Annotated in this window: 50 protein-coding genes (1 of these 50 running past the window's edge); 30 read left to right on the top strand and 20 right to left on the bottom strand. The window is 64.5% G+C overall.

Going from position 1 to position 57,186, the window contains the following annotated elements:
* A protein-coding gene (locus QME24_RS02225; RefSeq protein ID WP_009686690.1) for a GlxA family transcriptional regulator crosses the window boundary here: on the top strand, positions 1–820 show its 3' portion. The gene continues 188 nt to the left of window position 1, outside the view; the window shows 820 of its 1,008 coding nt (coding positions 189–1,008); the start codon falls outside the window, past its left edge; the stop codon is at positions 818–820.
* A gap of 16 nt (positions 821–836) precedes the next feature.
* Here QME24_RS02225 and QME24_RS02220 read toward each other — a convergent pair whose 3' ends face one another.
* Positions 837–1,520: a TetR/AcrR family transcriptional regulator gene (locus tag QME24_RS02220; RefSeq protein ID WP_029886484.1), complete on the bottom strand. Its 684-nt coding sequence runs from the start codon at positions 1,518–1,520 to the stop codon at positions 837–839.
* A 77-nt stretch (positions 1,521–1,597) separates the two neighbouring features.
* Complete coding sequence (locus tag QME24_RS02215; protein WP_280091107.1) at positions 1,598–2,476, bottom strand: hypothetical protein; 879 nt, start codon at positions 2,474–2,476, stop codon at positions 1,598–1,600.
* A gap of 238 nt (positions 2,477–2,714) precedes the next feature.
* Here QME24_RS02215 and QME24_RS02210 point away from each other — a divergent pair, with 238 nt between their 5' ends.
* Positions 2,715–3,551 (top strand): bifunctional allantoicase/(S)-ureidoglycine aminohydrolase, encoded by an 837-nt coding sequence (locus QME24_RS02210; protein ID WP_029886486.1) that lies wholly within the window; start codon positions 2,715–2,717, stop codon positions 3,549–3,551.
* A gap of 101 nt (positions 3,552–3,652) precedes the next feature.
* Here the strand turns inward: QME24_RS02210 and sodC are convergent, their stop codons facing one another.
* The 4 genes from sodC to pobA all read right to left on the bottom strand — a co-directional run bounded on the left by sodC (position 3,653) and on the right by pobA (position 8,326).
* Positions 3,653–4,168, bottom strand: a complete 516-nt coding sequence (gene sodC, locus QME24_RS02205; RefSeq protein ID WP_054904436.1) for a superoxide dismutase family protein — start codon at positions 4,166–4,168, stop codon at positions 3,653–3,655.
* Between the two features lie 113 nt (positions 4,169–4,281).
* On the bottom strand, positions 4,282–5,163 hold the full coding sequence (locus tag QME24_RS02200) for a LysR substrate-binding domain-containing protein (protein WP_009686685.1): 882 nt from the start codon (positions 5,161–5,163) through the stop codon (positions 4,282–4,284).
* Positions 5,164–5,232: 69 nt separating this feature from the next.
* Complete coding sequence (gene ggt, locus QME24_RS02195; RefSeq protein WP_280091106.1) at positions 5,233–7,023, bottom strand: gamma-glutamyltransferase; 1,791 nt, start codon at positions 7,021–7,023, stop codon at positions 5,233–5,235.
* Positions 7,024–7,138: 115 nt separating this feature from the next.
* The gene (gene pobA / locus QME24_RS02190; protein ID WP_192440149.1) at positions 7,139–8,326 is read right to left on the bottom strand and encodes a 4-hydroxybenzoate 3-monooxygenase; all 1,188 of its coding nucleotides are present in this window, start codon (positions 8,324–8,326) and stop codon (positions 7,139–7,141) included.
* 172 nt (positions 8,327–8,498) lie between these two features.
* On the opposite strand from pobA, the gene QME24_RS02185 reads away from it, so the two are divergent.
* From QME24_RS02185 to QME24_RS02175, 3 genes are all read left to right on the top strand, one after another.
* Positions 8,499–9,377 (top strand): helix-turn-helix domain-containing protein, encoded by an 879-nt coding sequence (locus QME24_RS02185; RefSeq protein WP_009686681.1) that lies wholly within the window; start codon positions 8,499–8,501, stop codon positions 9,375–9,377.
* 108 nt (positions 9,378–9,485) lie between these two features.
* Positions 9,486–9,884, top strand: coding sequence for a MerR family DNA-binding transcriptional regulator (locus QME24_RS02180; protein ID WP_009686680.1), 399 nt, complete (start codon positions 9,486–9,488; stop codon positions 9,882–9,884).
* A 19-nt stretch (positions 9,885–9,903) separates the two neighbouring features.
* Positions 9,904–10,803 carry a hydroxymethylglutaryl-CoA lyase gene (locus QME24_RS02175; protein WP_029886492.1) on the top strand — a complete coding sequence of 300 codons (900 nt, stop codon included), beginning with the start codon at positions 9,904–9,906 and terminating at the stop codon, positions 10,801–10,803.
* A gap of 529 nt (positions 10,804–11,332) precedes the next feature.
* Here the strand turns inward: QME24_RS02175 and QME24_RS02170 are convergent.
* On the bottom strand, positions 11,333–11,851 hold the full coding sequence (locus QME24_RS02170; RefSeq protein ID WP_009686678.1) for an MgtC/SapB family protein: 519 nt from the start codon (positions 11,849–11,851) through the stop codon (positions 11,333–11,335).
* 187 nt (positions 11,852–12,038) lie between these two features.
* Between QME24_RS02170 and QME24_RS02165 the strand changes: the two genes are divergently transcribed.
* The 4 genes from QME24_RS02165 (at position 12,039) to QME24_RS02150 (ending at position 17,372) form a co-directional block, all read left to right on the top strand.
* Positions 12,039–12,278 (top strand): DUF3203 family protein, encoded by a 240-nt coding sequence (locus tag QME24_RS02165; protein WP_280091105.1) that lies wholly within the window; start codon positions 12,039–12,041, stop codon positions 12,276–12,278.
* Between the two features lie 120 nt (positions 12,279–12,398).
* On the top strand, positions 12,399–13,802 hold the full coding sequence (gene ccoG / locus QME24_RS02160) for a cytochrome c oxidase accessory protein CcoG (protein ID WP_054904441.1): 1,404 nt from the start codon (positions 12,399–12,401) through the stop codon (positions 13,800–13,802).
* A gap of 50 nt (positions 13,803–13,852) precedes the next feature.
* On the top strand, positions 13,853–15,262 hold the full coding sequence (gene mapR / locus QME24_RS02155) for a GntR family transcriptional regulator MpaR (RefSeq protein ID WP_280091104.1): 1,410 nt from the start codon (positions 13,853–13,855) through the stop codon (positions 15,260–15,262).
* Between the two features lie 58 nt (positions 15,263–15,320).
* Positions 15,321–17,372, top strand: coding sequence for a PAS domain-containing sensor histidine kinase (locus QME24_RS02150; RefSeq protein ID WP_235767750.1), 2,052 nt, complete (start codon positions 15,321–15,323; stop codon positions 17,370–17,372).
* A 104-nt stretch (positions 17,373–17,476) separates the two neighbouring features.
* Here QME24_RS02150 and QME24_RS02145 read toward each other — a convergent pair whose 3' ends face one another.
* The 5 genes from QME24_RS02145 to QME24_RS02125 form a co-directional block, all read right to left on the bottom strand.
* Positions 17,477–19,012, bottom strand: a complete 1,536-nt coding sequence (locus QME24_RS02145; RefSeq protein ID WP_009686671.1) for a DHA2 family efflux MFS transporter permease subunit — start codon at positions 19,010–19,012, stop codon at positions 17,477–17,479.
* Positions 19,009–20,202 (bottom strand): HlyD family efflux transporter periplasmic adaptor subunit, encoded by a 1,194-nt coding sequence (locus QME24_RS02140; RefSeq protein WP_009686670.1) that lies wholly within the window; start codon positions 20,200–20,202, stop codon positions 19,009–19,011. The genes QME24_RS02145 and QME24_RS02140 overlap by 4 nt, the downstream gene beginning before the upstream one ends.
* Positions 20,203–20,231: 29 nt before the next feature.
* Positions 20,232–20,705: a MarR family transcriptional regulator gene (locus tag QME24_RS02135; protein ID WP_009686669.1), complete on the bottom strand. Its 474-nt coding sequence runs from the start codon at positions 20,703–20,705 to the stop codon at positions 20,232–20,234.
* Positions 20,706–20,866: 161 nt separating this feature from the next.
* Positions 20,867–21,499: a response regulator gene (locus tag QME24_RS02130; protein ID WP_082414581.1), complete on the bottom strand. Its 633-nt coding sequence runs from the start codon at positions 21,497–21,499 to the stop codon at positions 20,867–20,869.
* A gap of 12 nt (positions 21,500–21,511) precedes the next feature.
* On the bottom strand, positions 21,512–22,888 hold the full coding sequence (locus QME24_RS02125; protein WP_232892160.1) for a PAS domain S-box protein: 1,377 nt from the start codon (positions 22,886–22,888) through the stop codon (positions 21,512–21,514).
* A 225-nt stretch (positions 22,889–23,113) separates the two neighbouring features.
* Here QME24_RS02125 and QME24_RS02120 point away from each other — a divergent pair, with 225 nt between their 5' ends.
* From QME24_RS02120 to QME24_RS02110, 3 genes are all read left to right on the top strand, one after another.
* Positions 23,114–24,736 carry an acyl-CoA synthetase gene (locus QME24_RS02120; protein WP_009686666.1) on the top strand — a complete coding sequence of 541 codons (1,623 nt, stop codon included), beginning with the start codon at positions 23,114–23,116 and terminating at the stop codon, positions 24,734–24,736.
* A 105-nt stretch (positions 24,737–24,841) separates the two neighbouring features.
* The gene (locus QME24_RS02115; RefSeq protein ID WP_182365099.1) at positions 24,842–26,611 is read left to right on the top strand and encodes an acyl-CoA dehydrogenase C-terminal domain-containing protein; all 1,770 of its coding nucleotides are present in this window, start codon (positions 24,842–24,844) and stop codon (positions 26,609–26,611) included.
* 140 nt (positions 26,612–26,751) lie between these two features.
* Complete coding sequence (locus QME24_RS02110) at positions 26,752–27,759, top strand: FecR family protein (RefSeq protein ID WP_280091103.1); 1,008 nt, start codon at positions 26,752–26,754, stop codon at positions 27,757–27,759.
* 13 nt (positions 27,760–27,772) lie between these two features.
* On the opposite strand, the gene QME24_RS02105 is transcribed toward QME24_RS02110, so the two are convergent.
* Positions 27,773–29,092, bottom strand: a complete 1,320-nt coding sequence (locus QME24_RS02105; protein WP_115294019.1) for a Na+/H+ antiporter NhaC family protein — start codon at positions 29,090–29,092, stop codon at positions 27,773–27,775.
* Positions 29,093–29,329: 237 nt separating this feature from the next.
* On the opposite strand from QME24_RS02105, the gene QME24_RS02100 reads away from it, so the two are divergent.
* From QME24_RS02100 to QME24_RS02090, 3 genes are all read left to right on the top strand, one after another.
* Positions 29,330–31,474: a methyl-accepting chemotaxis protein gene (locus QME24_RS02100; protein ID WP_054904447.1), complete on the top strand. Its 2,145-nt coding sequence runs from the start codon at positions 29,330–29,332 to the stop codon at positions 31,472–31,474.
* Positions 31,475–31,549: 75 nt separating this feature from the next.
* A complete protein-coding gene (locus tag QME24_RS02095) occupies positions 31,550–32,566 on the top strand; it encodes an ABC transporter substrate-binding protein (RefSeq protein ID WP_054904448.1) in 1,017 nt (338 codons plus the stop codon).
* Positions 32,563–33,411, top strand: coding sequence for a proline/glycine betaine ABC transporter permease (locus QME24_RS02090; protein WP_280091102.1), 849 nt, complete (start codon positions 32,563–32,565; stop codon positions 33,409–33,411). The genes QME24_RS02095 and QME24_RS02090 overlap by 4 nt, the downstream gene beginning before the upstream one ends.
* Before the next feature lie 44 nt (positions 33,412–33,455).
* Here QME24_RS02090 and ilvA read toward each other — a convergent pair whose 3' ends face one another.
* The 4 genes from ilvA to QME24_RS02070 form a co-directional block, all read right to left on the bottom strand.
* A complete protein-coding gene (gene ilvA, locus QME24_RS02085) occupies positions 33,456–35,015 on the bottom strand; it encodes a threonine ammonia-lyase, biosynthetic (protein ID WP_082414583.1) in 1,560 nt (519 codons plus the stop codon).
* Between the two features lie 180 nt (positions 35,016–35,195).
* On the bottom strand, positions 35,196–35,627 hold the full coding sequence (locus QME24_RS02080) for a PACE efflux transporter (RefSeq protein WP_009686655.1): 432 nt from the start codon (positions 35,625–35,627) through the stop codon (positions 35,196–35,198).
* A gap of 79 nt (positions 35,628–35,706) precedes the next feature.
* Positions 35,707–37,005: an ATP-binding protein gene (locus QME24_RS02075; protein ID WP_029884853.1), complete on the bottom strand. Its 1,299-nt coding sequence runs from the start codon at positions 37,003–37,005 to the stop codon at positions 35,707–35,709.
* Between the two features lie 6 nt (positions 37,006–37,011).
* Positions 37,012–37,713, bottom strand: a complete 702-nt coding sequence (locus QME24_RS02070) for a response regulator transcription factor (protein WP_009686653.1) — start codon at positions 37,711–37,713, stop codon at positions 37,012–37,014.
* 271 nt (positions 37,714–37,984) lie between these two features.
* Between QME24_RS02070 and QME24_RS02065 the strand changes: the two genes are divergently transcribed.
* Positions 37,985–39,160 carry an efflux RND transporter periplasmic adaptor subunit gene (locus QME24_RS02065; RefSeq protein ID WP_280091101.1) on the top strand — a complete coding sequence of 392 codons (1,176 nt, stop codon included), beginning with the start codon at positions 37,985–37,987 and terminating at the stop codon, positions 39,158–39,160.
* 11 nt (positions 39,161–39,171) lie between these two features.
* Entirely contained in the window at positions 39,172–42,297 is a 3,126-nt protein-coding gene (locus tag QME24_RS02060) for an efflux RND transporter permease subunit (protein WP_054904453.1), read from the top strand.
* 27 nt (positions 42,298–42,324) lie between these two features.
* Here QME24_RS02060 and QME24_RS02055 read toward each other — a convergent pair whose 3' ends face one another.
* On the bottom strand, positions 42,325–42,636 hold the full coding sequence (locus QME24_RS02055; RefSeq protein WP_054904454.1) for an HU family DNA-binding protein: 312 nt from the start codon (positions 42,634–42,636) through the stop codon (positions 42,325–42,327).
* A gap of 186 nt (positions 42,637–42,822) precedes the next feature.
* On the opposite strand from QME24_RS02055, the gene mobA reads away from it, so the two are divergent.
* The 11 genes from mobA (at position 42,823) to QME24_RS02000 (ending at position 54,141) form a co-directional block, all read left to right on the top strand.
* Positions 42,823–43,413, top strand: a complete 591-nt coding sequence (gene mobA / locus QME24_RS02050; RefSeq protein ID WP_054904455.1) for a molybdenum cofactor guanylyltransferase MobA — start codon at positions 42,823–42,825, stop codon at positions 43,411–43,413.
* A 122-nt stretch (positions 43,414–43,535) separates the two neighbouring features.
* Positions 43,536–43,844, top strand: coding sequence for a hypothetical protein (locus QME24_RS02045; RefSeq protein ID WP_029884859.1), 309 nt, complete (start codon positions 43,536–43,538; stop codon positions 43,842–43,844).
* Between the two features lie 568 nt (positions 43,845–44,412).
* Positions 44,413–45,474, top strand: coding sequence for a 3-deoxy-7-phosphoheptulonate synthase (locus QME24_RS02040; protein ID WP_280091100.1), 1,062 nt, complete (start codon positions 44,413–44,415; stop codon positions 45,472–45,474).
* Positions 45,475–45,554: 80 nt separating this feature from the next.
* A complete protein-coding gene (locus QME24_RS02035) occupies positions 45,555–45,836 on the top strand; it encodes a peptidylprolyl isomerase (protein WP_009686645.1) in 282 nt (93 codons plus the stop codon).
* Positions 45,837–45,853: 17 nt separating this feature from the next.
* A complete protein-coding gene (locus tag QME24_RS02030) occupies positions 45,854–47,776 on the top strand; it encodes an extracellular solute-binding protein (protein ID WP_280091099.1) in 1,923 nt (640 codons plus the stop codon).
* Entirely contained in the window at positions 47,773–48,831 is a 1,059-nt protein-coding gene (gene yejB / locus QME24_RS02025) for a microcin C ABC transporter permease YejB (protein WP_280091098.1), read from the top strand. The genes QME24_RS02030 and yejB overlap by 4 nt, the downstream gene beginning before the upstream one ends.
* Positions 48,831–49,847, top strand: a complete 1,017-nt coding sequence (locus tag QME24_RS02020; RefSeq protein ID WP_232892117.1) for an ABC transporter permease — start codon at positions 48,831–48,833, stop codon at positions 49,845–49,847. Before yejB ends, QME24_RS02020 begins: the two co-directional genes overlap by 1 nt.
* A 52-nt stretch (positions 49,848–49,899) precedes the next feature.
* A complete protein-coding gene (locus tag QME24_RS02015; protein WP_192440159.1) occupies positions 49,900–51,282 on the top strand; it encodes a sigma 54-interacting transcriptional regulator in 1,383 nt (460 codons plus the stop codon).
* 232 nt (positions 51,283–51,514) lie between these two features.
* Positions 51,515–52,906: a GntP family permease gene (locus tag QME24_RS02010; RefSeq protein ID WP_054904462.1), complete on the top strand. Its 1,392-nt coding sequence runs from the start codon at positions 51,515–51,517 to the stop codon at positions 52,904–52,906.
* A 10-nt stretch (positions 52,907–52,916) separates the two neighbouring features.
* Positions 52,917–53,687, top strand: a complete 771-nt coding sequence (hbdH, locus tag QME24_RS02005; RefSeq protein ID WP_280091097.1) for a 3-hydroxybutyrate dehydrogenase — start codon at positions 52,917–52,919, stop codon at positions 53,685–53,687.
* Positions 53,688–53,865: 178 nt separating this feature from the next.
* On the top strand, positions 53,866–54,141 hold the full coding sequence (locus QME24_RS02000) for a peptidylprolyl isomerase (protein ID WP_009686637.1): 276 nt from the start codon (positions 53,866–53,868) through the stop codon (positions 54,139–54,141).
* A gap of 52 nt (positions 54,142–54,193) precedes the next feature.
* Here the strand turns inward: QME24_RS02000 and QME24_RS01995 are convergent, their stop codons facing one another.
* Entirely contained in the window at positions 54,194–54,817 is a 624-nt protein-coding gene (locus QME24_RS01995) for a LysE family translocator (RefSeq protein ID WP_009686636.1), read from the bottom strand.
* Between the two features lie 131 nt (positions 54,818–54,948).
* On the opposite strand from QME24_RS01995, the gene QME24_RS01990 reads away from it, so the two are divergent.
* Together QME24_RS01990 and QME24_RS01985 are read left to right on the top strand one after the other, a co-directional pair.
* Positions 54,949–55,758: an AraC family transcriptional regulator gene (locus QME24_RS01990; RefSeq protein ID WP_154211015.1), complete on the top strand. Its 810-nt coding sequence runs from the start codon at positions 54,949–54,951 to the stop codon at positions 55,756–55,758.
* A 106-nt stretch (positions 55,759–55,864) separates the two neighbouring features.
* Positions 55,865–56,479 carry a LysE family translocator gene (locus QME24_RS01985; RefSeq protein ID WP_054904466.1) on the top strand — a complete coding sequence of 205 codons (615 nt, stop codon included), beginning with the start codon at positions 55,865–55,867 and terminating at the stop codon, positions 56,477–56,479.
* Here QME24_RS01985 and QME24_RS01980 read toward each other — a convergent pair.
* Positions 56,427–57,152, bottom strand: coding sequence for a metallophosphoesterase (locus QME24_RS01980; protein ID WP_054904467.1), 726 nt, complete (start codon positions 57,150–57,152; stop codon positions 56,427–56,429). The genes QME24_RS01985 and QME24_RS01980 overlap by 53 nt on opposite strands.
* Positions 57,153–57,186 lie beyond the last annotated feature (34 nt).

The following is a 57,186-nucleotide window of genomic DNA, read 5'->3' as shown; positions in this document are numbered from 1 at the left end:
CAGTTTCACCCCGCTGTCGCTGGACGGCGACCGCGTGCTCAGCGACCTTGGGCTGGAACTGGTAGCCACCGAATTGTCCCCCCAGGCGTTGCAGTCACCAGACCTGCTGGTCATCTGCGGGGGCTTGCGTACGCCGCTGAAATACCCGGTACTCGACCGCTTGCTGAGTGATTGCGCGGCCCATGGCATGGCCTTGGGTGGCTTGTGGAACGGCGCCTGGTTCCTGGGGCGCGCCGGGGTGCTGGATGACTATGGCTGCAGCGTTCACCCCGAGCAGCGTGCCAGTTTGTCCGAGCGCAGCCCGCAAACCCGCATTACTCCGGCCAGCTTCACCCTCGACCGTGACCGGCTCAGTGCCGCCAGCCCGAACGGCGCCATGGAACTGATGCTGGGGCTGGTGCGGCGCTTGTATGGTGACGGCCTGGCCGAAGGCGTGGAAGAAATTCTGTCGTTCTCAGGCGCCCGTTACCGCCAGGTCGGGCCGGGGGCCAAGAAGTCCATGAGCCTGCACCTGCGTACCATTGTCGAACTGATGGAGAACAACCTCGAAGAAACCCTCAGCCTCGACCAGCTGGCCGCCTACAGCGGGCGCTCACGGCGGCAGATCGACCGGCTGTTCCAGGCCCAACTGGGCACATCGCCGCGGCGTTACTACATGGAGCTGCGCATTACCAAAAGCCGCAGGCTGCTGCAGTATTCCGACCTGTCGGTGATGGAAGTGGCGGTGGCTTGCGGCTTTGTTTCGGTGTCACATTTCAGCAAATGCTATGCGGCGTATTTTGGCTACCCGCCCTCGCGTGAGCAGCGGTTGGGCGACTGAGCAGGCTGGCGCAGCGTCAGGGGCGCTGCCCAACCTGAATGTAGCGCAGCACCGCATCACAGATCATCGCCTTGTGCCGCAGCTTGACCTGGTCATCCGACAGGTCTATCTGGAAGATCTCGCCAAAGGTATGCCGGTTGGACACCCGGTAAAAACAGAACGAGCTCATCAGCATGTGCAGGTCGATCACCTCGATACCGCTACGGAACACCCCTTCTTCTACCCCACGGCGCAGCGTGTTGCCCAAGGCTTCGAGCACCAGGCTGCTCATTTCGCGAATAGCCGGGGACTGCTTGACGTATTCGCCGTAGTGGATGTTTTCGGTGCAGATGATCCGCACGAAGTCGACATTGCGGTCGTGGTGGTCGAAGGTGAATTCCACCAGCCTGCGGATCGCCTGGTCGGCCGGCAGCGACTCCAGGTCCAGGCTTTGCTCGGTCTTGCGAATATCGCCGTATAGCTTGACCAGGCACTCGCAATACAACTGCTCCTTGCTGCCGAAGTAGTAGTAGATCATGCGCTTGGACGTAGCCGTGCGTTCAGCGATGGCGTCTACGCGAGCCCCGGCCAGCCCTTGCTGAACGAATTCGTGGATGGCGGCCTGGAGGATATCCTCGCGGGTTTTCTCGGGGTTGTTCTTGCGCGTTCTGCGCCCCCCTTCGGTTTCAGGCTGGCCAAGGCCGACTACGGAATCACTCATACCCACTCACAGGCTGTTTATTGGAATGTGGGGGATTATCCGTGAGCACGGCCGTGCAGGGAAGCACGCTGTTGCGACTAGCGCTGGGCCGTGACCGGCTCTGCTGGCGGCGTCAGGTGCAAGACACGGTCGCGTCCGCCCTCGGCCAGCAGGTAACCGCCCTTGCCGTCGGCGATGATGGCCTGGGGCGCCTTGAGAAACGTCAGCACCGTGTGCTGGCTGCCGTCGGCAGCGATGCGCAGCAGCCGGGCGCGGTGCGTGTTGTCCTCGCTGATCCACAGGCCACGCTGGTCACAGTACAGGAACGTGGGGTTGCGCAAACCGTCGACCACCACCGGGTCGCTGCCATCGTCGGCCAGGGCGCGCACGGTGCCCTTGGCTTTTTCGGTGTACAACAGGTCGCCCCGACAGCGTGTCAGCCCTTCGGTTTCTGTCAGGCCGGAACGCAGTATGTCAAGTTGCCCGCTCTGCCAGTCGTAGCGCATGAGGCGGCCGTTACCTTTGCGGTCTTCGATGGCATACAGGTGCTTGCCGTCGTTCCACAGCCCTTGCACGCTGTCGCCATCGAACAACGGCGTGACCTTGCCATTGCGGGCCAGGCTGACGGGCGCGGCACCGCCCTCCTGGCTGAATACCCAACCGCCCTGGGCCGCGACCATGCCGTCGGGTTTGGACAGGTTATTGATGACTACCACCCGGGCGCCGTCGGCGGCGATCTTGAGGATGCTGCCGCGGCCGTCGTCCAGCTCGCGGCTGACCAGCAGGCTGCCATCGGCTTGCGGCAGCAGTGACGCGGCCTTGGTCACGTCACGGTGCAGCACACCGACTTTCCAACCTGCCGCGGCCTGCACCGGATAGAAGCTTTGCCAGGCGAAAAAGCCCAATGTGGCCACGAGCAGGCCAGTGGTGGCGGTGAAGACGATTCGGGTGCTGCGCTTGCGCAGGATAGACGGCATAAGGGGGGCTCCTTGGAAATGCCGGGGGATCCTAACAAGGGAATGTGAAAAATATGTCGGAACTATCTGCTCGGCAGCCCCTGCGTGCGAACGCGCATTCAGCGATCGAATCCTGGGTATTCCAACATTTAATTTGTGCATGGCGCGCGCTCGACCCTATTCTGTCGCCACATCCCCTGCGCCGCACCGGCCGGTGCGGTTCACGGCACGGGGAGAGAACAACAAGTCGAGATTGTCCATGTCGAACCATTCGTACTTCGCCCCCCACGGTGGGCACCCGGCTCAAACCGAGCTGCTGACTGACCGTGCCATGTTCACCGAAGCCTATGCCGTCATCCCCAAAGGCGTAATGCGTGACATCGTCACCAGCCACTTGCCATTCTGGGACAAGATGCGCATGTGGGTCATCGCCCGCCCACTGACCGGTTTTGCCGAGACTTTCTCGCAGTACATCGTCGAAGTGGCCCCGGAAGGCGGCAGCGAACGCCCTGAGCTGGACCCTGATGCCGAGGCCGTGGTGTTCATCGTCGAAGGCGAACTGGACATCACCGTCGAAGGCAAGCACCACACCCTGGTGCCAGGCGGCTACGCGTTCCTGGCGCCAGGCGCCGAGTGGAGCCTGCGCAACAACAGCAAAGCCAATGTCACCTTCCACTGGCTGCGCAAGCACTACCAGAAAGTCGAGGGCCTGGACGCACCTGAGTCGTTCGTGACCCACCGTGACAACGCCACCGTCATTGAAATGCCGGGCACCGAAGGCCGCTGGGTCACTACCCGCTTCGTCGACATGGCCGACATGCGTCACGACATGCATGTGAACATCGTCACCTTCCAGCCCGGCGGCGTGATCCCGTTCGCCGAAACCCACGTGATGGAGCATGGCCTGTACGTGCTGGAAGGCAAGGCGGTGTACCGCCTGAACCAGGACTGGGTCGAAGTGGAAGCCGGCGACTTCATGTGGCTGCGCGCCTTCTGCCCGCAAGCCTGCTACGCAGGTGGCCCAGGCAAGTTCAGCTACCTGCTGTACAAGGACGTGAACCGTCACGTGCATTTGACGCTGAACCCCAAGCGCTGAGGCACCGGGGCGCAGGGCGCCCTGCTCCCGACACAAGGCCGCCCCCGCAGGTTTGCGTGAACCTGCAGGGGCGGCCTTGTTTCAGGCGCACGGGCAAGCGTTTACTGCACGACCCCGCAGGCCACCCGGGCTCCACCGCCACCCAGCTTCTCGGGGTGGTCGCTGTGGTTGTCACCGCCGGCGTGCACCATCAGTGCATGGCCTTTGAAATCGGTGGCCTTCAGCCGCGGGGCGAGGACCGGATAGGTGGCCTTGCCATCGGCCCCCACATACAGCGCCGGCAAGTCGCCACGATGACCGCTGTCATCATAGGGGCCTTTGTGGGCGTTGCTGGAATCCGGGTCCCAATGCCCGCCCGCAGCGCCCGCTGGCACAGGCTTGCCGCCTTCTTGCGCCGGTGCGCACGAGGCGTTCTGGTGGAGGTGGAAGCCGTGCACACCTGGCGGCAGGTCCTTCAGGTCGGGGATGAGCAACGTGCCATATTTGTTCTGCTCGATGCTGATAGTGCCAATGGACGTGCCAGGGCCGTCGGGCCCGGCCAGCTTGAGTTCGACCGTTTCGGCCGCCTGGGCCAACCCGGCGCTGGCCAGTAAAGCGACAAATGCAGCTGTTTTCATAGTGCGTCTCCATGGCTTGGGTTGCTGGGCGTACTGCCCACGTTAACGGTGGGACTGCACGGCCCTGCCAGACATTCCATCGCGCCACAGCCTGAAACACTTTTCTTGTTGGGCTAGATGCCGCCCCCGGCCAGCAATTGAGTCATGACCTCGGCCAAGGCCTTGACCATGATGTCAGCGGTCGGCCGGTGAACAATGACGATTTCATAGCTATCGATCTCCGGCAGCCCCTGCCCCTCGCCCAGCACCCGGTGCTCGCCTGTCGCCGCGCGCGGCGGGAGCAAACTGACGCCCATGCCATCGGCCACGGCCGCCTGGATGCCACTGAGGCTGGAACTGGTGAAGCTGATACGCCAGCGCCGGCCCATGCCCTCGATGGCATTGATCATGTCTTCGCGGTACAGGCCGCGTGGCGGAAAGGTCACCAGCGGAATCGGGTCCAGCTCGAACGCCGGCGCGCGGGCACTGTCGATCCACTGCAGGCGCTCTGGCCAGCATGCCACGCCCTCGCGGGTGTTGCGCCGCTGCTTGAGCAGCACCAGGTCGAGCTCACCGTTGTCGTAGGCCTGGCTGAGGTCGCGGCACAGGCCGCTGGTCACCTCCAGCTTTACCTGCGGGTGCAGGCGGCTGAACGCCGCCAGCGCATTGGTGGTCCGCCCGCCGACGAAGTCTTCCGGCACACCCAGGCGCACGGTGGTGCCGACCATGGCCCCGGCCAAGGCTTCGAGCATCTGGTCGTTCAGCGCCAGCATATGCCGGGCATAGCCCAGCAGGGTCTGCCCGGCGTCGGTTGGCAGCACGTCGCGGTTGCCGCGTACCAGTAACCGGTGGCCAACCATGTCCTCCAGGCGGCGAACCTTCTGGCTGATGGTCGACTGGGTGGAATGCAGGCGAGCGGCCGCGGTGGTGAAACTGCCGCAGTCGGCCACCACCACCGTGGCGCGCAACAGGTCAAGGTCGAACAGGGCCCTATTCGATTTCGCGCTATTGGACATCTTGGTATTCAACTAATGAATGACAAGACAGACTTCTATCACGCTATACCAGGCCCTGCAACGCCCTGCTTAGTCGCCGAGGGCGACCCCTTCGCGCCGCGGATCGGCCCCTCCAGCCCAGCCGTCAGCCGTGCGCTGGATGATCTGCATGCCGCTGGTCATGGTCATTGGCGTGACCTCGTGGCCCCAGGCCGCCAACTGGCGGACCAGTGCCGGGCTGGCCAGCCCTGCCTCCACTTCCGTGCCGGCATTGCGGCTGCCGAAATTGGGCAGGCCGGCAGCCTGCTGCGGGTCCAGTTGCCAATCCAGCAGTCCGAGCAGTGCCTTGTTCACGTAACCGATGATCTGTGAGCCCCCCGGCGAACCCAGGCTGGCCACCAGCTCCCCGCCAGCGCGGGAAAATACCAGGGTCGGCGCCATGGCCGACAGCGGCCGCTTGCCAGGTTGTACCCGGTTGGCCACAGGCCGGCCACGCTCCTGCGCGATGAACGAAAAGTCGGTCAGGGTGTTGTTGAGCAGGAAGCCTCTGACCATCACGTGCGCGCCGAACGCGGCCTCGACCGAGGTGGTCATGGCCAGGGCATGACCGCTGTCATCCACTGCGCTCAGGTGCGAGGTAGAAATGCGCAGGGGCGAGCGGTCCGGTGCCAGGGCCAGGTCGACACCAGGCGGCTGGCCTGGGCGCGCACGTTTCATGCTGTGTGCCCCGATCAAGGCGGCGCGGCTGGCCAGGTAGGCCGGGTGGGTGAGGGCCTTGACCGGCACGGGCACATAATCGCTGTCTGCCAGGTACTGGGCGCGGTCGGCATACGCCAGGCGCTCGGCCTCGGCGACCAGGTGCACGGCCATTGGCGCTGCTTCAATGCCCGCCGGGGATGAAGTGGGCTGCGGCCGCAACCCAGCCAGGTCATGCGCAGGCACGGCCCGTTGAGCGGCTTCAAGGATGCCCAGGGTCTGCAACACCGTTACCCCGCCGGAAGACGGCGGCGGCACGCCGCAAATTTGCCAAGCCTTGTAGGGGCCGCATACCGGCTCGCGCTGCCTGGCCTGGTACAGCTGCAAGTCCTGCAGCGACAGGTAACCGGGATTGGCATGGCTGCGCACCTGGGCCACCATGGCCTGGGCAATCTCGCCGCTGTAGAACACATCGGCGCCGTGCGCAGCGATCAGCTCCAGGGTTTGGGCAAGCGCCGGGTTGCGCAGGGTAGCTCCCACAGGCAAGGGCCTGCCCTGTTCATCCAGAAAATAACGCGCCATGGCCGGTGACTGGGCAATGAACGGGTCACCGGCTATCAAGGTGTGCAAGCGCGGGGAAACCGCAAAGCCGCTGCGGGCCAAGGCGATGGCCGGCGCAAACAGGTCGCGCCAGGGCAGCTTGCCATAGCGCTGGTGGGCCATCTGCAACGCCCGCAGCACACCCGGCACCCCCACCGAGCGGCCACCGATCTGCGCCTGGCGGAACGGCATCGGCTCACCATCGGCCTGCAGAAACAGTTGTTCCGTGACCCCCGCCGGGGCTGCCTCGCGGCCGTCGAACGCCTGCACGCGCTCGCCATCCCAATACAGGATGAAAGCCCCACCGCCAATGCCACTGGACTGCGGCTCGACCAGGGTCAGCACCATTTGCATGGCGATGGCAGCGTCGATGGCGCTGCCACCGGCCCGCAGTATCGCCCGCCCCGCTTCGCTGGCCAGCGGGTTGGCAGCGGCCACCATGTGCCGGCTGGCGTGCACCGGCTGCAGGCCGGTGCGGTACCCGGAAGCCAGTTCCGGTGCAACTGGCAGCGCCTGGTCGGCCTTCGCCGCCCCGCTGGCGGCCAGCAGCCACAGGGCCACGAGCAGTGGCTTGGAAAATGTCATCGCGTGCTTCCTGCTTCACCCATTCAGCCCGCCACTGTGGGTCATGGCCAAACCCGAGTTCAAGCTTTTGCGCGATTTTCCTGGCTCCCGGCCTCGTCAGCGGGAGGCGGCAGCCTCAAACCACCTCTTCGAACGGCAGGCCCACATAGTTTTCGGCAATGTTCAGCAAACCTGCCGGCGAGGTCAGGAAGTACTCGCGATCAGCCTCTTGCATCTTCTGGTCCCAGGCGTCCTTGTGGCTGCCGAAGTCGTGCAGCAGTTGGGTCATGAACCAGCTGAAACGCTCGCCCTTCCATACCCGGCGCAGGGCCAGGGGCGAATACTGCTGCAACAGCTCGGTACGCCCCTCGCGGAACACCTTGAGCAGAATCCGGTACAGGTAGTTGACGTCCGAGGCTGCCAGGTTCAACCCCTTGGCCCCGGTTGGCGGCACGATATGCGCGGCATCGCCGACCAGGAACAGGTGGCCATACTGCATCGGTTCCACCACCAGGCTGCGCAGCGGCGCGATGCTCTTCTCCAGGGCCGGGCCTGTGACCAGGTCCGCTGCCACCTCGGCAGGCAAACGCGCTTTCAGTTCGGCCCAGAAGCGCTCGTCGGGCCACTCCTCGACACGGTCTTGCAGCGGCACTTGCAGGTAGTAGCGGCTGCGGGTTTGCGAACGTTGGCTGCACAGCGCGAAACCGCGGGCGTGGTGGGCATAGATCAGTTCATGGTTGACCGGCGGTGTATCCGCCAGCAGGCCCAGCCAGCCGAAGGGGTATACCCGTTCGTATTGTTTGAGCACACCCTCGGGAATGCTCTGCCGGGAAACCCCATGGAAGCCGTCACAGCCAGCAATGTAATCGCAATCCAGGCGCTGGACCTGACCGTCTTTTTCAAAGGTCAGGTAGGGCTTCTCGCCCTTGAGCTCATGCGGCTGAACATTGCTGGCCGAATAGAAGATGGGGGCCCCGTTGGCTGCACGGGCCTGCATCAGGTCACGGGTAACTTCGGTCTGGCCATAGACCATCACCGTCTTGCCGCCGGTCAGGGCCTTGAGATCCAGGCGCTGGCGGCGCCCGCCAACCAGCAGCTCGACACCTTCGTGCACCAGGCCTTCGCGGTCCATACGTTCGGCCACACCGGCCTCGCGCAACAGGTCGACCGTGCCCTGCTCCAGCACACCGGCGCGGATGCGGCCCAGCACGTACTCGGCGGTCTGGCGCTCGACGATCACCGTGTCGATACCGGCGTTATGCAGCAGTTGACCCAGCAGCAGGCCCGACGGGCCCGCGCCAATGATTGCAACCTGAGTTTTCATTGTTGTTGTCTCTGTTGGAACGATACCGGCCCTGCACTGGCGGTGGCGCGGCATCTGCTGTTAGGGTTTGCCTTTGCATTTTTACGGGCAAAACCCGCAACTGAGCTGTGCTATTCCATGCAAAACCTGCACTTTTACAAAAAACGTTCGATTAACGGACAGGCCAAAGCTGATGAAATCCACCCTACCCGGCGTTCCGCTGTTCAAGTTGTATGGGGAAAACCAGGCCTGGCCTGGTACCGACCTGCTGCACTGTGAGCCGATCCCGGCACGCAGCCGCCTGCACCACTGGGAGATCAAGCCCCACCAACATGCCGAGCTGTTTCAATTGCTGTACGTGCAACGCGGGCAGGCCCAGGTGGAAATCGAGGGCACCCGCACTGCCATAAGCGAAGCCGCGATCCAGGTGGTGCCCCCCCTGACCGTGCATGGCTTTCGCTTCAGTGCCGACATCCAGGGCCACGTGCTCACTTTTGGCGCCGCGCTGGTGGCCAACCTTGAGCAGCGCCTGGGCGCACCGCTGGCGGTGTTGTCCAAGCCGGTAAGCTACCCGCTGGGCCGGGATCGCGCGCACCTGCGCAGCCTGATCGAGACCTTGCAGCAGGAATACCAGGGCAACGCCCCATCGCGGGCCGCCATGCTGGAGGCGTTGGTGACCGCCCTGATGGTGTGGATCAGCCGCCGTCAGCAGCTTGGGCAGGCCCCGCGCACGCGCGATGAACGCGACCGCCAGTTGCTGGGGCAGTATTTGCGCCTGGTCGAAGCGCACTACCGCGAGCACTTGTCGATAGAGGCATTCGCCGCACGGCTGAATGTGCAGAGCCTGCAGTTGAACCAGCTGTGCCGGGCGCTGAGCGGGCAGACGGCGTTGCAAGTGGTGCACCAGCGCCTGTTGCTCGAGGCGCGGCGCAGCCTGGTTTACACACGCATGAGCATCGGCCAGTTGTCCGATAGCCTGGGGTTCAGCGACCCCACCTACTTTGCCCGCTGGTTCAAGCGCCTGAGTGGGCAAACGCCCAATGCGTATCGGCGGGCAGTGCAGCCTGAATGACCGGCCTGCCTGGCCCCAGGTCCGCAGGCCATGCCCACGCTCGCGCTTGCTTGACGTTTACGTCAAGCTGGCCTCAGGATACCCGGATACTTCCGCCTGAGCCCCAGCATGAGCACGCAGACCTACAGCATCTCCGACCTGTCCCGCGAACTGGACATCACCACCCGCGCCATCCGCTTCTACGAGGAACAGGGCCTGTTGAGCCCGGAGCGCCGGGGCCTGGAACGTATCTATTCGGCGCGCGACAAGGTCAGCCTGAAGCTCATATTGCGTGGCAAGCGCATCGGCTTTTCCCTGGCCGAGTGCCGCGAGCTGATCGAGCTGTACGACCCCACCAGCGGCAACCTCAAACAGCTCAACAGCATGCTGGCGAAAATCGCCGAACGCCGCGCCCAGCTGGAGCAGCAACTGCTCGACATTCACCAGATGCAACTGGAGCTGGACACGGCCCAGGAACGCTGCGAGCAAGCACTGGCCGCCACCCTCAACAACACAGACAACCGCTGAACGCCACAGGAAAACCACCATGTCCCTGCCCAACCACGTGCGCCTGGTCGAAGTCGGCCCCCGCGACGGCCTGCAGAACGAAGCCCAACCCATCAGCGTCAGCGCCAAGGTGCGCCTGGTAGACGACCTCACCGAAGCGGGCCTGGCCTACATTGAAGTGGGCAGTTTCGTGTCGCCCAAGTGGGTGCCGCAAATGGCCGGCTCGGCCGAAGTGTTTGCCGGCATCCAGCAGCGCCCAGGCGTTACCTATGCAGCGCTGGCACCGAACCTGCGCGGTTTTGAAGACGCACTGGCCGCAGGCGTAAAGGAAGTGGCGGTGTTCGCAGCGGCCACCGAAGCGTTCTCGCAGCGCAACATCAACTGCTCGGTCAGCGACAGCCTCAAGCGCTTCGAACCGATCATGGCAGCTGCCCGCAGCCACGGTGTGCGGGTGCGTGGCTATGTGTCGTGCGTGCTGGGCTGCCCCTACGAAGGCAAGGTCAGCGCCGAGCAGGTGGCACCGATTGCCCGCGAGCTGCGCGACATGGGCTGCTACGAGGTATCGCTGGGCGACACTATCGGCACTGGCACCGCCGGCGACACCCGGCGCCTGTTCGAGGTGGTGTCGGCGCAGGTGCCACGCGAGCAACTGGCCGGGCACTTCCATGACACGTATGGCCAGGCCCTGGCCAATGTCTACGCCAGCCTGCTCGAAGGCATCAATGTGTTCGACAGCTCGGTCGCCGGCCTGGGCGGTTGCCCGTATGCCAAGGGCGCCACCGGCAATATCGCCAGCGAGGATGTGCTTTACCTGTTGCAGGGGCTGGGCATCGAAACCGGCATCGACCTGGACCGGCTGATTGCCGCTGGGCAGCGCATCAGCCAGGTACTGGGCCGCAGCAACGGTTCACGGGTGGCGCGGGCGCGCATGGCGCAGTAGGTCATGAAGGTGTCACAGAGGTGTGGGTGAGTGTTACCGCCCCCCATTCCACAGCGAAAAATCGGGTAACAGGGAAACAAATCGACAAAAATTCGGGCCCTGCATTTTTTTAAAATCCGCTAACTGCTTGATTCTAAAGGGTATTCAAAAGTTGGCACGCTGCCTGCTATATCTTTCGTACAACAACAAAAAAAATGCGATACCCAATAAAAACAACAGATAACGGCTCTGACATAACAAGAACAACACGGCAGAGGCGCAGCAAGCAGATTTTTTTGGAGTAGGCAGTCTTTTCAGGGGCCCGCCCCGCGGTCTGGCACAGAACAACAAAACTACCTCGAGGTAGCAGCAGCCAGGTTCGGATCAGCAATGATGAAAGCAGGTCAGCGCTCAAAAAAATACGTTTGCTCTTGACCCCGCATGGGGGTCGCCCGCAACACCAGGACACGCCGACAAAAACAACAACAGGCCAGTCCCAATAATAAAAAAAGAGCAGGCAACAACGCTTTGAGGGGAGCTTCGGCTCCCCTCAGTGCTTCCTGCCCTCTTCCTCCTTCTGTTTATCCTCGTTTTCCCCCTCGAACTTGTCCACCAGCACCGGCATCGTGGCCAGCACCAGCAGGGCCAGCACCGTGCTGATCAGCGCTGTGGCTTCGCGGCCCATGCCAGCGGCCGTACCAATGGCAGCGGTCATCCACAAACCTGCGGCCGTGGTCAGCCCCTTCACATGGCTGGTGTCCTTGCCGTTGCCTTTGAGGATGGTGCCCGCACCCAGAAAGCCGATACCGGCGACGATACCTTGTATCACCCGGCTCAGGGCTTGTGCATCGGCCCCGGCCATGCTCGGTGCCAGCACGAACAGCGCGGCCCCCAGCGACACCAGCATGTGCGTGCGTACGCCCGCCGACTTGCCCCTGTGTTCGCGCTCGAACCCCAGTACTGCACCAAGCACCGCTGCCATCAACAGCCGTAAAAGAATGCGCGTGACCTCACTCGCGTCGGTCACATCGGCGAACTCTGCCTGTATTACCTGCCAGATCAGCTCCATTGCCTGGTTCCCATGCTGAGCATTGTGCTACCTGCCCGGCAGTGCGCAGGGTGTGTCTGCAAGCAGCCGGGCCTGCTGTGTATAGACACTGACCGCCAGCCGCCGTGCAAAGTGCCACTCAGCCCGTTGATGCAACGACCCGGCCCCCCTCGCGGTCCACCCTGTAACCCACCCAGGAGGCCTGACCATGCCCGTTGAAATCGATGAAGCCACCCGCCGTTGCACCTTGACGGGTGAAAACCTGCGTATCGAGTGTGCTGGCCCGGATATCGAAATCATTACCGACGAACAGTTGCGCATGTCGGTGGCGCTGCACGACGACAAACGCGTGCCCATCACCGAAGCCGAGGCCGACGCCTTGACGGTAGCAGGTGCGGTGGATAGCCGCAGGCACCTCAAGGCCAGCGCTCCAGGCTCGGTGGTCTAGGGGCCGGCGACGCCTGCGCGGTATCTGATATGGTTTTTGGTGCAAAATCTGAACCTGTGCTGCTAACAGTTTCGGCGCCATAGTGCTCATGCCTGATCGAGGCATGATGAGCACCCGCCCATGACTGACAGAATTCTTTGCACAGAGATCGACACCACCGCAGCCAGCGTCAAAACGCGCCGCACCGACAGCGGCATTTACACCCGCAGCTTCACCGGGCGGTACCGTAACCTGCGCGTGGGTTTCGCTGGCGCGCTTTTCTTGCTGTTCTTCGGCACCGCCTGGCTCGACTGGAACGGCCGCCAGGCGGTGCTGTGGGACCTGGCCAACAGCAAGTTCCACATCTTTGGCGCGACCTTCTGGCCCCAGGATTTCATTCTGCTGTCGGCGCTGCTGATCATCTGTGCTTTCGGCCTGTTCGCCGCGACCGTTTACGCCGGCCGGGTGTGGTGTGGCTACAGCTGCCCGCAAAGTACCTGGACGTGGCTGTTCATGTGGTGCGAAAAAGTCACCGAGGGCGACCGCAATAAGCGCATCAGGCTGGCCGCCGCCCCCTGGGGCCTGAACAAACTGGCCCGGCGCACGGCCAAGCACTGCCTGTGGCTGGCCATTGGCGTGGCCACAGGGCTGACCTTCGTGGGCTATTTCACCCCGATCCGCTCGCTGGCTGCAGAACTGCTGACCTTGCAATTGGGCGGCGTAGCGTTGTTCTGGGTACTGTTCTTCACCGCGGCCACCTACATCAATGCCGGCCTGCTGCGCGAGGCAGTGTGCCTGCACATGTGCCCGTATGCGCGGTTCCAGAGCGTGATGTTCGACAAGGACACCCTGGCAGTTGCCTACGACCCACGCCGTGGCGAGGCCCGTGGCCCGCGCAGAAAAGGCAGCAATGCTCGCGCCCAAGGTTTGGGCGACTGCATCGACTGTACCCTGTGTGTGCAGGTCTGCCCCACCGGTATCGATATCCGCGACGGTTTGCAGATGGCCTGCATCGGTTGCGCGGCGTGCATCGATGCCTGCGACGGGGTCATGGACAAAATGGGCTATGCCCGCGGGCTGATTGGCTACAAGTCCGAACACAGCCTGCAAGGCGGCTCCACCCACTGGCTGCGGCCACGCCTGCTGGGCTATGCCACTGCGCTGGTGGTCATGCTGGCAGCGCTGGTGCTGGCCTTGCAGCTGCGCCCGATGGTGTCGCTGGACGTGATCAAGGACCGCGGCCTGTTCCGCGAAAACGCCCAGGGCCAGATCGAGAACATCTACCTGCTCAAGGTCATCAACAAGACCGAGCGCACCCAACACTACGTGCTGCGCCTGCAGGATGCCGACGGCTTCACCTTGCAGGGCGACACCGCGCTGGTCATCCCCGCAGGCGAAATGAGCGAACTGCCGGTGTCGGTGGCAATGCTCGCCGAGCGGCCGACCAGCAGTTCGCAGACACTCAGTTTTGTCATCAGCGAACGTGACGACCCCGCCATACGCAGCGTGGCCCACAGCCGCTTCGTCGCACCCATGAACCGCTGATCCCTTACACTGCAACCACCTTGCCTGCCAGGCTTCGACAGAAGGCCAGAATGAAACGCTACGAACGCTTCGCCGACGATATTGCCGAACTGATCCGCTCCGGGGTGCTCGGCCCCGGCCAGCGGGTGCCCTCGGTGCGCTACGCCAGCCAGACGCACGGGGTCAGCCCGTCCACGGTGTTCCAGGCCTATTACCTGCTGGAACGGCGCGGGCTGATCCGCGCCAGGCCACGCTCGGGGTACTTCGTGAACGCCCACGCGCCGCGCCAGTTCAGCGAGCCGCAGCCGCTACAGCCGGCCAGCGAGTCCACCGATGTCGACGTCAGTGCCCTGGTGTTCTCCATCCTCGACTCGATCAAGGACCCCAACACCGTGGCGTTCGGCTCCGCCTTCCCCAGCCCCGAGCTGTTCCCGCTGCAACGCCTGTCACGCTCGCTGGCCAGCGCCAGCCGCAGCATGGACCCGCGCATAGTGGTGACCGACCTGTCACCCGGTAACCCGCAGCTGCGCCGCCAGATCGCGCTGCGCTACATGGTTGGCGGGCTGATGCTGCCCATGGAGGAACTGCTGATCACCAACGGCGCCCTGGAGGCGTTGAACCTGTGCCTGCAGGCGGTCACCCAGCCGGGCGACCTGGTCGCCATCGAAGCGCCCGCGTTCTATGCCTGCCTGCAGGTGCTGGAGCGGCTCAAGCTCAAGGCAGTGGAAATCCCGGTGCACCCGCGCCAGGGCATGGACCTGGACGTGCTCGCGCAAACCCTGGACAAGCACCCGGTCAAAGCCGTGTGGTGCATGACCAACTTCCAGAACCCGGTCGGCGCCAGCATGCCAGAGGCGAACAAGCAGGCGCTGGTACAACTGCTGGCACGGCACCAGGTGCCCCTGATCGAGGACGACGTTTACGCCGAGCTGTACTACGCGCAGCAGGCACCCAAGCCGGCCAAGGCGTTCGACACCCAGGGGCTGGTGATGCACTGCGGCTCGTTCGCCAAGAGCCTGGCCCCTGGCTACCGCATTGGCTGGGTCGCGGCCGGGCGTTACGCGCAGAAAATCGAGCGGCTGAAGTTGATGACGTCCCTGTGTGCATCGATGCCTGCCCAGGCCGCCATCGCCGACTACCTGCAGCACGGCGGCTACGACCGCCACCTGCGCAAACTGCGCTACGCACTGGAAGGCCAACAGGCCAACATGCTCGCCGCTATCGCCCGGTACTTCCCGGCCCAGACGCGGGTCAGCCAGCCCTCCGGGGGTTACTTTCTGTGGCTGGAGCTGCCCGAGCAAATGGACGCGCTCAAACTGTTCCACATGGCCCTGGCCCAAGGCATCAGCATCGCCCCCGGGCCGATCTTTTCGCCCACCCGACGTTTCGGCAACTGCATTCGCCTGAACTACGGCAGCCCCTGGAACGCCGCCGCCGAACAAGCCATGGAAACCCTGGGGCGGATCATTCGGTCATTTTGAAGGCAAATGGCAATCATGGTAACTATAGTAGTGCGATCCATTACCGAGGGAGCTCAGCATGGTTCAGGACGATGCCGCTTCTCGCACACAGGCACTTCACGACAAGGTGCTCGAACTGGAGGCCCAGGTTGCTGAGCTGCAGCTGAAAGCGGCCTGCCAGGATGTTTTGCTCCAGCACATGGAAGAGGGGTTTTGTGTACTGGAGCTGCTGGAGGACGATAACGGGCAGGTCCATGACTACCGCTACATCCTCAGCAATGAGGCCTGCCTTCGTCACACTGCCCATGCCAAGCAGATGGGCCAGACCGCCCGTGAACTGATCCCGAACGAAGTCGATACCTGGCTACCCCGCTTCGCCGAAGTGGCGCGCAGCGGCCGTGCGTTGCAGTTCGAAGAACGGCTGGCCGCGACCGATCGCTGGTTGAGCCTGTCGGTGCACCGGCTGGAGCCTGCCAGCGATAAACGCGTAGCCGTGATCTTTACCGGTATGCCAACCGCGCAAGTCAGCGTGCACCGGCTGCAGGCAATCAATCAGCAACTGGCCGAGCGTGTAGACCAGGCAGACGCAAACAACAAACTGCTGGGGGAATTGGTCGACCACAGCCTGGCCAATGTATTTGCTGCCGACTGCAACCTCAGGCTGCTGGCCATCAATCGCACAGCACAGGAAACGTTCCTGCGCTTGCGCGGGTTCGTCCCCCAGGTCGGCGACCACATTCCGCAGTTGCTGGCGCGCCAGCCCGATATCATGAGCCAGCTGGCACCGGTCTGGCCGCGCATAGTGGCGGGCGAGGCCTTCGTCGACAACATTGCCCTAGGGCCGCCTGAAGCACTGCGGCACTACGAAATCCGCTACAACCCGTTGCGTGATAACCGCTTGATGGTTCAGGGTGGCTACCTGTTCGCCTACGACATCACCGAGCGCATCAACGAACAGCAGCGCCTGCGCAAGATTGAAACTGCCCTGGTCCAGTCGCAGAAGATGGAAGCGGTCGGTCAGTTGACCGGGGGTATTGCCCACGACTTCAACAATTTCCTGGGCAGCATCCTGGCTGCCCTGGAAAGCGCCATTCAACGCCAGGATGAACAGCGCTACCCCGAAGCCGCGCGGTTGCTTGGCGCGGCCCGCCAGGACGCCCAACGGGCCGCGGCGGTGGTACAGCGGCTATTGGCATTTGCCCGCCAACAGGTACTGACGCCCCAGGCGGTGGACGTGCATCAGTTGCTGGCTGGCATGCGCGAACTGCTCATCAACTCGCTGCATGCGGGCATTCATTTCAACGACCAGACCCAGCCGGGTGCGTGGCCGGTTCGCGTCGACCTCTCGCAGCTGGAGAGCTCCTTGCTCAACCTGTGCATCAATGCCCGCGATGCCATGCCCTCCGGCGGCACGCTGTGCATTGGCAGTGCCAACCAGACACTGACCCACGAGCAGGCCCTCAGCCTGGACGTGCCGTGTGGCGACTATGTACGGATCAGCGTCAGCGACTCGGGCATCGGCATGCCAGCCAACGTGATGCAGCGAGCATCGGAACCGTTTTTCACCACCAAGCCGCTTGGCCAGGGTTCTGGGCTGGGGCTGTCAATCGTCTACGGCTTCATCCGGCAATCCAGGGGCCAGCTGCAAATCGACAGTGTGCCGGGTAAAGGAACCTGCATCGATATCTACCTGCCCAGGGACGACACCCAGGTGGCGGCCCCACCGGCGTTGCCCCAACCCCCACCGCCCATGCCTGCCAGAACGGCCAACCTGATCATGCTGGTGGAGAACCAGGAAACCATGCGCCTGGTCATCAGCGAAATTCTGCAGGAGCAAGGCCACGACGTGCATGCATTCGGCGATGGTCAACACGCCGTGGCCGCGCTGCACGGCGGCCTGCAGCCGGACTTGTTGATCACCGATATCGGCCTGCCTGGAGGGCTGGTTGGTCAGCCACTGGGCAACAGCCTGCCGGACACCACGCCGGTGGTGTTCATCACCGGCTATACCAGCGAGCAACCGGAGCTGCCCACAGCACGTCGTTTCGCGGTCCTGCACAAGCCCTTCGAGCTGGCACAGCTCAGCGACCTGGTGGCGCGGATGCTGGCCGGCACGCCGTTGTCACGCTGAGCGGCACGGCTCAGCGCCCGCCGCCCAGGTCGATGAACCTGCCGGTGGCATAAGAGGGAGGCGCAAGTGGCAGCCGACACCGCGTGCCAACCTGCACAACGGCATCAATGCCCCGCCGATGCCGGCCCCGCCTTGGCGGTGAACGGCGGCTTGGCGAACCACACCAACAGGATCAACCCGGCGAACACCCAGGTCATCAGGGTGAAGTAGTCAACCGTGGACATCATGTAGGCCTGCCCGTTGAGTATCTGCTCAAGCTGCGCATAACTCTGCGGGTTGGCCCCGCCCAGCTGTTCGAGGGTATGCCGCGTGGTCGGGTCGAACTGGCTGATGTTCTCGCTCAGGTAAGCATGATGCTGGTCCGCCCGGCGAATCCAGATCCAGGTGGTCAACGACGCCGCAAAGCTGCCGCCCAAGGTCCGCAGGAAGGTGGCCAGCCCCGAGCCGTCGGCGATCTGCTGCGGCGGCAGGTCGGACAGCAGGATGCTCAAGGTCGGCATGAAGAACAACGCGACCCCGATCCCCATGAACAACTGCACCAGTGCCACATGCTGGAAATCCACCTCGCTGGTGAACCCGGCGCGCATGTAGCAGCTGCCCCCGATTGCCAGGAACGCCAGCCCCGCCAGCACGCGCAGGTCGAAGCGGTGCGCGTACTTGCCCACGAACGGTGACATGATCACCGGCAGCAAGCCGATCGGCGCCACCGCCAGGCCCGCCCAGGTGGCGGTGTAGCCCATTTGCGTCTGCAACCACTGCGGCAGGATCAGGTTGATACCGAAGAAGCCGGCATACCCCCCGACCAGCACCAGCGTGCCTACGCGAAAATTGCGGTGCACGAACAGCCGCAGGTTCACCACCGGGTGGCGGTCGGTCAGCTCCCAGATCACGAACACCGCCAGGAACACCACCGATATCAGACTACCGGCGATGATGAACGACGACTCGAACCAGTCCAGGTCGTTACCCTTGTCCAGCACCACCTGCAACGCACCCACGCCAATGATCAGTGTCAGCAGGCCGATGTAGTCCATCGGCTGGCGGCTGGTCACCACCGGCCGGGTGCGCATTTGCTGGCGCACCACTGCAGCAGCGAACAGGCCGATCGGCACGTTGATGAAGAAGATCCATGGCCAGCTGTAGCTGTCGGTGATCCAGCCACCCAAAATCGGCCCGGCAATCGGCGCCACCACCGTGACCATCGCCAGCAGCGCCAGGGCCATCCCCCGTTTCGCCGGCGGGTAGACGGCAATCAGCAGGGTCTGGGTCATGGGATACAGCGGCCCGGCCACCACGCCCTGCAGCACGCGGAAGCCGACCAGCTCCGGCATGGACTGGGCGATACCACACAGGAACGACGCCAGCACGAACAGCAACGTGGCCCAGATGAACAGCTTCACCTCACCAAAACGCCGGCTCAGCCAGCCGGTGAGCGGCAAGGCAATGGCATTGCTCACCGCGAACGACGTGATGACCCAGGTGCCCTGCTCGTAGCTGACGCCCAGGTTGCCGGAGATGGTCGGCAAGGCCACGTTGGCAATGGTGGTGTCGAGCACCTGCATGAACGTGGCCAGCGACAGGCCGATGGTGGTCAGCAGCAGGCTCGGCGGGGTGAACTGCGCTGCGGCGTTATCGCTCATCGCTGCGCCGTCTTGCCAGGGGCGCTGTTTTCGTGAATCAGCTTGGCAATCAGGGTATCGGCTTCGCCCAGCTGGCGGTCATAAACCTCAGTGGTATAGCTGGCCTTCTGCGGCGGTTGCTGGGCAAGGGTCGGGCCGCTCTGGTCGTGCAGGTTGACCTCGACCACGGTGGACAGGCCGATACGCAGCGGGTGGTCCTTGAGTTGCTCGGGGTTCAGGTGAATACGCACGGGCACCCGCTGCACGATCTTGATCCAGTTGCCCGTGGCGTTCTGCGCCGGTAGCAGGGCGAAGGCGCTGCCGGTGCCTGCGCCGAGGCTGTCGACGGTACCGCTGTACGTCACTGCGCTGCCGTAAAGGTCAGCACTGATCTCTACCGGCTGGCCAATCCGCATGTCGCGCAACTGGGTTTCCTTGAAGTTGGCGTCGATCCAAACCTGGTCCAGCGGGATCACCGCCATGGTCGCGGTGCCCGGCTGCAGGCGCTGGCCCAGCTGCACGGTCCGCTTGGCGACATACCCGGTGACCGGCGCCACCAAGGTAGTGCGCGCGTGGTCGAGGTAAGCCTGGCGCAGGTCGGCTGCAGCCGCCATGACCTCAGGGTGCGAAGACACCACAGTGTCGTCGACCAGGGCACTGCTGGTGCTCAGTTGCTGGCGGGCGCTGTTGACCGCGGCCTGGGCCACGCTCAGGTCATCGCGGGCGTGGGACAGCTCCTCGGCAGCGATGGCACCGCTGTCGGCCAGCACCTTGCGCCGGTTGAAGTCCTGCTGCGCCTTGCGCAGTTCGGCCTGGCGGGTCGCCAGCTGGGCCTTGAGCGAGTCGACATTGCTGTACAGTCCGCGCACCTGGCGCACGGTGCGCGCCAGGTTGGCTTCGGCCGACTGCAGGGCCACCTGGCTGTCGGCCGGGTCGAACTGCAGCAGCACCTGGCCGGCATGCACCAGGTCGCCGTCATCGGCGCCAATGCTGGTCACAGTGCCGGTGATCAAGGGGGTGATCTCCACCACGTTGCCGTTGACGTAGGCGTCGTCGGTGCTTTCATACCAGCGGCCGACCAGGCTGTACCAGGCCCAGGTGCCGATGCCGGCAAGCACCAGCAGCAACAGCAGGCCAAGCAGCCAGGCCTTGCGCTTGCGCGACGGCTCGGGCGCTGCGGAGGGTGTCGGGGTGTCTGTGGAAGTGGCCATGACAATACCTTGAAAATTCGTGACAGGGTTCAACGGTCGCCGAAGCGGCGCACCGTCAAGGGGTCGCCGGCATTGAGCAGGACCTTGGCCAACAGGCCTTCCAGGGTCTGCAACTCTTCTGGGGCCAGCACGCCGCACAGTTCGTTCATAGCGGCAGCGCCGATTTCCGGCAGGCGGTCGGCCAGGCGCTGGCCATCGGCCGTCAGCGCCAGGCGCACCTGGCGCCGGTCGTCGGCGCAGCGGTTACGCACGATCAGCTCCTTCTGCTCGAGGCGGTCGAGCATGCGGGTCATCGAACCGCTGTCCAGCCCGAGGTAGCGACACAGTTCGGCCGGCGTATCCACCTGGTACTGGGTGACGATGATCAACACCTTGAACTGGGCGGCGGTCACGCCCTCCGACTCCAGGTGCCAGTCGAGGATGCGGTCCTTGAGGATCGCCGCGCGCCCCAGCAGCATGCCAATGGCGCAGCTCTGGAAGTTTTCGGGGGAAAAATGGGCCATCGATGACCGCTCGGGGAGTTGTGTGAAAATATTACTGCCTAGGCAGTGAATGTCAAAGCTTTGATTAGCTTGCTATGCAAAATTTCATCATTCAGTGCGTTCGGTACCCACGGTCATGGCCTGCGCAAGCCCCGCCCTTGGCCAGGGCGCCACCCGCGTTGCTACTGCCGAGCCCGCAGCCCCAACGCTTCGACCGCCCCGCAGGCTATGGCCATGCCCACCAGCTCTGCCAGGCTGGTCGCCTGGAGCCGCTTCATTACCCGGCCGCGGTAAAGGTCGACGGTTTTCACACTGATGCCCAAGCGTTCGGCGATTTCACGGTTGCTCAGCCCTTGGGCCAACGGCACGAACACGTCACGCTCTCGCGGCGTGAGGCTGTCGATACGCGCCTGCACCTGCGCCAGCGCCTGATCGCCCTGGCGTACCCGCCCCGCGCGCTCCAGTGCGGCCTGCACACTGTCGAGCAGCAACTGATCGTTGTAGGGCTTTTCGATGAAGTCACAGGCACCCGCCTTGAACGCCCGTACCACGATGGGCACGTCGGCATGCCCGCTGACGAACACCACCGGCAGGGCCAGCCCACGCGCGTGCATGGCCTGCTGCACGGCAAGGCCACCGAGCCCCGGCATGCGCACATCCAGGAGCACGCAGGCAGGCCCGTCGTCGACGCACGCCTCCAGAAACGCCTGCCCGGTGGCAAATGGCAACGCCTGCAGGCCTACCGACTGCAGCAACCAGACAGTCGAATCGCGCATTCCCTGGTCGTCATCGACCACATAGACTTTTGCTTGCACCGCAGCTTCCCCTTAGCGCCTGCTGACTACCAGCCGGCAGCACAATACCAGACCACCGTTGTCTCCCACCCGCGCCCACAGGCTGCCGCCGAAGCCTTCGATCAGGCTGCGGCTCATGCTCAACCCCAGGCCCAGGCCATCCGCCTTGCTGGTGGTGAACGGCGTAAAAATTGCGTCCAGGTGTTCAGGCGCGACCCCTGTGCCCTGGTCGGCGACTTCGACCAGCACGCCGTCGCCATCCCGCGTTGCGCCAAGCAGGACATGCGATGGCCGCTCGCCGTGGTGTTCACGGTTGGCCTCTATGGCATTGCGCAGCAAGTTGAGCAGCACCTGCTCCAACAGCACCCGGTCGGCGTACACCGAAGGCAGTTGCGCGCTGACGCGTAGCTCGATCTGCACCTGGTCACGGGCGGCCTCCCAGGCGCACAGGCGCATGGCTTCGCCAGCCACTTCAGCCACGTCCAGCGCCTGCAGGCGCCGCGGCCCCTTGCGCAGGAACGCGCGCAGGCGGCGGATCACTTCGGCGGCATGGGTAGCCTGCTCGCTGATACGCTGCAGGCCCTGCCCCACCCGCTCCAGGGCCTGCGGGTCACGCCCCAGGCTGTGCAGGTAGCGCTGACTGGCGTTGGCATAGTTGACCACGGCAGCCAGCGGCTGGTTGAGCTCGTGGGCAATGCCTGAAGCCAGTTCACCCAGGGTGGCCAGCCGCGCGCTGTGCGCCAGGTTCTCCTGGGCTTCGATTCGCAAGGTGATGTCGCGAGACACGCTGACCACCTCCACCACCGCGCCCGTGTAGGTTTCGCGGATCGCCCGGCTGGCGATCTCGAACCAACGGTAGCCCCCGCTGGCCTGGCGCACCCGGCAGGTCATGGTGTGGTAGCCGTCCTGGTCCAGTGCAGCGGCGGCCTGGCGCAGCACCTGGCGGCGCTCACGCGGGTGCAGCAGGCCATGCACCAGCCTGCCACGCAGTTGCTCAGGCCAAAGGCCCAACAGACGATGGGCGGCCGGTGAGGCATCGAGAAAACGGCCATCGGGGCTGTGCCGCGAAATCAGGTCGGTGGTGTTCTCGATGATCAACCGGTACAGGCGCCTGGCGCGGCTGGCTTCGCGTGCGCCCTGGCGCTCTTCGCTGGCGTCACGGCAGCGGCCCAGCACCTGCTGGCCCTGGTCGTCCGGCATGAATGTCCAGAGCACGGTGCGCGCGCCGACCTGTACCTCCACGTCGCTGATTGCGCGGTGCTGGCGCAGGCAGGCGCGGACCAGCGCCGCATAGTTGGCCGGCAGCCAAGCAAGCAACGTAGGCCCCTCGGCAACCCAGGCCTGCAAGGCCGGGTTCAGCGCCACCACGCTGGCATCGGCGGCCAGCAGCAGGCTCGGTTGTGGGTCCATGGCCAGCAAGCAGGCGGCAGGTTGATCCACGTTGAAGGGCTCCTATCTAGTATTTCTACTATATTGCTATGGTCGATATTCCTATTACCATAGCCATTCGCGTAAAAATGCGACAGAGGGAGCGCCCCACCGTGCGCCTCCCTGTGCACCCTGAACAGAGCTAACAATCAGCCACCGGGGGCCAGGCAGCAGCCGCTGCGCCTGCCTCCCTTACAGGACTACCGCATGTCGATCTATGCCCAGGGCCTGCAGCCCGCTGCCGTCAACCATGTCGCCCTCACCCCGCTGAGTTTCATCGAGCGCACCGCCGCCGTGTACGGCGACTACCCCGCGGTCATTCACGGTGCCATCCGCCGTAACTGGCAGGAAACCTACCAACGCTGCCGACGCCTGGCCAGCGCCCTGGTCGGCCGCGGCATTGGCCGTGGCGACACGGTAGCGGTCATGCTGCCGAATATCCCGGCCATGCTCGAAGCGCATTTCGGCGTGCCGATGACCGGTGCCGTACTCAATACCCTGAATGTGCGCCTGGACGCCGAGGCCATTGCCTTCATGCTGCAGCATGGCGAGGCCAAGGTGCTGATCACCGACCGCGAATTCCACACGGTCATCGCAGCCGCCCTGGCCCTGCTCGAGCACCCGCCACTGGTGGTGGATGTGGATGACCCGGAATACGGTGAGGGCCGAGCAGTCAGCACGTTGGACTATGAAGCCCTGCTTGCCGAGGGCGACCCGGCGTTTGCCTGGGACTGGCCGGATGACGAGTGGCAGGCCATTTCGCTCAACTACACCTCCGGCACTACCGGCAACCCCAAGGGCGTGGTCTATCACCACCGTGGCGCGTACCTGAACGCCATTGGCAACCAGATGACCTGGGCCATGGGCCATCGCCCGGTGTACTTGTGGACCTTGCCGATGTTCCACTGCAACGGCTGGTGCTACCCCTGGACCATCACCGCCCTGGCCGGCACCCACGTGTTCCTGCGCCGGGTCGACCCGCAAAAGGTCCTGAACCTGATCCGCGAACACCGGGTCAGCCACCTGTGCGGTGCGCCGATCGTACTCAACGCCCTGGTCAACATGCCCGAGGCAGCCAAGGCTGCCATCGAGCACCCGGTGCAGGCGATGGTGGCCGGCGCAGCGCCCCCGGCCAAGGTCATTGGCGCCGTCGAGCAAATGGGCATCAAGGTGACCCACACCTATGGGCTGACCGAGGTCTACGGCCCGGTGACCGTGTGCGCCTGGCACGAGGAATGGGATGCGCTGACGCTGGAAGAGCGTGCGCAAATCAAGGCCCGCCAGGGGGTACGCTACCCCACCCTCGACGGGCTGATGGTCGCGGACCCGCAAAGCCTCGAACCTGTGCCGCGCGATGGCAACACCCTGGGCGAGATCTTCATGCGCGGCAATACCGTGATGAAGGGCTACCTGAAAAACCCGGAAGCTACCGCTGAAGCCTTCCGTGGGGGCTGGTTCCATACCGGCGACCTGGCCGTGTGGCACGCCGATGGCTATGTGGAGATCAAGGACCGGCTCAAGGACATCATCATTTCCGGCGGCGAGAACATCTCCACCATCGAAGTCGAGGACGCACTGTACAAGCACCCGGCAGTGCTGGAGGCCGCCGTGGTGGCCCGCCCGGACGAAAAGTGGGGCGAAACCCCGTGCGCCTTCGTCGCCCTCAAGCCCGGCCGCGAAGACACGCGCGAAGCCGACATCAGCAGCTGGTGCCGCGAGCACCTGGCCGGGTTCAAGGTGCCGAAGACGGTGGTGTTCGGTGAGCTGCCCAAGACCTCCACCGGCAAGATCCAGAAGTACTTGCTGCGCGACCGCGCCAGAACCCTCTGACCCCATGGGGCCTGTTCGCGGCTTGACCCACATGCGCCCGCTGTTGCGCGAGCGGGATCAGCCGCGAAGGGCCAACCCTGATGTGCCATTTTTCCAGAGCCGCCAATGACCACCTACACTGCCCCCCTGCGCGACATGCGCTTCGTACTGCACGATGTATTCAACGCCCCGGCCCTGTGGGCGCGCCTGCCGGCCCTGGCCGAGCACATAGACGCCGACACCGCCGACGCCATTCTGGAAGAAGCGGCCAAGGTCAGCAGCCAGCTGGTCGCCCCGCTCAGCCGCCAGGGTGACGAGCAAGGCGTGCGTTTCGACGCCGGCAGCGTCACGACGCCCGATGGCTTCCGCGAAGCGTGGAACACCTACCGCGAGGGCGGCTGGGTCGGCCTGGGCGGCAACCCGGCCTATGGCGGCATGGGCATGCCGAAGATGCTGGGGGTGCTGTTCGAAGAGATGCTCTACGCGGCCGACTGCAGCTTCAGCTTGTATTCGGCGCTGAGCGCTGGCAGTTGCCTGGCGATCGATGCGCACGCCAGCGAGGCGCTCAAGGCCACTTACCTGCCGCCCCTCTACCAAGGGCGCTGGGCCGGCACCATGTGCCTGACCGAGCCGCATGCCGGCACCGACCTGGGGTTGATCCGCAGCCGCGCCGAAGCCCAGGCCGACGGCAGCTACCGCATCACCGGCAGCAAGATCTTCATCACCGGCGGCGAGCAGGACCTGACCGAGAACATCATCCACCTGGTGCTGGCCAAGCTGCCCGATGCGCCCGCCGGTGCCAAGGGCATCTCGTTGTTCCTGGTGCCCAAGTTCCTGGTTGACGCCAATGGCCGGCTGGGCGAGCGCAATGCTGCCCACTGCGGCTCGATCGAACACAAGATGGGCATCAAGGCCTCGGCCACCTGCGTGATGAATTTCGATGCAGCCACGGGTTATCTGGTGGGCGCCCCGAACAAGGGCCTGGCGGCCATGTTCACCATGATGAACTATGAACGCCTGTCGATCGGCATCCAGGGCATCGGCTGTGCCGAGGCGTCGTACCAGGCGGCTGCCCGCTACGCCAACGAGCGCCTGCAGAGCCGCGCCGCCGTGGGCCCGCAGCTGCGGGACAAAGCCGCCGACCCGATCATCCACCACGGCGATGTGCGGCGCATGTTGTTGACCATGCGCACCCTCACCGAAGGGGGCCGGGCGTTTGCCGCCTATGTGGGCCAGCAGCTCGACCTGGCGCGCTATGCCGAAGCTGGCAGTGAACGCGAGCAGGCCCAGCGCATGGTGGCGCTGTTGACCCCGGTGGCCAAGGCGTTCTTCACCGACAACGGCCTGGAAAGCTGCGTGCTCGGCCAGCAGGTGTACGGTGGCCACGGCTACATTCGCGAATGGGGCCAGGAGCAACGGGTACGTGATGTGCGCATCGCGCAGATCTACGAAGGCACCAACGGCATCCAGGCCCTCGACTTACTGGGGCGCAAGGTGCTGGCTGACGGCGGCCAGGCACTGGCCAGCTTCGCCGCCGAGGTACGGGCGTTCAGCCTGGAAGCCCCACTGCACCGGGCAGCCTTGCAGGCAAGCCTGACGCGGCTGGAGGCCACCAGCGCGTGGTTGCAGGCACGCGCCACTGAAGACGCGAACCTGGTCAGTGCGGTGGCGGTGGAGTACCTGCAGCTGTTCGGGCTTACCGCGTATGCCTATATGTGGGCACGCATGGCGGCGGTGGCGTTGGCCAAACAGCATGAAGACAGCGGGTTTTACGGCGCCAAGCTGGCCTGTGCGGACTTTTTCTTCCAGCGCGTGTTGCCGCGCGAGTTGGCACTGGAGGCCAGCATTCGTGCAGGCAGTGCCAGCCTGTACGGGCTGGCAGCAGCGCAGTTCTGACGGCGGGCGCGAAAGGTTCTCAAACGCTCAAAACCGTTGCAATTCCAGCGGAAAACCGGCACAACTGATAGTCATTCGCCATTACCCAGGTTCTCCGGGGCCCATGCGCAAGGGTAGAATGCGCAAAACCCGGAGCCGCAATGAACCAAGACCGCCTCAAGCCCACCCCTGACGATGCGATCACCGACGCCGCCGCGCATTGGTGCATGCGCTTGCATGCAGACGATTGCACGGCGGCCGAGCGCGAGGCATTCCTGCGTTGGCAGGCGGCTGACCCCAGGCATGCCGATGAGTACCAGGCCATGCTGGAAATCTGGCAAACCGCCGACCTGCTGCCGCGCACCGCCACGATCATGGACGTCAACCCAGCGGCCATCGCCATCAGGCGCCGGCGTAACTGGCGGCCCCTGGCTTCTGCCGCCGCCATCGCCCTGGCCGTGCTGCCACTGGCGGGCTGGTTCGGCTGGGAACAGGGTTGGTTGCCCAATCGCTACCAGCACTTCGAAGCGACTGACCACATGCAGAGCGTGGTCCTGAGCGACGGCAGCCAGGTGCAACTCAACCTGCACAGCGAGCTGACCTTCCTCAATTACAAGGACCAGCGCCAGGTCACACTCAAGCGTGGCGAAGCGTTCTTCAAGGTCTGGCACGACAGCAGCCACCCGTTCATCGTGCGCGCCGGCCGCGGGCAGACGCGCGTGACCGGCACCCAGTTCAACGTGTGGAAGTATCGTGATCAGGTCAAGGTCACGTTGCTGGAAGGTTCGGTGCTGGTCTCCAGCGACGGCAGCGACGGCGGCTATCGCCTTGGCCCTGGCATGCAGGCCAGCTACCACAAGGGCGACTTCGAACCGCAACTGGAACAGAGCGGCGACGTTGGCAATAGCCTGGCCTGGCGCAGCGGCAAACTGGTGCTCGACAACCTCAGCCTGGAACAGGCACTACCGGTGATCAACCGCTACCTCGACGCGCCGTTGCGGCTGGCCGATGCCAGCACCGGGCGCATCCGCATCAGCGGTGTCTACAATACCCGTGAGGTGGAACGCCTGGTCAACAACCTGCCCAAGGTGCTGCCGGTCTACCTGACCCGCAGCAAGGACGGCAGCACCGTGCTCAACCGCATTTCGCCGCCGCCTGGCAAAGGCTGACGCCCGCCCCGCCTTACAAGGTCATGGCCGCCAGCCAGCCGAACGCCAGCAACGGCAGGTTGTAATGGATGAAGGTCGGGATCACGGTGTCCCAGATGTGGTGGTGCTGGCCATCCACGTTAAGCCCGGAGGTCGGGCCCAAGGTGGAGTCCGACGCCGGCGAGCCGGCGTCACCCAGGGCACCGGCAGTGCCGACGATGCATACCGTGGCCAGCGGGTCGAAGCCCAGTTGGACGCACAGTGGTACGAAGATCGCAGCCAGGATCGGCACGGTGGAAAACGACGAACCGATGCCCATGGTCACCAGCAGCCCCACCAGCAGCATCAGCAAGGCACCTACGCCCTTGCTGTGGTCGATCCACTGCGCCGAAGCCTGCACCAGGCTGTTCACCTCGCCCGTGGCCTTCATCACCTCGGCAAAGCCCGAGGCGGCGATCATGATGAAGCCGATCATGGCCATCATCTTCATGCCCTCGGTGAACAGGTCGTCGGTGTCGCGCCACTTGACGATGCCCGACAACGAGAAGATCAGAAAGCCGACCATGGCGCCGATGATCATCGAATCGAGCAGCAGTTGCACGATGAACGCCGCCGCAATCGCCAGCCCGGCCACCAGCAGCGTCACCGGGTTGTACTGCACGCTCACCTGCTCCACCTGGGCAATGCGTGCCAGGTCGTAGTCGCGTTTCTTGCGGTAGCTGACGAACACGGCCAGCAACAGGCCGACAAGCATGCCGGCAGCCGGGATCGCCATGGCGTGGGTGACGTTGATGCCGCTCACGTCGACACCGGCGCGGGCCACGTTGGCCAACAGGATTTCATTGAGGAAAATGTTGCCAAAGCCCACCGGCAGGAACATGTAGGGGGTAATCAGGCCGAAGGTGATCACGCAGGCGATGAGCCGCCGGTCGATGCGCAGGCGGGTCAGCACATACAGCAGCGGCGGCACCAGCAGCGGGATGAAGGCGATGTGAATGGGCAGGATGTTCTGCGACGACACCGCCACCGCCAGCATCAGGCCGATCATCAGCCACTTGAGCTTGCCAGCATTGGCATGGCCCTGGCGGTCGATCATGGCCAGGGCGCGGTCGGCCAGGGCATGGGCCAGGCCGGACTTGGCGATCGCCACGGCAAAGGCGCCCAGCAATGCATAGGACAAGGCCACCGTGGCCCCACCACCGAGGCCGCCGTTGAAGGCCTTGAGTGTGCCTTCCATTCCCAGGCCACCGGTCAGGCCGCCGACGAGGGCGCCAATGATCAGGGCGATGACCACGTGCACGCGGGACAGGCTGAGTATCAGCATGATGCCGACCGCGGCGATCACTGCATTCATGGTGGGCTTACCTCTTTACGACAGAAAAAAGCGCGAACTCTGAAGCAGTGGGCGGCAGATGTCAAAATTGCCAGGTTGCGGCGGATTTCACCGGGGACAAATTTAAATTGAATGTTTGAATAAAGAAAAATCCTACAGCGCCGATACGGTGATGTTGGGGCCACTTGCCTGCCCCCACGACCTGCCCACCCTGCCCAAAGCCATAACCCTTACTGCATTGAAAAAGGGAACCGCCCCATGCCTTTGCGACAACTCTCCATCCAGTGGAAGATCACCCTGCTCGCCGGCCTTTGCCTGGCCAGCATCGTCACCCTGCTCGTCGGCCTGTCGCTGTACCGCATGGACCACAGCTCGGACCTGGTCAAGGCCAGCAGCATGCAGATGTTGACCGAGGCGGCGCAGTCGCGCATCGAGTCGCAAGGTGAAGTACAGGCGTTGAACATTCGCCGCCAGTTCATGGACGCCTACCAGTACGGTGCCGGTTTCGCCCGCCAGGTGCTGTTCCTGCGCGAACAGGCCGAAAAGCGCTTTCTCGATGCCTTCGACCTGCGCGAGGACATGACGCGCCAGGTACGCGCCGCCTTGCAGGCCAACCCCGACCTGCTTGGCCTGTCGCTGGTGTTCGAGCCCAATGCACTGGACAACAAGGACAACCTGTTCGCCGACAAACCGGAACTGGGCAGCAACGAGACCGGGCGCTTCGCCCTGTACTGGTCGCAGCCGCGTGCCGGCCAGCTGACGGCCATGGCACTGCCTGAACATGACATGGCCAACACCGAGATCGGCCCCAGTGGCCAGCCGGCCAACACCTGGTGGGTATGCCCGCGCACTACCGGCAAGGTGTGCGTGGTGGAGCCGTACTTCTATGCCATCGACGGCCAGCAAGTGCTGATGACCAGTATCGTTTTCCCGCTGACGGTCAATGGCAAGATCATCGCCACGCTGTCCATCGACATCAACCTCAACAGCCTGCAGGCACTCAGCGAAGAGGCCAGCCGCAACCTGTACGAGGGCCGCACCCGGGTCGGCATTCTCAGCCCGGTCGGCTTGCTGGCCGGCTACAGCGCCGACGCCAGCAAGCTGGCCCAGCGCGTCGACCAGGTCGACCCGGCCCATGGCGCCGAACTGGTGCGCAGGCTGGCCGCTGGCAAGCTGAGCATTCTGCATGACCAGCAGCGCCTGAAAGTGCTTGCCGCGTTCCGGCCAATCCCTGATGCCCAGCCCTGGGGCGTGTTGCTGGATGTGCCGGAAAATGCCCTGACCGGCCCCGCTGAAGCACTGAAGCAGGAACTGGACACACTGAACACCAGCGGAACCTTGCTGGAACTCGGCCTGGGCCTGGCTGCCGCGATCGCCGGCCTGCTGTTGGTATGGCTGATGGCGCGCGGGGTCACCCGGCCGATTCTTGGCGTGGCCGCCATGCTCAAGGATATCGCCAGCGGCGAAGGTGACCTCACCCGGCGCCTGGCTTACCAGAAGCAGGACGAACTCGGTGAACTGGCCGGCTGGTTCAACCGTTTTCTCGACAAGCTGCAACCGACCATCGCCGAGGTGAAACGCTCGGTGCAGGCCGCCCGGGGTACCGCCGACCAGTCTTCGGCGATCGCGACTGAAACCAGCGCCGGCATGGAGCAGCAGTACCGCCAGGTCGACCAGGTAGCCACCGCTTCGCACGAAATGAGCGCCACCGCCCAGGATGTGGCACGCAGCGCCGCCCAGGCCGCCCAGGCGGCACGCGATGCCGACCAGGCCACCCGGGAAGGCCTGGCGGTGATCGATCGGACCACCAGCAGCATCGACGCCCTGGCCGCCAACATGAGCGATGCCATGGCCGAGGTCGAGGGCCTGGCACAGAACAGCGAGAAGATCGGTTCGGTGCTGGAAGTGATCCGCTCGATTGCCGAACAGACCAACCTGCTGGCGCTCAACGCCGCCATCGAGGCAGCACGCGCCGGCGAGGCCGGCCGGGGCTTTGCGGTGGTTGCGGACGAGGTGCGCAACCTCGCCCAACGCACCCAGGAGTCGGTGGAAGAAACCCGCCAGGTGATCGAGGCGCTGCAGAACGGCACCCGCGAAGTGGTCGGCGCCATGGACCAGAGCCACCGCCAGGCGCAGGGCGGTGTCGAGCAGGTCGGCCAGGCGGTGACCGCGCTGCAGCGCATCGGCCAGGCGGTGACGGTGATCACCGACATGAACCTGCAGATTGCCTCGGCCGCCGAGGAACAAAGCGCGGTGGCCGAGGAAATCAACAGCAACGTGGCCACCATTCGTGACGTGACCGAATCGCTGTCCGGCCAGGCCAATGAGTCAGCCCGGGTCAGCCAGTCGCTGAACAGCCTGGCCAACCAGCAGCAGGCGCTGATGGACCAGTTCCGCGTCTGAAGCATTGGGGGCGCCAGTGGCCCCCAGGGCAACCTCGTCGTCTACACTTGCCGCACTGTCGACGACGAGGTGCACATGAAAACAATCCCCGCGCTCCTGGCCGGGCTGCTGCTGACGGTTGGCCTGGCCAGCACCGATAGCGCAGCAGCGGCCGACCAGCCCGCCCCCATTCATTTCGGCGCCATCAGCTGGGAAAGCGGCGCACTCACCACCGAGATATTGCGGCTGATTGTCGAGCGCGGCTACGGCTACCCCACCGACACCCTGCCCGGCAGCACGGTCAGCATGGAGGTGGCGCTGGCACGTAACGACCTTCAGGTCATCGCCGAGGAGTGGGCCGGGCGCAGCCCCGCCTGGGTCAAGGCCGAGCAGGCCGGCCAGGTGTTCGCCCTGGGCGACACGGTAAAAAATGCCGAAGAAGGCTGGTGGGTGCCGGCCTATGTGATCGAGGGCGATCCTGCCCGTGGCATCAAGCCCAGTGCCCCCGACCTGCGCCAAGTCCAGGACCTCAAGCGCTACCCGCAGGTGTTTCGCGACCCCGAGTCGCCCGACAAAGGCCGCTTCCTCAACAGCCCCAGCGGCTGGACCTCCGAAACCGTGAACAGCCAGAAGCTCAAGGCCTACGGTTTGAATGAGCTGTACACCAACTTCCGCAGTGGCTCCGGTGCCGCCATGGATGCTGAAATCACCTCGGCCATCCGCCGTGGCCAGCCCGTGCTGTTCTACTACTGGAACCCTACCCCCCTCATGGGCCGTTACAAGCTCGTACGCCTGCAAGAACCCCCGTTCGATGCCAACGCCTGGGCCACCCTCACCGATGCAAGCAACCCCAACCCCCAAGGCAGCCAGTCACTTCCGGCGAAATTGTCGATCGGGGTGTCCAAGGCGTTTCGCGATGGCTATCCAGACCTTGTGCGTGTCTTCGAGCAGGTCGACTTGCCAATCCAGCGCCTGAACCAGGCGCTGGCGAACATGAGTGAAAAGCGCACGCCACCGCGCGAAGCCGCGCTGGCCTTCCTGCGCGATAACCGCGAGGTATGGAAGGCCTGGCTGCCCGCCGATATCGCCGCCAAGGTCGAGGCCAGCCTGTGAGCGACGGTTTCCCTCAAGCCTTGCAGTTTTCCATCGCTGACAGCGTCAACCGCGTGGTCGACTGGCTGGTGTTGCACTACGGCGACCACTTGCGCAACGTGTCCGACCAGTTGCTGCAGGTGCTGGTCGGGCTGGAGAACCTGATGCGCCTGGTGCCTTGGTGGCTGCTGCTGGCGATGGTCGGCCTGCTGGCCTGGCACGCCAGCCGCAGCCTGCTGCGCAGCGTGGTGCTGGTGGCCCTGCTGGCACTGATCGGCATGCTCGGGCTGTGGGACAAACTGCTGCAGACCCTGGCCTTGGTGCTGGTGAGTACGGGTTTGTGCATACTGGTTGGCGTACCGCTGGGCATCCTGCTGGCCGCCCGGCCACTGGCCAGGCGGTTGTTGCTGCCGGTTCTGGATGTGATGCAGACACTGCCGGCGTTCGTGTACCTGATCCCGGTGCTGATGCTGTTTGGGCTGGGCAAGGTGCCGGCTGTATTCGCCACCCTGATCTATGCCCTGCCACCCTTGGTGCGCCTGACCCAGCTGGGCCTGAGCCAGATCGACCCGTCGTTGCTCAAGGCCGCCCATGGGCTGGGCGCCAGCCGCTGGCAGCGGTTGCGGCGCATAGCCCTGCCGCTGGCGCTGCCCAGCATCATGGCCGGGCTGAACCAGTCGGTGATGATGGCCTTGTCGATGGTGGTGGTGGCGTCGATGATCGGCGCGCGCGGCTTGGGTGAGGATGTGCTGGCCGGTATCCAGACCTTGAACGTAGGCCAGGGTGTGGAAGCCGGGCTGGCGATCGTCGCCCTGGCCATGGTTATCGACCGCATCAGCCAGGCCTACGGGCGCGGTGCGCGCTGAACGGCGCGGCGGGGCCGCTTGACCGCGTACCCGCCAACCCCGGCTCAGCCCAGGAACAGTGTGTAGGCCGGGTTGTCGGTCTCATCCCAGTACTGGTAGCCCATGGCATCCAGCGCCGTCGGCAAGCCCGCCAGCTCTTGCGCCGGCACTTCCAGGGCGGCGAGCACCCGGGCCAGGTCCGCGCCATGGTTGCGGTAATGGAACAGGCTGATGTTCCAGTGCTTGCCCAAGCGCTCCAGAAAGCCCAACAACGCCCCTGGCCGCTCCGGGAACTCGAAGCGCAGCACCCGCTCAGCAGCCCCTGAGGCGGCATGACCGCCCACGGTATGGCGCACATGCAACTTGGCCAACTCGTTGTCGGTCAGGTCCTGTACGGCGTAACCCTGCCCAGCCAGGCTGGCCAGCAGTTGCTTGCGCGGGTCGTGCACCGGGTGGGTCTGCACCCCGACGAACAGGCGCGCCTGCTGGCCGGGGTAGTAGCGGTAGTTGAACTCGGTGATCTGGCGTTTGCCCAGTGCCTGGCAGAACGCCCGGAAGCTGCCGGGTTGCTCCGGGATGGTCACCGCAATGATTGCCTCGCGCTGCTCGCCCAGTTCGGCGCGCTCGGCCACATGGCGCAAACGGTCGAAGTTGACGTTGGCGCCGGAATCGATCGCCACCAGGGTCTGCCCTTGTGCACCGTGCTGCGCCACATACTGCTTGATCCCGGCCACCGCCAATGCGCCGGAAGGCTCGGTGATGGAACGGGTGTCATCGTAGATATCCTTGATCGCTGCGCACAGCTCGTCACTGCTCACCGTCAGCACCTCGTCGACGAAATGCCGGCACAACTCGAAACAATGCGCGCCGACCTGCGCCACCGCCACCCCATCGGCAAAGCTGCCCACCTGCGGCAGGACCACCCGCTCCCCTGCAGCCATGGCCGCTTGCAGGCAATTGGAGTCGGCCGGCTCGACGCCAATCACCTTCACTTCGGGGCGCAGGTACTTCACGTAGGCGGCGATACCGGCGATCAGGCCACCGCCGCCCACCGGCACGAAGATGGCGTCCAGCGCACCCGGGTGCTGGCGCAGTATTTCCATGGCCACCGTACCCTGGCCAGCGATGACATCGGGGTCATCGAACGGCGGCACGAAGGTGGCGCCGGCCTGGTCGGCCAGTTTCAAGGCATGGGCCAGGGCATGCGGGAAGCTCTCGCCGTGCAGCACCACACGGCCACCGCGCGAGCGCACCCCCTCCACCTTCAACGACGGTGTGGTGGTGGGCATGACGATGGTGGCCTGCATGCCCAGGTGCGCAGCTGCCAGGGCCACGCCCTGGGCATGGTTGCCCGCCGACGCCGTGATGACCCCGCGCTCGCGTTGCGCGGTGCCAAGCCGCGACAGGCGGGTGTAGGCACCGCGGATCTTGAACGAGAAAGTCGGCTGCAGGTCTTCACGCTTGAGCAACACCTGGTTACCCAGGCGGGCAGACAAGGCCGGGGCAGCTTGCAGCGGCGTTTCGATAGCCAGGTCGTACACCGGCGCGGCAAGAATGCGCCGCACATGCTCCGACAGCAGTTGCTGGGGGGTTGCTGGGGTACGGTGGGTGCTGAAGCTGGTCATCGATGACTCCTTGGCGTTTTTACGTTGCCCAGGAGTCAGAGAGAAAAAACCCGCCTCCAGGGCGGGTTCGGTGCACGTACGCGCTAGCCCGCCAAGCTGATAATGGCGGTAATAATAATGGCGTTCACGTGCAGGTAGGTGTTCATAGGCCAGGAACTTAGCCTGCCGCGCAGGCTCACGTCAACACTTGGCTTGCTGCGCCGACAGCGGCACATCGAACACTTTGTCGAAGCCCCACTGGAACACGAAGGCGTAGACGAAGAAGAACACGAACAATGCCAGGTTGGTGAGCAGCGCCGCCCACAGACTGACGTTCAGCCAGTAGGCCACCAGCGGCAGCAGGATCAGCACCAACCCACCCTCGAAACCCAGAGCGTGCAGCAGGCGCCGGGTGAACGTACGTTCACGCCGCTGCTGGCGCGCCTCCCAGCGCTCGAACACCCAGTTGTAACCCATGTTCCAGCTCATGGCGATGCCTGACATCAGCACCGACAGCACTGTGGATTGCGCCATGCCGGCGCCGAACGCCAACGCCAGTGCCGGGGCCACGCAGGCGACGGCGATGGCCTCGTAAAGAATGGCCTGAACGATCTTGCGTGCCTTGCCTTGCATGTTCAGCTCCCTGGCTTGAAGAACTGTAAACCTACAAGAACTGGCCGAGAAGAAAAAGCCCGTACGCCCCTGCCGCCTGCTAACGGGCAGGCAAGCGGATGCGGAACTGCGCCCCGCCCAGCGCCGACTGTGCGACAGTCAACGTACCGCCCTGGCCCTCGATCGCACGCCGGCTGATCGCCAAGCCCAGGCCAAAACCGCCGGTGTTCCGGTCACGGCTGCGGTCCAGCCGGTAGAACGGCTGGAAGATCCGCTCCCGCTCCGCTACCGGAATGCCGATACCGTCGTCTTCCACCGTCAACAGGCACGCGCCGTCCTGGTCCAGGCACAAGCGCAGCAACAGGCTCTGGTCACAGTAACGCATGGCATTGCGCACCAGGTTCTGCACGGCCCGGGCGGTGAGCCGCGGGTCGAGCACAAAGCGGGGTAGCTCGCCTTCGGCGCGAACTTCCCACTGGATGCCACGGCCATCGAGCTCCTCGGCGAACCCCCCCAGCACGCTGTCGACCAGTTCCAGCAACGACACCTCGACCCGCTCGCGGGCCTGGTCGGCGTTGTACAGCCGGCTATACGACAACAATTCCAGCACCAGCTCATCCAGCTCGCGCACATGGCCAACCAGTTCCAGCAAGCGCTTGCGGCTGGCTGGCGGCACTTCGTCGAACAACAGCACCAGGCCGAAGTCGAGCCGGGTCAACGGCGTACGCAGCTCGTGAGACACCGCATTGAGCAGCTCGCGTTGCTGGTTGACGTGCCGCTCAAGGTCGCTGGCCATGGTATCGAACACCCCGGCCAGCTCACCGATGTTGGAGTGCGGCGAGATGTGCGTACGCTCGGCCATGTGCCCCTGGCCCAGGCGCCGTGCGGTTTCCTTCAGGCGCTCCAGGTCACGCCAGTGCGGCCACACCCACAGCAGCAGGCAGCCGAGCATGGCGGCACCGATCAAGACGGTCACCCCCCAGGACAATACGTTGATGTCGAACGGGTCGGGCGGCGAATGCAGCTCTACCAGCCACTGTTTGTCCAAGGGGGCCAGCACGGTTTCGTAATAGCCCCACTCGCCAATGCGTACCGCGTGCAGCCCCTGCGCCAGGCGCGCCTGCTCCTGGTCGCTCAGGCCCGCCTGGTCCATGGGCAACAGCCGCAGTTGCAGCGGTGCGAAATCACCGGCCAGCTCCTGCGCTACCGCTGGCCACTGCTCGCGCGGCGCCTGGCGGAACTGGCGCACGACCATCGACTGCACACCCTTGGCCTGGTCCAGGTTGTAGGCCATGAACCGGTCATGGAACAGGCCGACGATACTGTCGGGGATAAGCAGCAGCGCACCGGCATAGGCAATGATGATCACCAGGTACAGCCGCACCAGGATCTTGAGCATGGCCGGTCAGCACTCCCACTCGACGCGGCTGAACAGATAGCCCTTGCCCCATACGGTCTTGATCTTGCGCGCTTCACCGGCGTTGTCGTCGAACTTGCGCCGCAGCTTGGAAATGGCCACGTCCACCGAGCGGTCGGTGCCATTGAATTCGATGCCCCGCAGTTGCTGCAGGATGCGGTCGCGGTTCAGCACTTCGCCGGCGTTGCGCGCCAGCACCACCAACAGGTTGTACTCGCCGCTGGACAACTCCACTTCGTCGCCGCGCCAGCTGACCGTGCGTTCGGCCAGGTCGATGCGCAGGCCGCCGATCACGATCAGGTCGTGGTCCAGCCGTGGCTCGTTGACACTGCTGCGGCGCAGCAAGGTACGCACCCGCGCCAGCAGCACACGGGGCTCGCAGGGTTTGCTCACATAGTCGTCGGCACCCATTTCCAGGCCCAGTACCTGGTCGTGGCTGTCGTCACGGGCGGTCAGCATCAGGATCGGCAAGCCTTGCGATTCCTGGCGCAACAGGCGGCAGACCTGCAGGCCATCGAGGCCCGGCAGCATCAGGTCGAGAATGACCAGATCGGGCTTTTGCCGGCGGTACTCGTCCAGCACATGATCGCCGCGGGCGATCACCTGGACGTGGAAGTCGTTGCGTTGCAGGTAGCTGGCGATCAACTCGGACAGGGCGCTGTCGTCTTCGACCAGGAGAATATTCGGCATAGGTGCTTGGGAATCTAGGTTGTGTTGGACCTTGCCGGCCTCTTCGCGGGGTTGCCCGCTCCCACAGGTACAGCACAGATTTCAGATACTGTGCGGTCCTTGTGGGAGCGGGCAAGCCCGCGAAGAAGCCGGCACAGGAATACTCAGGATATAGAACACTGCAACACCACAGGCTTGTTCTTTACATTTTTTCACACTCGCCCTACAGGTATTAACAGCCGCCCAGCAATGCCTGCCGTAGCATATACCCCGTCATCATCGGAAGATCCGCATGCCTACTATCCTCTCCCTTCGCCTGCGCCCAGTGGCGCTTCTGGCGTTTCTGAGCCTGTCCCTGGCCGGCTGCGGCAACAGCGCCGAGCAAGACGAACAGGCGCCCACCCCGCAAGTACGGGTGGAAACCCTGCAACTGCAGCCCTTGGCCATCAGCAGCGAACTCAGTGGCCGCATCCTGGCCCCGCGTACCGCAGAAGTGCGCGCGCGGGTCGCCGGCGTGGTGCTCAAGCGGGTGTACCGCGAAGGCAGTGACGTCAGGCAAGGCGATGTGCTGTTCCTGATCGACCCGGCGCCGTTCAAAGCCGACCACGACAGTGCTCGCGCAACCTTGGCCAAGGCCGAAGCCACTCGCTACCAGGCCCGCCTGCAAGAGCAGCGCTACCGCCAGCTGGTCGACGACAAGGCGGTCAGCCGCCAGGAATACGACAATGCCAAGGCCAGCCTGCTGCAGGCCGATGCCGCCGTAGCCGAAGCCAAGGCGGCACTGGCGCGCGCACGCCTCAACCTCGGCTATGCCACGGTCACCGCGCCCATCTCCGGGCGAATTGGCCGTGCCCAGGTCACAGAAGGCGCGCTGGTCGGGCAAAACGAGAGCACCCCGCTGGCGACCATCCAGCAACTGGATCCGATCCACGCCGATGTCACCCAATCCACCCGCGAGCTCAATGCCCTGCGCCGCGCCTTGCGCGCGGGCGAGCTGCAGCAGGTGGGCGACGGTCAGGCCCGGGCGACGCTGATCCAGGACGACGGCAGCGCCTACCCACTGCCGGGCAAATTGCTGTTCTCCGACATCAGCGTCGACCCCAGCACCAACCAGATCACCCTGCGCAGCGAGTTCCCCAACCCGGACCTGGACCTGTTGCCCGGCAGCTACGTGCGCGTGCGCCTCGAGCAGGCCGTGCAACCCCACGGCCTGAGTGTGCCGCAGCGCGCCATTCTGCGTGACAGCGCCGGGGAGCCCAAGGTACTGGTGGTCGACTCGCAGGCGCGGGTGAGCGAGCGCGAGGTGGTGCTGGGCAATACCCTGGGCGACCGCTGGATCGTCAGCGCCGGCCTGGCCGCTGGTGAGCGCGTGGTCATCGAGGGCCTGCAGCACGTCAAGGCCGGCGACCAGGTGCAGGTCGACCCCAGCCCAGAAACGCCGCCCATCGTACAGCACAACGGCCAGTGAGGGCCTGACCCATGCCGCAATTCTTCATCGACCGCCCGGTATTCGCCTGGGTGGTCGCGCTGTTCATCCTGCTGGCCGGCGCGCTGGCCATCCCGCAACTGCCGGTGGCCCAATACCCCAACGTGGCACCGCCGCAGGTCGAGATCTACGCCGTATACCCCGGCGCCTCGGCAGCCACCATGGACGAAAGCGTGGTCAGCCTGATCGAACAGGAACTCAACGGCGCCGACAACCTGCTGTACTTCGAATCCCAGAGCAGCCTGGGCAGCGCCACCATTACCGCCACCTTCGCCCCGGGCACCCACCCGGACCTGGCCCAGGTCGACGTGCAGAACCGCCTGAAGGTGGTCGAGTCCCGCCTGCCGCGGCCGGTCACCCAGCAGGGCCTGCAGGTCGAGAAGGTGTCCACCGGCTTTCTGCTGCTGGCCACCCTCACCTCCACAGATGGCAAACTCGACGAAACCGCCCTGTCGGACATTCTGGCGCGTAACGTGATGGATGAAATACGCCGCCTCAAAGGCGTCGGCAAGGCCCAGCTGTATGGCTCGGAACGGGCCATGCGCATCTGGATCGACCCGCGCAAACTGGTCGGTTTCAACCTCACGCCCAACGACGTGGCCGACGCCATCGCCGGCCAGAACGCCCAGGTAGCCCCTGGCAGCATTGGCGACCTGCCCAGCCGCAGCACTCAGGAAATCACGGCCAACGTGGTGGTCAAAGGCCAGCTGAGCACGCCGGAAGCGTTCGCCGCCATTGTGCTGCGCGCCAACCCCGACGGCTCCGTGGTCACCCTTGGCGATGTCGCCAGGGTGGAAGTCGGCGCACAGGAATACCAGTACGGCACCCGCTTGAACGGCAAGCCGGCCACGGCCTTCAGCGTGCAGCTGGCACCGGGCGCCAATGCCATGCAGACCGCCACCCTGGTACGGGCGAAACTGCAGGACCTGGCGCGCTACTTCCCCGAGGGGGTCAGGTACGACATCCCCTACGACACCTCGCCGTTCGTCAAGGTGTCGATCGAGCAGGTCATCAGTACCCTGTTCGAAGCCATGCTGCTGGTGTTCGCGGTGATGTTCCTGTTCCTGCAGAACCTGCGCTACACGCTGATCCCGACCCTGGTGGTACCGGTGGCACTGATGGGCACCTTCGCCGTAATGCTGGCGCTGGGTTTCTCGATCAACGTGCTGACCCTGTTCGGCATGGTGCTGGCCATCGGCATCCTGGTCGATGACGCCATCGTGGTGGTGGAAAACGTCGAACGCATCATGGCCGAAGAAGGCCTGCCGCCCCGGCAAGCCACGCGCAAGGCCATGAGCCAGATCAGCGGCGCGATCATCGGCATCACCCTGGTACTGGTGGCGGTGTTCCTGCCCATGGCCTTCATGCAAGGTTCGGTGGGTGTGATCTACCAACAGTTTTCGGTCGCCATGGCGGTATCGATCCTGTTCTCGGCCTTCCTCGCCCTCAGCCTGACCCCGGCACTGTGCGCCACGCTGCTCAAGCCTGTGGCCAAGGGCGAACAGCATGCACGCAAGGGTTTCTTCGGCTGGTTCAACCGCCGTTTCGAGGGCATGAGCGATGGCTACCAGCGCTGGGTCATGCAAGCGCTGCAACGCAGCGGGCGCTACCTGTTGCTGTATGCGCTGCTGCTGGGGGTATTGGGCTATGGCTTGAGCCAGCTGCCCACGGCGTTCCTGCCCACCGAAGACCAGGGCTACACCATTACGGACATCCAGCTGCCGCCGGGCGCCAGCCGCATGCGCACCGAACAGGTGGCCGCCCAGATCGAGGCGCACAACAGTGAAGAACCGGGGGTCGGCAACACCACACTGATCCTGGGTTTCAGCTTCTCGGGCAGCGGGCAGAACGCTGCGCTGGCCTTCACCACCCTCAAGGACTGGTCCGAGCGCGGTGCCGAACACACTGCCCAGTCGATTGCCGAGCGCGCCAACCAGGCCTTCACGCAACTCAAGGATGCGGTGGCCTACGCCGTGCTGCCGCCGCCCATCGACGGGCTTGGCGAGTCGACCGGCTTCGAGTTCCGCCTGCAGGACCGGGGTGGCATGGGCCACCGCGCGCTGATGGCGGCGCGTGACCAGCTGCTCGAGCAGGCCGGCAAGAGCAAGGTACTGAGCAACGTGCGCGAAGCCTCGCTGGCGGAAAGCCCGCAGGTGCAGCTGGAGATCGACCGCCGCCAGGCCAATGCCCTGGGCGTGACGTTTGCCGATATCGGCTCGGTACTCGACGTGGCAGTGGGCTCCAGCTACGTCAACGACTTCCCGAACCAGGGCCGCATGCAGCGCGTGGTGGTGCAGGCCGAAGGCGACCAGCGCAGCCAGGTGCAAGACCTGCTGAACATGCATGTGCGCAACAGCAGCGGCAAGATGGTGCCGTTGGCCGCGTTCGTCCAGGCCAAATGGGTCAGCGGCCCGGTGCAACTGACGCGTTATAACGGCTACCCGGCGGTGTCGATTTCCGGCGAACCGGCCGCCGGCTACAGCTCGGGCGAAGCCATGGCCGAAATCGAGCGCCTGGTGGCGCAACTGCCCGCCGGTGCCGGCCTGGAATGGACCGGCCTGTCGCTGCAAGAACGCCTGTCCGGCAGCCAGGCGCCGATGTTGATGGCGCTGTCGCTGCTGGTGGTGTTCCTGTGCCTGGCTGCGCTGTACGAGAGCTGGTCGATACCCACCGCAGTGCTGTTGGTAGTGCCGCTCGGCGTGCTGGGTGCGGTCCTGGCGGTAACCCTGCGGGGCATGCCCAACGACGTGTTCTTCAAGGTCGGCCTGATCACCTTGATTGGCCTGTCGGCGAAGAACGCCATTCTGATCATCGAGTTCGCCAAGCACCTGGTCGACCAAGGCGTGGACGCCGCCGATGCCGCCGTACAGGCCGCCCGCCTGCGCCTGCGGCCGATCGTGATGACATCGCTGGCGTTCATCCTCGGCGTGGTCCCCTTGGCGATCGCCAGCGGTGCCAGCTCGGCCAGCCAACAGGCGATCGGCACCGGGGTTATCGGCGGCATGCTGAGCGCAACGTTGGCGGTGGTATTCGTGCCGGTGTTCTTCGTCAGCGTGATGCGGCTGGCTGGCACGCGCAAAACCGCAACGGCCGGCGAGGCGCTGCACGACAGCCCCTGAATGGGGGTCCCCAGGGACCCTCTTCGTTCACTTGCGGGGTTTGGTCTTGGCGTCGGCCTCCCCGTTTAATCTGACGGCGTCCTTGGGGGCCTTGCCAGCTCGAAACTTGACCGTCATCGCCGCCGGAATCTTCAACGGTTTGCCAGACCGCGGGTCCCTGCCGACCCGCGCTGGCCTTCGGGCAGTCTCGAACCTGCCGAAACCCACCAAAGCGACAGGTGTGTGTGTGCTCAGCGACGCCTTGATCCCGTCGATGAAGGCATCGACTGCCTTTTTGGCCATCGCCTGGCTGAGTTCGGCGCGCGCTGCTACCTGTTCAATAAGTTGCGCTTTGTTCAATTGCCTTCTCCTGGGAATCTGGCTTGCCCTCATTGCGAGGGCAAGGCTGCAGCCCTATTCAAGGGAGAAGCAGCGGCGGGCACAACTGGCAAAAATGTCAGTGTCCTGGCCCCGCGTTTACGTCCGCTGGACAACCGCTGTCGTGCGTGTGAGGGTTGCCTGCGTACCTGCCTCGGACTTTAGCCAATGACTGAACAATTGCTCACCTGCTCTGCCCTGATCCTCGCGGGAGGCCGCGGGCAGCGTATGGGCGGCCGTGACAAGGGCTTGATCAGCTGGCAGGGCGAGCCACTGGTGGCCGCAATCCATCGCGTGCTGCGGCCCCTGACTGACGACCTGGTGATTTCCTGCAACCGCAACCAGCAGGCCTACCGGGTGTATGCCGACCAGTTGGTGGGCGATGCCGACAACGACTTCCCCGGGCCGCTGGCGGGGGTGATTGCCGGGCTCAAGGTGGCGCGGCATGCATGGGTGGTGGTACTGGCCTGCGATGCACCGCTGGTTGACCGCGCACTGATCGAAGACCTGCTGCGGGTTGCTGCGGCCAATGACAGTGCCGCGATGGCGCACCAGGGCGGCTACTGGCAGCCGATGTTCAGCGTACTGCCGCGCCGGTTGCTGCCGGTGCTGGAGCAAGCCTGGGCCGAGGGTGAGCGGAGCTTGCAGAAGGCCCTGTTGCGCGCCAAGGTGCAAGCGCTTGAGTGCAGCGCAGACGATCGCCGCTTGAGCAACTTCAACAGCCCCGAGCTGCTGCAGGAATACGCGCAACCTCGCTGATCGCCGGCCCGGCGCAGCGGCCCCCATCGCTTGTTGCGCTTACCGCTCGTCGCCCGAACGGCACCCAGCCCGGCTCACCAGGCCAAACGAATGACAGATCATCCGAACGATGGAGATATCCCATGATCCGCATTCGCCCGCTCTCCCTGTGCCTGGCACTGGCGCTGACCCCACTCGCTGGCACCAGCTTCGCCGCCACGGCCACCAACACCGACAGCCACCCACAAACCGACCAATCTGGCGGCAAGACTGCCGGTGAGGGCAGCAGCGTCAACACCCCTGGCAGCGGCAAAAGCAATGACAGCAGCGACACCGGCAGCAGCACCGATGCCGCCGATGGCGCCACGGGCGGCTCCAACAGCACCGGCGAGGCTACGGGCTCGGGTGCCGGCGCCAGCGGTGGCACCGCTGAAGATCAGGACAGCCGTTGACAGGGCCGTTTAACCATTCAGTACACAAATAAATGATTGAACATATAGTATTTATCCATTGAATGGCCCAGCCGAACTGCAGTAAGCTCGGGCTCATTCACTGGAGCGCAACATGCCAACACACATCCGCCACCTCGCTAACCACACCGGTCGCCAACCGCGCCCTGTGCTGGCCGTTGCCGGCTGCGTAGCTCCAGCAAGCTATTACTTCGGGTATTGGTTTAGCCACTAGGCGCCGATACCTGCACGGCGCCCACCTTCGAGGGGCCGCCGAACATGAGAATACTCAAACCCCCGGTCGGCTCCCCGACCGGGGGTTTTGCGTTTCAGGCCTTTGAAAAAACCATTGATTCACATTGAGGACAGCTTCATGAACTACGCCACCTATTACTACGCCGACACCTACACCTGGCGATTTAGCCAATCCCGCTCGGGCCAGCCAGCCGCCTCCGATCGGTCTTGCACAGGTGGCAATGCAGCAGCCAACAGTAATTCAACGATCTGTCGAACACCTCGATAGGGCCGACCGAGCGGGCCAGCCCCCGCCGTCCGCCCAGGGAAAAATGCCATGCACGCCTCCAGCCTCGCCCTGCCCCTGACCCAGCCGCAAGCGGCCAACACCGCAGTCAGCCAGCGCCTCCCCAGTGCGCACCTGCTTAAACAGCAAATGCCGCTCGCCACAGACCTGGCCCAGCAAGTACATGCCCACCGCCAGGCTATACGCAACATCCTCGAAGGCCACGATCAGCGCCTGCTGGTGATCGTCGGCCCGTGCTCGATCCACGACCCGCGCGCCGCGCTGGAATACGCCGACCGCCTGGCCGCCCTCAGCCGCGACGTCGACGACAAGCTGCTGTTGGTGATGCGCGCCTACGTCGAAAAACCGCGTACCACGGTGGGCTGGAAAGGCCTGGCGTATGACCCGCACCTGGATGGCAGCGACGACATGCATGCCGGCATCGCCCTGTCTCGCGGGCTGATGCTTAGCATGATCGAGCGCGGCCTGCCCATCGCCACCGAGTTGCTGCAACCGCTGGCCGCGGGCTACTTCGACGACCTGCTGGCCTGGGCTGCGGTCGGCGCGCGTACCACCGAATCGCAGATCCACCGCGAAATGGTCAGTGGCCTGGTGCTGCCGGTGGGCTTCAAGAACGGCACCGACGGGGGTATTGCCGTAGCCAGCGACGCCATGCGCAGCGCCGCACACCCGCACCGCCACTTCGGCCTGGACGCGCAAGGCCACCCGGCGATCATCGAAACCCTGGGCAACCCCGACACCCACCTGGTACTGCGCGGCGGCCACAAAGGGCCCAACTACGATGCCCCTAGCATTGCCCTCGCCCGCCAGGCGCTGGCCAAGGCTGGCTTGCAGCCGCGGATCATGGTCGATTGCAGCCATGCCAACAGCGGCAAGGACCCAGCGCGCCAGCCTGCGGTGTTCAATGAGGTGCTGGCGCAACGCCTGAGCGGCGACCGCTCGCTGGTCGGCGTGATGATCGAAGGCCACCTGTTCGACGGTTGCCAGGCGCTGGGCAAGGGCGCCCTGAAGTACGGCGTGTCGATCACCGACGGCTGCCTGGGTTGGGCCTCGACCGAAACGCTGTTGCGCGAAGCCGCACAACAACTGTGAGCCGATGGTTGCAAGCCTGGCGAGACATACCCCGGACAAGTGCGCTAGGCTTGCACTTTTTACCCCAAGGAGCAGTACCAATGGCCCGTGCAACCGCCCGTCACATCCTCGTTGCCAGCGAAGACAAGTGCAACGAACTGAAAGCCCAGATCGAAGCCGGTGCCGATTTCGCTGAAATCGCCAAAGCCAACTCCACCTGCCCGTCCAGCCGCCAGGGCGGTGACCTGGGTTCGTTCGGCCCAGGCCAGATGGTCAAGGAATTCGACACCGTGGTGTTCAGCGCACCTGTGAATACCGTGCAAGGCCCGGTAAAGACCCAGTTCGGCTACCACCTGCTGGAAGTCACCAGCCGTCAGGACTAAGCAGCCAACAGCTGTTCATGCCCCCGGTGGCAGCGGGTTCACACGCGAATACGTCAGCTCAGGCAACGAGGCTGCATGCTCGGGCGTATTCGCGGGGTAACCCGCTTCTGCATGGGTTGTGGTGCCTGTTGCTGCTTTGTTTCGCCCTCGATACCCTGGCCGCCCCCACCCATGCCCTCACGGTGTACGGCGAAGCCCCCCGCTACGGCGCCAGTTTCCAGCATTTCGACTATGTGAACCCCAGCGCCCCCAAGGGCGGCATGCTGCGCCGCTCGGCCATCGAGATTGGCCAGTTCGACCATATCCTGCCGTACATCGACAAAGGTATTGGTGTCAGCCAGGTCGATGGCCTGTTGTTCGCACCCCTGGCCGTGCGCTCATTCGACGAACCCTACACCGTCTATGGGCTGATCGCCCGGCGCATGGAGCGTGGCCCGGATGACGCCTGGCTGCGTTTCGATATCGACCCACGGGCGACCTTTGCCGACGGCAAGCCGGTGCGCGCCGAAGACGTGCGCTTCACCTACGACCTGCTGATGAGCAAAGGCAGCCTGACCTACCGCACCCAGTTCGCCGACGTCAGCGCGGTGACCGTGGAAGGCCCGCGCAGCATCCGCTTCGACTTCAAGCCCGGGCACGGCCGTACCCTGGCGCTGGACCTGGCCAGCTTGCCCGTGCTGCCCGAGCACGACTGGCAGCAACGCGATTTCGCCAACGGGGCCGGCTTCGACAAACCGGTCGGCAGTGGGCCCTACCGCATCGGCCAGATCGACAATGGCCGCAGCATCACCTTCGAGCGTGACCCCACCTGGTGGGCCCGTGACCTGCCGGCCAGCCGTGGCCGCTACAATTTCGCCAAACTGCGCATCGAGTACTTCGGCGACACCGAGGTGGCGCGCCAGGTGCTCAAGGGCGGGGGCTACGATTACAACCGCGAGTTCTCCGCAACCGCCTACACCCTGGGTTACAACGGCGCCACACTGGACGACGGTCGCCTGCAACGGGCCCACCTGGGCCCGGCCAAACCGCAGGTAGCCCAGGGCTTCGTGTTCAACCTGGACCGGCCGCAGTTCAAGGACCGCCGTGTGCGTCAGGCACTGGGCATGCTCTGGGACTTCGAGTGGAGCAACCGGCAGATGATGCGCAACCTGTACATCCGCCAGCAGAGCGTGTTCTCCAATACACCGCTGGCCGCCCGCCAGCTACCCGATGCCGGCGAGCTGAAACTGCTCGAACCGCTGCGTGGCCAGGTGCCGCAGGAAGTCTTCGACCACGTGTTCACGGCACCGGTCACTGATGGCTCGGGAATCATCCGCGCCCAGCAGTTGCAAGCCCTGGCCCTGCTGCAGCAGGCCGGCTGGCATGCCGATGGCGACCGCCTGGTCAACCGCGAAGGTGAGCCACTGGCGTTCACCTTCCTCAACGGCCAGGCCGGCATGGAGCGCCTGCTGTTGCCCTGGAAGCGCAACCTGGCACAGATCGGCGTTACCCTCAACATCCGTAACGTCGACTCGGCGCAGTACGTGAACCGGCTGATGGCCCGTGACTACGATATGGTCGTGACCGGCTACCCGGTGACGCTTTCACCGGGTGCCGAGCTGTACAACTACTTCGGCTCGGCCGCTGCCCACGACCCCGGTTCGAACAACCTGATGGTGCTGCAGGACCCGGCCGTCGACCACCTGATCGACGGCCTGGTACGCGCTGCCAGCGAGGCCGACATGCTGCGCCACGCTCACGCCCTGGACCGGGTGCTGCAGTGGAATTACTACTGGATCCCCAACTACTACCCGCCAGGCAGCTCCACCGTCTGGTGGAACCGCTTCGGCTTGCCCAAGGTTCAGGCCACCTACGATGAAGGCCTGGACACGTGGTGGGAGATCAGTCCAACCGCGCTGACCAATGAACAGATGGCCATACGCCGGAACGCCGCCCCATGACCCGCTACCTGTTGCGCCGCCTGCTGCTGATCATTCCGACCTTGCTGGCGATTCTGCTGGTCAACTTCGTCATCGTGCAGGCCGCGCCAGGCGGCCCGGTGGAACAAGCCGTGGCGCGCCTGCAAGGCATCGGCGGTGGCGCCCCCGGTGCGCGCTCGGAGGTTGTGCACGGTGAATCACGCGCCACCCGCGGGCTCGACCCCAAACTGATCGAAGAGATCAAGCGCCAGTACAGCTTCGACAAGTCTGCGCCCGAGCGCCTTTGGCTGATGCTGGGCCAGTATGCCCGGCTGGACTTCGGCAACAGCTTCTTCCGCGGTGCCAAGGTCACCGACCTGATCCTCGACAAACTGCCGGTCACCCTGTCGCTGGGCTTCTGGGCCACGCTGATCACCTACCTGGTGTCCATCCCCCTGGGCATTCGCAAAGCGGTGCGCCACGGTAGCCACTTCGATGCCTGGAGCAGCGCACTGATCGTGGTCGGCTACGCCCTGCCCTCGTTCCTGTTCGCCCTGTTGCTGATCGTGGTATTTGCCGGCGGCACTTCGCTGAACTGGTTTCCGGTGCGCGGCCTGGTTTCCGACTACTTCGACGAGCTGACCCTGCTCGGCAAGGTGGCCGACTACTTCTGGCACCTGGTACTGCCCGTCGGCGCCCTGGTGATCGGCGGGTTCGCCACCCTCACCTTGCTGACCAAGAATGCCTTCCTCGACGAAATTTCGCGCCAGTACGTGGTCACCGCCCGGGCCAAGGGCCTGAGCGAGCGGCGGGTGCTCTACGGGCATGTTTTGCGCAACGCCATGCTGCTGGTGGTGGCCGGGCTGCCACAGGCACTGATCAGCGTGTTCTTTGCCGGCTCGCTGCTGATCGAGGTGATTTTTTCTCTGGATGGCCTGGGCCGCATGAGCTATGACGCCGCCGTGTCCCGCGACTACCCTATCGTCTTCGGCACATTGTTCATCTTCACCTTGGCAGGGCTGCTGATCCGCCTGATCGGCGACCTGGCCTACACCTTGCTGGACCCGCGCATCGACTTCGACACGAGGGCACACTGATGTTGTCGCCTATGGCGCGCCGGCGCCTGCAACGTTTTCGCCGCAACCGCCTGGGCTGGGTATCGCTGTGGGTATTCGCCGCCCTGCTGTCGCTGAGCCTGGGTGCCGAACTGGTGGCCAACGACAAGCCGTTGCTGCTGGGCTACCAAGGCGAACTGTACGTACCGGCGCTCAAGCGTTATACCGAGCAGCAATTTGGCGGCCAACTGCCGTTCCAGCCCGACTACCGCAGCGCCTACGTGCGCAAGCTGATCGAGGACCAGGGCGGCTGGATGCTGTTCGCACCGATCCCGTTCAGCGCCGACACCCCGAACTACGACTTGCAGGTCCCCACGCCCAGCCCACCGAGCAGCAGCAACTGGCTGGGTACCGATGACCAGGGCCGTGATGTGCTGGCCCGGGTGCTGTATGGCACGCGGGTGTCTTTGCTGTTTGCCTTTGCCCTGACCGTGATCAGCGTGGTCATCGGGGTGACGGCAGGCGCCCTGCAGGGCTACCACGGCGGCTGGGTCGACCTGTTCGGCCAGCGCCTGCTGGAGGTATGGTCCGGGCTGCCGGTGTTGTACCTGCTGATCATCCTCAGCGGGTTCGTCGAGCCGGATTTCTGGTGGCTGCTGGGGATCATGGCGCTGTTTTCATGGCTGACCCTGGTCGACGTGGTACGGGCCGAGTTCCTGCGGGGGCGCAACCTGGAATACGTCAAGGCAGCCCGGGCGCTGGGTTTGCCAGACAGCCAGGTCATGCTTCGGCATATCTTGCCCAATGCCTTGAATGCCACACTGACCTACGTGCCGTTCATGCTCACCGGGGCCATCACCACGCTGACCGCGCTGGACTTCCTCGGTTTCGGCATGCCCGCGGGCAGCGCCTCGCTGGGGGAGTTGGTGACCCAGGGCAAGCAACACCTGGAGGCACCGTGGCTGGGCTTTACCGCGTTCTTTGCCCTGGCGCTGATCTTGTCGCTGCTGGTGTTCATCGGCGATGCCTTGCGGCAGGCGTTTGACCCGAAGGGCTGACGTTTCAGGCAAGGTGCCGGCGCGGGCAAACAACGTATTCAGGACTTTTTCCATGCACGACAGCGACAGCCTCAAGGACTACCCCCACGTTCGGCAACTGGCGATCCGCTCGTTGTTCGAGATCATCGAACAGTCCAGCGAGGGTACGGTGATCGTCGACCGCCAGGCGCGTATCGCCTGGATGAACGAACGCTATGCCCGGCGCTTTGGCCTGGCCGACGCGGCCAGTGCGATTGGCCAGCCCTGCGAAGCAGTGATCCCCGGTAGCCTGATGCGCGAGGTGGTGAGCAATGGCCGGCCTATCCTGCTGGACATGCTGGACACGCCGAACGAGCCGTTGGTGGTCATGCGCCTGCCTATCCACGACGACAAGGGCGCGCTGATCGGCGCCATCGGTTTTGCCCTGTTCGATCAGTTGCGTAGCCTGTCGCCGTTGCTCAAGCGTTATTCGAGCATGCAGCAGGAACTTGCCTCGACCCGCTCGCAACTGCGCGCCCGCCAGGCCAAGTACAGCTTTGCGCAGTTCGTTGGCAGCAGCGCTGCCAGCCTGGAAGCCAAGCGCCGTGCGCGGCGCGGTGCAGGCAGTGACTCGCCGGTGCTGTTGCTGGGCGAGACGGGCACGGGCAAGGAGTTGCTGGCGCACGCCATCCACGCCGCCTCGGCCCGGGCCCACAAAGCGTTCGTCAGCATCAACAGCGCCGCCATCCCGGAAACACTGCTGGAGGCCGAGTTCTTCGGCACCGCGCCCGGTGCCTTTACCGGGGCGGACCGCAAAGGCCGCAGCGGCAAGCTGCAACTGGCCGAAGGCGGCACATTGTTCCTCGATGAAATCGGCGACATGCCGCTGGCCTTGCAAAGCAAGCTGCTGCGGGTGCTGCAGGAAAAGGAATACGAGCCGGTGGGGTCGAACCAGATGCTGCGCAGCGACGTGCGCATCATTGCGGCCACGTCCATCGACCTGCAGGCGGCCATGGCCCGCGGCGCCTTCCGCGCCGACCTGTACTACCGGCTGAACGTGTTACCGATCGAAGTACCCCCGCTGCGGCAGCGGCTGGAGGACCTGCCGGCGTTATGCGAGGCCGTGCTGGCAGAGCTGGGCAGCCAGTACGAGCTGGAAACCGAGGCGCAGCAACTGCTGGCACGCCATGCCTGGCCGGGGAATATCCGTGAACTGCGCAACGTGCTGGAGCGGGCGACCTTGCTGGCCGATCAACCACGCCTGGGGGTGGCGGACTTGCGTGCGGCGTTGGGGCCGTTGAGTCCGCTGTCGGCGGCACCGGTGCGCCAGACCTACCGCGAGGCGTGCGAGGCATTCGAGCGCTCACTGATCGCCGGGGCGTTGGCGGACCATGCCGGCAACGTGCCGCAGGCGGCAAAGGCGCTGGGGCTGGGGCGCTCTACCCTGTACAAGAAGATGGTGGCGCTTGGTCTCTAAGAAGAGACTTTTGTCTCTTTTTAGAGATAGCCTAACAAGCTCGGTTGTGCAGACAGGCAGCGTGCAAATCTGGGAGGAGATGGTGCGGGCGCTTGAACAACAAAATCTCAAAACAGAGACTGAAACACTGCAAATAATAAAAACTTCATGTAAATCAATAAGTTAAAAATTGGCACGATATCCGCTTTCTCCTGCAAATCGATAACAACAAGACTCACCCAGGAGAAACACGATGACCGTGCTCATCGCCCTTGCCGCGCTGGCCCTGCTGATGCTGGCCGCCTACCGCGGCTACAGCGTCATACTGTTCGCCCCTATCGCGGCCCTCGGCGCCGTTCTGCTCACTGACCCGTCCGCCGTTGCCCCCGCCTTCACCGGGGTTTTCATGGAAAAAATGGTGGGCTTCATCAAGCTGTATTTCCCGGTGTTCCTGCTGGGTGCGGTGTTCGGCAAACTGATCGAGCTGTCCGGCTTTTCCCGCTCGATCGTGGCCGCTGCCATCCGCCTGCTCGGCACCCGCCAGGCCATGCTGGTGATCGTGCTGGTCTGTGCGTTGCTGACCTACGGCGGCGTCTCGCTGTTCGTGGTGGTATTTGCGGTATACCCGTTTGCGGCCGAGATGTTCCGCCAGAGCAACATCCCCAAACGGCTGATCCCGGCCACCATTGCCTTGGGGGCGTTTTCATTCACCATGGACGCCCTGCCCGGTACCCCGCAGATCCAGAACATCATCCCCAGCACCTTTTTCAACACCACCGCCTGGGCCGCACCCTGGCTGGGCCTGATCGGCACACTGTTCGTGTTCTGCACCGGCATGGCCTACCTGCAGCGCCAGCGCAACAAAGCCCAGCGTGCCGGTGAAGGGTATGGCACCGACTTGCGCAACGAACCGGAAACCGCTGCCGACCTGAGGTTGCCCAACCCCTGGCTGGCGATATCCCCGTTGATGCTGGTGGGGGTGATGAACCTGCTGTTCACCCACTGGATCCCGCAGTGGTACGGCGCCAGCCACAGCTTGCAACTGCCCGGCATGAGTGCCCCAGTGAACAGCGACGTGACCAAGCTGACCGCCATCTGGGCGGTACAGGCAGCATTGCTGGTCGGCATCCTGATGGTGCTGGCATGTGCCTTCGGCGCCATCCGCAGCCGTTTGGCCGAAGGCACCAAAAGTGCTGTCGGCGGCGCCTTGCTGGCAGCCATGAACACGGCCTCGGAGTATGGCTTTGGCGCAGTGATCGCCTCGCTGCCTGGCTTCCTGGTGCTGGCCGATGCCCTGCGCGGCATCCCCAACCCCCTGGTCAATGAAGCCATCACCGTCACCCTGTTGGCCGGTATCACCGGCTCTGCCTCGGGCGGCATGAGTATTGCGCTGGCCGCCATGGGTGACACCTTCATCGCCGCCGCCCATGCCGCCAACATTCCGCTCGAGGTGCTGCACCGGGTAGCGGCCATGGCCAGCGGCGGCATGGACACCCTGCCGCACAACGGCGCGGTGATCACCCTGCTGGCAGTCACCGGCCTGACCCACCGGGAAGCCTACAAGGACATTTTCGGTATTACCCTGATCAAGACCCTGGCAGTGTTCGTGGTAATTGCCACGTTCTACGCCACTGGCATTGTCTAAGGAGCACTGCATGACCCTCAACGGCAAGACTGCACTCGTGACCGGCTCGACCAGCGGCATCGGCCTGGGTATCGCCCAGGTACTGGCCCGGGCCGGTGCCAACATCGTCCTCAACGGTTTTGGCGACCCGGCACCCGCCCTGGCGGAAATTGCCCGGCATGGGGTAAAAGCCATCCATCACCCGGCCGACCTGGCCGAGGTGGCCCAGATCGAGGCATTGTTCGCCGTGGCCGAGCGCGAGTTCGGCGGCGTCGACATCCTGGTCAACAACGCTGGTATCCAGCATGTGGCCCCGGTCGAACGGTTTCCGGTGCAAAGCTGGGACAAGATCATCGCGCTCAACCTGTCGGCGGTCTTCCATGGCACACGCCTGGCGCTGCCGGGCATGCGCACGCGCAATTGGGGGCGCATCATCAACATTGCCTCTGTGCATGGCCTGGTCGGTTCGACCGGCAAGGCGGCGTACGTGGCCGCCAAGCATGGCGTAGTGGGCCTGACCAAGGTCGTGGGCCTGGAAACCGCCACCAGCCCTGTCACCTGCAACGCCATTTGCCCGGGCTGGGTGCTGACCCCGCTGGTGCAGCAACAGATCGATGACCGTGCCGCCAACGGTGGCGATGCGCTGCAGGCGCAGCATGACCTGCTGGCGGAAAAGCAACCTTCGCTGGCCTTCGTTACCCCGCAGCACCTGGGCGAGCTTGTGCTTTTCCTGTGCAGCGAAGCGGGTAGCCAGGTGCGTGGTGCCGCCTGGAACGTTGACGGGGGCTGGTTGGCCCAGTGACGCAGGCTCCCGCGGTGGTTGGCACCGGTTTTTGCCGGTGTTTGCCGCCGAACGGCTGCTGGCCGATGCGCTATCAGCGGTGCGATAGCACCGCCCACGGGCCTGGGTGAAAGGCCACAAACGCGCAGCAATCAGGCATAATGCGCGCTTTTCGCCCCCCCCGAAGCACAGGTAATCCATGAAAGCTCAAGCCCGCCATATTCTGGTCAAGACCGCTGACGAAGCCGAAAAGCTCAAGCAGCGTATCGCCAATGGCGAGGCGTTCGACGTGCTGGCGAAAAAGTTCTCGACTTGCCCGTCCGGCAAACGGGGCGGCGACTTGGGTGAAGTCCGCCCAGGGCAAATGGTCGGCGCCATCGACCAGGTCATCTTCAAGAAGCCCCTGCGCGTGGTACACGGCCCGATCAAGAGCAAGTTCGGCTATCACCTGGTGCAAACCTTCTACCGCGACTAACGCACTGGCCCTGTGCCACCTGACATTTACAGCTTACTACCCGGGTTGAACGCTAGCGACGCGCCACCAGTAGGCCGAGGCCAGCGCAACCCAACAGCGAGGCGCTGACCCGGTTGAACAGGCGCCGCGGACCTGGCTGGCTGAACCAGCGCTGCAGGTAGGCGCCAAGGCCTGCATAGAGGGCGATCGCTGCCCATTCCAGCACCAGGAACAGCGCTCCCAGCCAGAGGAACTGCTCACTGACCGGCATACGACTGTCGACGGTTACGAACTGCGGCAGGAACGCAGTGAAAATCAGGATCGCCTTCGGGTTGCCGGCCGCTACGAAGCATTCCTGCCGCGCCAGGTGCCACATGCCCCGCAGCTCACCGCCGGTGCTCGCAGCCACGCCCACCGGAGCCCGCCACAGTTGCCAGGCAATGTAGAACAGGTAACCCGCGCCCACCACTTTGATGGCCAGAAACAGATATTCACTGGTATGCAGCACCACCGCCAGGCCCATGGCCGCCAGCGCAATCATGCCACTGAACGCCAGAATGCGCCCGGCACCGGCCACACAGGCGGTGCGCAGCCCGTAGCGGCTGGCGTTGTGCAGCGACAGCAGGTTGTTCGGCCCCGGGGCCATGTTCAGGGCGAAGCAGGCGGGGATGAAGAGCAGCAGGCTCGATAAGTCCATTGTTGTTTTCCTTTGGCAGCAGGCGCCTATTTCGGCGGGCCCGGTGCCATTCAGTCAAGTGACAGCCAGCGATAAAAACTGTACAGGTGCCTTGCAGCTGTTACCCTGCCGACAACCCCGAGGAGCGCATAATGCCCCGTACCCACGCCGCACTGTGGCGCGACCCGAACCTGCCACATGTGGAAAGCCGGCGCGCCTGCCATAGCCGCGCCTGCTACAAAGCCCACAGCCACCCGACATTCTCCATCGGCGCAGTGGATGCTGGCCTCAGCCTGTTCAGCGGAGCTGCCGGCGGGCAGGCGCGGTTGACACCTGGAACCCTGGTGCTGGTACCGCCCCAGCGCGTGCATGCCTGCAACCCCGCACCCGGCTATGCCTGGAGCTACCAGATGCTGCATGTGGATGCCCGCTGGCTGTCGCAACTGCGCCTGGAGTCGGAACTGGGTGACGGCGGGGCTGGTGCACCTGCGCGTATCTGCCGGGAGGCACTGCTGTACCAACAATTCTGCGAGCTGAACGGCCTGCTGTTCTCCACCGCCAGCAATGCAGAGAAAGACGCGGCGCTGGTCGCCTTTCTCGGGGACCTGGACTTTGCCGCACAGCCGCCTCTGGCACCGGCACCGGCATTGGCGGCGACGGCCTTGAGCGGCTTGATCGCACGGATCGAAGCCCAGGATCCGGCACAGTTGAGCCTGGCGGTACTGGCGCGGGAGGCCGGGCTTGGGCGCTATCAGTTGATTCGGGCATTTCGTGCAGCCACGGGTTTCACCCCCCATGCTTACCTGCTCAACGCCAGGGTCAACCTTGGGCGGCAGCTGCTGGGCAAAGGGCAGGCACTGGCAGAGGTGGCCTACCGGTTGGGGTTTGCCGACCAGAGCCATTTCCAGCGGGTGTTCAAGGCTCATGTGGGGGTGACACCGGGGCAGTATCGCGGCGCTTGAAGGTGCACAGCCGCGAGGATGACCCATGGGGCCCCTGCAATATTCTTCAATACGCCATGCCAGCCCGGCAGCAGACTGCGGCTTTTCCCGCAGAGCAGCCCGGCCCATGCAAATATTCCTGATCGTCGCCCTCGCCCATTTTCTTGCACTGCTATCGCCAGGCCCGGACTTCTTCCTGGTCGCACGCACGTCGGTCAGCAGCGGCTGGCGTAGCGCCAGCGGCGTGTGCCTGGGTATCGCCCTGGCCAATGGTGCGTTCATCACCGTGGCCTTCACCGGCTTGTCGATGCTCCAGGAAGGCAGCCCATTGTTTGCCAGCCTGCAGCTGGTCGGTGCCGTCTACCTGGTGTACATCGGTATGCTGTTCCTGCGCCATGCAGGGCATACCCGCCTGACTGCGGCCGTTGGCAAGCACACTGGGCCAGGGTGGTGGCAGGGGCTGGGCATGGGTTTGCTGTCTGCCCTTCTCAACCCCAAGAACGCACTGTTCTACGCAAGCCTGGCCAGTATGGTGGGCAGCGCCAGTGTCGGCTGGAAAGCCGCTTGCGCGCTGTGGATGTTCGGTGTGGTGCTGCTGTGGGACCTGCTGATCGCCGTGGCCATCGGCAACCAGCGGGTACTGCGGCGCTTCGCGCGCTGGCTGCCGTGGCTGGAACGCAGCTCCGGGATCATGCTGGTGCTCTTGGGCGCGGCGGTGCTGTTACACCTGGCCTGGGGCTGACCAGCTTCAGGCTGCGCATGTCCACCAAGGTGAAGTGGCCGCTGGCCCAGCCGCCGGTGTCCAGGTGCCAGACGTTGCCCAGCAGCGTGGCCTGCGGCACCGGCGTGTGGCCCACCAGCAAGGCGCGCAGGCCTTGCACCGGCTCGGTATCGCCAGCCCTGAGTCGCCGCCGCGACCACTGGCATACTTGCCTGACTTTGGGGTCATCCAGCAGCTCCAGCCACGTTCTCAATTGCAGCCAATCGGCAGTCGGGCTGTCGGCATGCAGCAGGCCGACCAGGCCTGCCGCACTTTCAACCTCGATCGCAATCGGCAGTTGCTCGAAACGTTCGACGAAGCGCAGTTGCTCGGCCCGCGGCAGGTCGATGAACCAACCGCCGCCAGCTTCGCGGTACATGGCCAGGTCCAGTTTCCCACCCCGCACGCGGGTAATGGCCAAGGCCTCATGATTGCCTTGCACGGCATGAAACCAAGGCTTGGCCAGCCACTCCAGGGCCGCCTCGTTGTCTGGCCCGCGGTCGACCAGGTCGCCCACGCTGAACAGGCGGTCCACGGCGGGGTCGAAACCCACCGCATCCAGGCATTGCTGCAGGCGCTGGAAATGGCCGTGAATATCGCCCACTGCCAGGTCGCGGCCCCGCAGGTTGGCGATCATGCGCCGTAACCGTCCCATCTCACTGTTCCTCTGCTGACGCTGCCCAGGCAGG

Source organism: Pseudomonas sp. PARCl1 (assembly GCF_947311875.1).
In the GTDB taxonomy this organism is placed as follows: domain Bacteria; phylum Pseudomonadota; class Gammaproteobacteria; order Pseudomonadales; family Pseudomonadaceae; genus Aquipseudomonas; species Aquipseudomonas juntendi.
Note: the sequence above shows the minus strand (reverse complement) of the source record. Positions and strands in the feature narration are given on the sequence as shown.

What these genes read in the sequence shown, in the direction of transcription:
- QME24_RS02220 (WP_029886484.1), bottom strand. Translation starts at nt 1,520, where the DNA reads ATGAGTGATTCCGTAGTCGGCCTTGGCCAGCCTGAAACCGAAGGGGGG.
- QME24_RS02215 (WP_280091107.1), bottom strand. Translation starts at nt 2,476, where the DNA reads ATGCCGTCTATCCTGCGCAAGCGCAGCACCCGAATCGTCTTCACCGCC.
- QME24_RS02210 (WP_029886486.1), top strand. Translation starts at nt 2,715, where the DNA reads ATGTCGAACCATTCGTACTTCGCCCCCCACGGTGGGCACCCGGCTCAA.
- sodC (WP_054904436.1), bottom strand. Translation starts at nt 4,168, where the DNA reads ATGAAAACAGCTGCATTTGTCGCTTTACTGGCCAGCGCCGGGTTGGCC.
- QME24_RS02200 (WP_009686685.1), bottom strand. Translation starts at nt 5,163, where the DNA reads ATGTCCAATAGCGCGAAATCGAATAGGGCCCTGTTCGACCTTGACCTG.
- ggt (WP_280091106.1), bottom strand. Translation starts at nt 7,023, where the DNA reads ATGACATTTTCCAAGCCACTGCTCGTGGCCCTGTGGCTGCTGGCCGCC.
- pobA (WP_192440149.1), bottom strand. Translation starts at nt 8,326, where the DNA reads ATGAAAACTCAGGTTGCAATCATTGGCGCGGGCCCGTCGGGCCTGCTG.
- QME24_RS02185 (WP_009686681.1), top strand. Translation starts at nt 8,499, where the DNA reads ATGAAATCCACCCTACCCGGCGTTCCGCTGTTCAAGTTGTATGGGGAA.
- QME24_RS02180 (WP_009686680.1), top strand. Translation starts at nt 9,486, where the DNA reads ATGAGCACGCAGACCTACAGCATCTCCGACCTGTCCCGCGAACTGGAC.
- QME24_RS02175 (WP_029886492.1), top strand. Translation starts at nt 9,904, where the DNA reads ATGTCCCTGCCCAACCACGTGCGCCTGGTCGAAGTCGGCCCCCGCGAC.
- QME24_RS02170 (WP_009686678.1), bottom strand. Translation starts at nt 11,851, where the DNA reads ATGGAGCTGATCTGGCAGGTAATACAGGCAGAGTTCGCCGATGTGACC.
- QME24_RS02165 (WP_280091105.1), top strand. Translation starts at nt 12,039, where the DNA reads ATGCCCGTTGAAATCGATGAAGCCACCCGCCGTTGCACCTTGACGGGT.
- ccoG (WP_054904441.1), top strand. Translation starts at nt 12,399, where the DNA reads ATGACTGACAGAATTCTTTGCACAGAGATCGACACCACCGCAGCCAGC.
- mapR (WP_280091104.1), top strand. Translation starts at nt 13,853, where the DNA reads ATGAAACGCTACGAACGCTTCGCCGACGATATTGCCGAACTGATCCGC.
- QME24_RS02150 (WP_235767750.1), top strand. Translation starts at nt 15,321, where the DNA reads ATGGTTCAGGACGATGCCGCTTCTCGCACACAGGCACTTCACGACAAG.
- QME24_RS02145 (WP_009686671.1), bottom strand. Translation starts at nt 19,012, where the DNA reads ATGAGCGATAACGCCGCAGCGCAGTTCACCCCGCCGAGCCTGCTGCTG.
- QME24_RS02140 (WP_009686670.1), bottom strand. Translation starts at nt 20,202, where the DNA reads ATGGCCACTTCCACAGACACCCCGACACCCTCCGCAGCGCCCGAGCCG.
- QME24_RS02135 (WP_009686669.1), bottom strand. Translation starts at nt 20,705, where the DNA reads ATGGCCCATTTTTCCCCCGAAAACTTCCAGAGCTGCGCCATTGGCATG.
- QME24_RS02125 (WP_232892160.1), bottom strand. Translation starts at nt 22,888, where the DNA reads ATGGACCCACAACCGAGCCTGCTGCTGGCCGCCGATGCCAGCGTGGTG.
- QME24_RS02120 (WP_009686666.1), top strand. Translation starts at nt 23,114, where the DNA reads ATGTCGATCTATGCCCAGGGCCTGCAGCCCGCTGCCGTCAACCATGTC.
- QME24_RS02115 (WP_182365099.1), top strand. Translation starts at nt 24,842, where the DNA reads ATGACCACCTACACTGCCCCCCTGCGCGACATGCGCTTCGTACTGCAC.
- QME24_RS02110 (WP_280091103.1), top strand. Translation starts at nt 26,752, where the DNA reads ATGAACCAAGACCGCCTCAAGCCCACCCCTGACGATGCGATCACCGAC.
- QME24_RS02105 (WP_115294019.1), bottom strand. Translation starts at nt 29,092, where the DNA reads ATGAATGCAGTGATCGCCGCGGTCGGCATCATGCTGATACTCAGCCTG.
- QME24_RS02100 (WP_054904447.1), top strand. Translation starts at nt 29,330, where the DNA reads ATGCCTTTGCGACAACTCTCCATCCAGTGGAAGATCACCCTGCTCGCC.
- QME24_RS02095 (WP_054904448.1), top strand. Translation starts at nt 31,550, where the DNA reads ATGAAAACAATCCCCGCGCTCCTGGCCGGGCTGCTGCTGACGGTTGGC.
- ilvA (WP_082414583.1), bottom strand. Translation starts at nt 35,015, where the DNA reads ATGACCAGCTTCAGCACCCACCGTACCCCAGCAACCCCCCAGCAACTG.
- QME24_RS02080 (WP_009686655.1), bottom strand. Translation starts at nt 35,627, where the DNA reads ATGCAAGGCAAGGCACGCAAGATCGTTCAGGCCATTCTTTACGAGGCC.
- QME24_RS02075 (WP_029884853.1), bottom strand. Translation starts at nt 37,005, where the DNA reads ATGCTCAAGATCCTGGTGCGGCTGTACCTGGTGATCATCATTGCCTAT.
- QME24_RS02070 (WP_009686653.1), bottom strand. Translation starts at nt 37,713, where the DNA reads ATGCCGAATATTCTCCTGGTCGAAGACGACAGCGCCCTGTCCGAGTTG.
- QME24_RS02065 (WP_280091101.1), top strand. Translation starts at nt 37,985, where the DNA reads ATGCCTACTATCCTCTCCCTTCGCCTGCGCCCAGTGGCGCTTCTGGCG.
- QME24_RS02060 (WP_054904453.1), top strand. Translation starts at nt 39,172, where the DNA reads ATGCCGCAATTCTTCATCGACCGCCCGGTATTCGCCTGGGTGGTCGCG.
- mobA (WP_054904455.1), top strand. Translation starts at nt 42,823, where the DNA reads ATGACTGAACAATTGCTCACCTGCTCTGCCCTGATCCTCGCGGGAGGC.
- QME24_RS02045 (WP_029884859.1), top strand. Translation starts at nt 43,536, where the DNA reads ATGATCCGCATTCGCCCGCTCTCCCTGTGCCTGGCACTGGCGCTGACC.
- QME24_RS02040 (WP_280091100.1), top strand. Translation starts at nt 44,413, where the DNA reads ATGCACGCCTCCAGCCTCGCCCTGCCCCTGACCCAGCCGCAAGCGGCC.
- QME24_RS02035 (WP_009686645.1), top strand. Translation starts at nt 45,555, where the DNA reads ATGGCCCGTGCAACCGCCCGTCACATCCTCGTTGCCAGCGAAGACAAG.
- QME24_RS02030 (WP_280091099.1), top strand. Translation starts at nt 45,854, where the DNA reads ATGCCCCCGGTGGCAGCGGGTTCACACGCGAATACGTCAGCTCAGGCA.
- yejB (WP_280091098.1), top strand. Translation starts at nt 47,773, where the DNA reads ATGACCCGCTACCTGTTGCGCCGCCTGCTGCTGATCATTCCGACCTTG.
- QME24_RS02020 (WP_232892117.1), top strand. Translation starts at nt 48,831, where the DNA reads ATGTTGTCGCCTATGGCGCGCCGGCGCCTGCAACGTTTTCGCCGCAAC.
- QME24_RS02015 (WP_192440159.1), top strand. Translation starts at nt 49,900, where the DNA reads ATGCACGACAGCGACAGCCTCAAGGACTACCCCCACGTTCGGCAACTG.
- QME24_RS02010 (WP_054904462.1), top strand. Translation starts at nt 51,515, where the DNA reads ATGACCGTGCTCATCGCCCTTGCCGCGCTGGCCCTGCTGATGCTGGCC.
- hbdH (WP_280091097.1), top strand. Translation starts at nt 52,917, where the DNA reads ATGACCCTCAACGGCAAGACTGCACTCGTGACCGGCTCGACCAGCGGC.
- QME24_RS02000 (WP_009686637.1), top strand. Translation starts at nt 53,866, where the DNA reads ATGAAAGCTCAAGCCCGCCATATTCTGGTCAAGACCGCTGACGAAGCC.
- QME24_RS01995 (WP_009686636.1), bottom strand. Translation starts at nt 54,817, where the DNA reads ATGGACTTATCGAGCCTGCTGCTCTTCATCCCCGCCTGCTTCGCCCTG.
- QME24_RS01990 (WP_154211015.1), top strand. Translation starts at nt 54,949, where the DNA reads ATGCCCCGTACCCACGCCGCACTGTGGCGCGACCCGAACCTGCCACAT.
- QME24_RS01985 (WP_054904466.1), top strand. Translation starts at nt 55,865, where the DNA reads ATGCAAATATTCCTGATCGTCGCCCTCGCCCATTTTCTTGCACTGCTA.
- QME24_RS01980 (WP_054904467.1), bottom strand. Translation starts at nt 57,152, where the DNA reads ATGGGACGGTTACGGCGCATGATCGCCAACCTGCGGGGCCGCGACCTG.